Annotated in this window: 55 protein-coding genes and 1 pseudogene (2 of these 56 cut by a window edge); 22 read left to right on the top strand and 34 right to left on the bottom strand. The window is 46.7% G+C overall.

What is annotated here, in order from left to right:
• Positions 1-937 carry the 5' portion of an IctB family putative bicarbonate transporter gene (locus tag QGP82_RS12640; protein ID WP_499059431.1) on the bottom strand. 443 nt of this gene lie to the left of the window's left edge, so 937 of the gene's 1,380 nt are visible here — the first part of the coding sequence; the start codon lies at positions 935-937; the stop codon falls past the left edge of the window.
• Positions 938-1,044: 107 nt separating this feature from the next.
• On the bottom strand, positions 1,045-1,830 hold the full coding sequence (locus tag QGP82_RS12645) for a DUF4058 family protein (protein WP_163664416.1): 786 nt from the start codon (positions 1,828-1,830) through the stop codon (positions 1,045-1,047).
• A 73-nt stretch (positions 1,831-1,903) separates the two neighbouring features.
• Here QGP82_RS12645 and QGP82_RS12650 point away from each other — a divergent pair, with 73 nt between their 5' ends.
• Positions 1,904-2,152, top strand: a complete 249-nt coding sequence (locus tag QGP82_RS12650; RefSeq protein WP_163664414.1) for a hypothetical protein — start codon at positions 1,904-1,906, stop codon at positions 2,150-2,152.
• Between the two features lie 222 nt (positions 2,153-2,374).
• Here the strand turns inward: QGP82_RS12650 and QGP82_RS12655 are convergent, their stop codons facing one another.
• Together QGP82_RS12655 and QGP82_RS12660 are read right to left on the bottom strand one after the other, a co-directional pair.
• The gene (locus tag QGP82_RS12655; protein WP_499059433.1) at positions 2,375-2,848 is read right to left on the bottom strand and encodes a DUF6882 domain-containing protein; all 474 of its coding nucleotides are present in this window, start codon (positions 2,846-2,848) and stop codon (positions 2,375-2,377) included.
• Positions 2,849-2,918: 70 nt separating this feature from the next.
• Positions 2,919-3,486, bottom strand: a pseudogene (locus QGP82_RS12660) (Uma2 family endonuclease).
• 259 nt (positions 3,487-3,745) lie between these two features.
• Between QGP82_RS12660 and QGP82_RS12665 the strand changes: the two are divergent.
• Both QGP82_RS12665 and QGP82_RS12670 read left to right on the top strand, forming a co-directional pair.
• Complete coding sequence (locus QGP82_RS12665; protein ID WP_499059435.1) at positions 3,746-4,915, top strand: metallophosphoesterase family protein; 1,170 nt, start codon at positions 3,746-3,748, stop codon at positions 4,913-4,915.
• A 144-nt stretch (positions 4,916-5,059) separates the two neighbouring features.
• The gene (locus QGP82_RS12670) at positions 5,060-5,311 is read left to right on the top strand and encodes a hypothetical protein (protein WP_163664408.1); all 252 of its coding nucleotides are present in this window, start codon (positions 5,060-5,062) and stop codon (positions 5,309-5,311) included.
• A gap of 56 nt (positions 5,312-5,367) precedes the next feature.
• Here QGP82_RS12670 and glgB read toward each other — a convergent pair whose 3' ends face one another.
• Positions 5,368-7,668 (bottom strand): 1,4-alpha-glucan branching enzyme, encoded by a 2,301-nt coding sequence (gene glgB / locus QGP82_RS12675; protein WP_163664406.1) that lies wholly within the window; start codon positions 7,666-7,668, stop codon positions 5,368-5,370.
• 154 nt (positions 7,669-7,822) lie between these two features.
• Positions 7,823-8,221, bottom strand: a complete 399-nt coding sequence (locus QGP82_RS12680; protein WP_250565701.1) for a hypothetical protein — start codon at positions 8,219-8,221, stop codon at positions 7,823-7,825.
• Between the two features lie 78 nt (positions 8,222-8,299).
• On the opposite strand from QGP82_RS12680, the gene QGP82_RS12685 reads away from it, so the two are divergent.
• The 4 genes from QGP82_RS12685 to QGP82_RS12700 all read left to right on the top strand — a co-directional run bounded on the left by QGP82_RS12685 (position 8,300) and on the right by QGP82_RS12700 (position 11,838).
• Entirely contained in the window at positions 8,300-9,100 is an 801-nt protein-coding gene (locus QGP82_RS12685) for a pre-peptidase C-terminal domain-containing protein (RefSeq protein WP_163664404.1), read from the top strand.
• Between the two features lie 336 nt (positions 9,101-9,436).
• A complete protein-coding gene (locus tag QGP82_RS12690; protein ID WP_499059438.1) occupies positions 9,437-10,405 on the top strand; it encodes a sensor histidine kinase in 969 nt (322 codons plus the stop codon).
• Positions 10,406-10,713: 308 nt separating this feature from the next.
• A complete protein-coding gene (locus tag QGP82_RS12695; RefSeq protein ID WP_250564933.1) occupies positions 10,714-11,367 on the top strand; it encodes a response regulator transcription factor in 654 nt (217 codons plus the stop codon).
• A 222-nt stretch (positions 11,368-11,589) separates the two neighbouring features.
• The gene (locus QGP82_RS12700) at positions 11,590-11,838 is read left to right on the top strand and encodes a hypothetical protein (protein WP_163664398.1); all 249 of its coding nucleotides are present in this window, start codon (positions 11,590-11,592) and stop codon (positions 11,836-11,838) included.
• Here QGP82_RS12700 and QGP82_RS12705 read toward each other — a convergent pair.
• On the bottom strand, positions 11,830-12,411 hold the full coding sequence (locus QGP82_RS12705) for a PAS domain-containing protein (protein WP_499059442.1): 582 nt from the start codon (positions 12,409-12,411) through the stop codon (positions 11,830-11,832). The genes QGP82_RS12700 and QGP82_RS12705 overlap by 9 nt on opposite strands.
• A 196-nt stretch (positions 12,412-12,607) precedes the next feature.
• Positions 12,608-13,951: a guanine deaminase gene (gene guaD / locus QGP82_RS12710; protein WP_499059445.1), complete on the bottom strand. Its 1,344-nt coding sequence runs from the start codon at positions 13,949-13,951 to the stop codon at positions 12,608-12,610.
• 359 nt (positions 13,952-14,310) lie between these two features.
• Here guaD and QGP82_RS12715 point away from each other — a divergent pair, with 359 nt between their 5' ends.
• Both QGP82_RS12715 and QGP82_RS12720 read left to right on the top strand, forming a co-directional pair.
• Complete coding sequence (locus QGP82_RS12715; protein WP_499059447.1) at positions 14,311-14,460, top strand: hypothetical protein; 150 nt, start codon at positions 14,311-14,313, stop codon at positions 14,458-14,460.
• A gap of 381 nt (positions 14,461-14,841) precedes the next feature.
• Positions 14,842-16,113, top strand: coding sequence for an adenylate/guanylate cyclase domain-containing protein (locus tag QGP82_RS12720; protein ID WP_499059450.1), 1,272 nt, complete (start codon positions 14,842-14,844; stop codon positions 16,111-16,113).
• A 13-nt stretch (positions 16,114-16,126) separates the two neighbouring features.
• Here the strand turns inward: QGP82_RS12720 and QGP82_RS12725 are convergent, their stop codons facing one another.
• From QGP82_RS12725 to QGP82_RS12800, 16 genes are all read right to left on the bottom strand, one after another.
• Positions 16,127-17,581: a cation:proton antiporter gene (locus tag QGP82_RS12725; protein ID WP_163664389.1), complete on the bottom strand. Its 1,455-nt coding sequence runs from the start codon at positions 17,579-17,581 to the stop codon at positions 16,127-16,129.
• 285 nt (positions 17,582-17,866) lie between these two features.
• Positions 17,867-18,082 (bottom strand): hypothetical protein, encoded by a 216-nt coding sequence (locus QGP82_RS12730; RefSeq protein WP_036019430.1) that lies wholly within the window; start codon positions 18,080-18,082, stop codon positions 17,867-17,869.
• A 184-nt stretch (positions 18,083-18,266) separates the two neighbouring features.
• Positions 18,267-20,495 (bottom strand): hypothetical protein, encoded by a 2,229-nt coding sequence (locus tag QGP82_RS12735; RefSeq protein ID WP_499059452.1) that lies wholly within the window; start codon positions 20,493-20,495, stop codon positions 18,267-18,269.
• A gap of 107 nt (positions 20,496-20,602) precedes the next feature.
• Positions 20,603-21,853, bottom strand: coding sequence for a hypothetical protein (locus QGP82_RS12740; protein ID WP_499059454.1), 1,251 nt, complete (start codon positions 21,851-21,853; stop codon positions 20,603-20,605).
• Positions 21,854-21,943: 90 nt separating this feature from the next.
• On the bottom strand, positions 21,944-23,224 hold the full coding sequence (locus QGP82_RS12745) for a hypothetical protein (protein ID WP_499059456.1): 1,281 nt from the start codon (positions 23,222-23,224) through the stop codon (positions 21,944-21,946).
• Between the two features lie 197 nt (positions 23,225-23,421).
• Positions 23,422-24,186, bottom strand: coding sequence for a hypothetical protein (locus tag QGP82_RS12750; protein WP_499059458.1), 765 nt, complete (start codon positions 24,184-24,186; stop codon positions 23,422-23,424).
• Positions 24,176-24,508 carry a hypothetical protein gene (locus tag QGP82_RS12755; RefSeq protein WP_163697827.1) on the bottom strand — a complete coding sequence of 111 codons (333 nt, stop codon included), beginning with the start codon at positions 24,506-24,508 and terminating at the stop codon, positions 24,176-24,178. The genes QGP82_RS12750 and QGP82_RS12755 overlap by 11 nt, the downstream gene beginning before the upstream one ends.
• Positions 24,498-26,873, bottom strand: coding sequence for a hypothetical protein (locus QGP82_RS12760; protein ID WP_499059460.1), 2,376 nt, complete (start codon positions 26,871-26,873; stop codon positions 24,498-24,500). Before QGP82_RS12760 ends, QGP82_RS12755 begins: the two co-directional genes overlap by 11 nt.
• Positions 26,874-26,927: 54 nt before the next feature.
• Positions 26,928-27,959, bottom strand: a complete 1,032-nt coding sequence (locus tag QGP82_RS12765; protein ID WP_499059462.1) for a hypothetical protein — start codon at positions 27,957-27,959, stop codon at positions 26,928-26,930.
• A gap of 149 nt (positions 27,960-28,108) precedes the next feature.
• Positions 28,109-29,788: a hypothetical protein gene (locus QGP82_RS12770; RefSeq protein ID WP_250564932.1), complete on the bottom strand. Its 1,680-nt coding sequence runs from the start codon at positions 29,786-29,788 to the stop codon at positions 28,109-28,111.
• 123 nt (positions 29,789-29,911) lie between these two features.
• The gene (locus QGP82_RS12775) at positions 29,912-30,739 is read right to left on the bottom strand and encodes a hypothetical protein (protein ID WP_163664373.1); all 828 of its coding nucleotides are present in this window, start codon (positions 30,737-30,739) and stop codon (positions 29,912-29,914) included.
• Positions 30,740-30,859: 120 nt separating this feature from the next.
• Positions 30,860-32,155: a S8 family peptidase gene (locus QGP82_RS12780; RefSeq protein ID WP_163664371.1), complete on the bottom strand. Its 1,296-nt coding sequence runs from the start codon at positions 32,153-32,155 to the stop codon at positions 30,860-30,862.
• A 95-nt stretch (positions 32,156-32,250) separates the two neighbouring features.
• The gene (locus QGP82_RS12785; protein ID WP_163664369.1) at positions 32,251-33,288 is read right to left on the bottom strand and encodes a hypothetical protein; all 1,038 of its coding nucleotides are present in this window, start codon (positions 33,286-33,288) and stop codon (positions 32,251-32,253) included.
• Between the two features lie 683 nt (positions 33,289-33,971).
• The gene (gene hisC / locus QGP82_RS12790; protein ID WP_499059464.1) at positions 33,972-35,033 is read right to left on the bottom strand and encodes a histidinol-phosphate transaminase; all 1,062 of its coding nucleotides are present in this window, start codon (positions 35,031-35,033) and stop codon (positions 33,972-33,974) included.
• Positions 35,034-35,171: 138 nt separating this feature from the next.
• Positions 35,172-35,720 (bottom strand): hypothetical protein, encoded by a 549-nt coding sequence (locus QGP82_RS12795; protein ID WP_163664364.1) that lies wholly within the window; start codon positions 35,718-35,720, stop codon positions 35,172-35,174.
• Positions 35,721-35,790: 70 nt separating this feature from the next.
• A complete protein-coding gene (locus QGP82_RS12800; RefSeq protein ID WP_499059466.1) occupies positions 35,791-36,780 on the bottom strand; it encodes an NAD(P)/FAD-dependent oxidoreductase in 990 nt (329 codons plus the stop codon).
• Positions 36,781-37,098: 318 nt separating this feature from the next.
• On the opposite strand from QGP82_RS12800, the gene QGP82_RS12805 reads away from it, so the two are divergent.
• Genes QGP82_RS12805 through QGP82_RS12815 form a run of 3 tightly spaced genes read left to right on the top strand, consistent with a single transcriptional unit; the run spans position 37,099 to position 38,902 of the window.
• Positions 37,099-37,488 (top strand): 2TM domain-containing protein, encoded by a 390-nt coding sequence (locus QGP82_RS12805; RefSeq protein WP_163701906.1) that lies wholly within the window; start codon positions 37,099-37,101, stop codon positions 37,486-37,488.
• A 20-nt stretch (positions 37,489-37,508) separates the two neighbouring features.
• A complete protein-coding gene (locus tag QGP82_RS12810; RefSeq protein ID WP_499059468.1) occupies positions 37,509-38,129 on the top strand; it encodes a GNAT family N-acetyltransferase in 621 nt (206 codons plus the stop codon).
• A 41-nt stretch (positions 38,130-38,170) separates the two neighbouring features.
• Entirely contained in the window at positions 38,171-38,902 is a 732-nt protein-coding gene (locus tag QGP82_RS12815; protein WP_250565926.1) for a DUF2927 domain-containing protein, read from the top strand.
• Between the two features lie 15 nt (positions 38,903-38,917).
• Here QGP82_RS12815 and QGP82_RS12820 read toward each other — a convergent pair whose 3' ends face one another.
• Entirely contained in the window at positions 38,918-39,289 is a 372-nt protein-coding gene (locus QGP82_RS12820; protein ID WP_163664355.1) for a DUF7980 family protein, read from the bottom strand.
• A 216-nt stretch (positions 39,290-39,505) separates the two neighbouring features.
• Here QGP82_RS12820 and QGP82_RS12825 point away from each other — a divergent pair, with 216 nt between their 5' ends.
• Positions 39,506-40,090, top strand: a complete 585-nt coding sequence (locus QGP82_RS12825) for a DJ-1/PfpI family protein (protein ID WP_499059470.1) — start codon at positions 39,506-39,508, stop codon at positions 40,088-40,090.
• Between the two features lie 276 nt (positions 40,091-40,366).
• Here QGP82_RS12825 and QGP82_RS12830 read toward each other — a convergent pair whose 3' ends face one another.
• Positions 40,367-40,924 carry a TerD family protein gene (locus tag QGP82_RS12830; protein ID WP_163664351.1) on the bottom strand — a complete coding sequence of 186 codons (558 nt, stop codon included), beginning with the start codon at positions 40,922-40,924 and terminating at the stop codon, positions 40,367-40,369.
• Positions 40,925-41,075: 151 nt separating this feature from the next.
• Between QGP82_RS12830 and QGP82_RS12835 the strand changes: the two genes are divergently transcribed.
• From QGP82_RS12835 to yddG, 4 genes are all read left to right on the top strand, one after another.
• Entirely contained in the window at positions 41,076-41,600 is a 525-nt protein-coding gene (locus QGP82_RS12835) for a MarR family winged helix-turn-helix transcriptional regulator (protein ID WP_163664348.1), read from the top strand.
• Positions 41,597-42,478: a DMT family transporter gene (locus QGP82_RS12840; RefSeq protein WP_163664346.1), complete on the top strand. Its 882-nt coding sequence runs from the start codon at positions 41,597-41,599 to the stop codon at positions 42,476-42,478. Before QGP82_RS12835 ends, QGP82_RS12840 begins: the two co-directional genes overlap by 4 nt.
• A 42-nt stretch (positions 42,479-42,520) precedes the next feature.
• A complete protein-coding gene (locus tag QGP82_RS12845) occupies positions 42,521-43,270 on the top strand; it encodes an AraC family transcriptional regulator (RefSeq protein WP_499059474.1) in 750 nt (249 codons plus the stop codon).
• A 68-nt stretch (positions 43,271-43,338) separates the two neighbouring features.
• Entirely contained in the window at positions 43,339-44,238 is a 900-nt protein-coding gene (gene yddG / locus QGP82_RS12850; RefSeq protein WP_499059477.1) for an aromatic amino acid exporter YddG, read from the top strand.
• A gap of 120 nt (positions 44,239-44,358) precedes the next feature.
• Here the strand turns inward: yddG and QGP82_RS12855 are convergent, their stop codons facing one another.
• The 3 genes from QGP82_RS12855 to QGP82_RS12865 form a co-directional block, all read right to left on the bottom strand.
• Entirely contained in the window at positions 44,359-44,919 is a 561-nt protein-coding gene (locus tag QGP82_RS12855; protein WP_163664342.1) for a redoxin family protein, read from the bottom strand.
• A 198-nt stretch (positions 44,920-45,117) separates the two neighbouring features.
• The gene (gene katG / locus QGP82_RS12860) at positions 45,118-47,355 is read right to left on the bottom strand and encodes a catalase/peroxidase HPI (RefSeq protein WP_499059480.1); all 2,238 of its coding nucleotides are present in this window, start codon (positions 47,353-47,355) and stop codon (positions 45,118-45,120) included.
• Positions 47,356-47,850: 495 nt separating this feature from the next.
• Entirely contained in the window at positions 47,851-48,147 is a 297-nt protein-coding gene (locus tag QGP82_RS12865; RefSeq protein WP_499059482.1) for a helix-turn-helix domain-containing protein, read from the bottom strand.
• A 291-nt stretch (positions 48,148-48,438) separates the two neighbouring features.
• Here QGP82_RS12865 and QGP82_RS12870 point away from each other — a divergent pair, with 291 nt between their 5' ends.
• The gene (locus QGP82_RS12870; protein WP_499059484.1) at positions 48,439-49,164 is read left to right on the top strand and encodes a Uma2 family endonuclease; all 726 of its coding nucleotides are present in this window, start codon (positions 48,439-48,441) and stop codon (positions 49,162-49,164) included.
• 467 nt (positions 49,165-49,631) lie between these two features.
• Positions 49,632-49,814 (top strand): hypothetical protein, encoded by a 183-nt coding sequence (locus QGP82_RS12875; RefSeq protein ID WP_499059486.1) that lies wholly within the window; start codon positions 49,632-49,634, stop codon positions 49,812-49,814.
• A gap of 236 nt (positions 49,815-50,050) precedes the next feature.
• On the opposite strand, the gene QGP82_RS12880 is transcribed toward QGP82_RS12875, so the two are convergent.
• The 4 genes from QGP82_RS12880 to QGP82_RS12895 form a co-directional block, all read right to left on the bottom strand.
• Positions 50,051-51,175, bottom strand: a complete 1,125-nt coding sequence (locus QGP82_RS12880; RefSeq protein WP_499059489.1) for a PEP-CTERM sorting domain-containing protein — start codon at positions 51,173-51,175, stop codon at positions 50,051-50,053.
• A 122-nt stretch (positions 51,176-51,297) separates the two neighbouring features.
• On the bottom strand, positions 51,298-52,143 hold the full coding sequence (locus QGP82_RS12885; RefSeq protein ID WP_499059491.1) for a leucine-rich repeat domain-containing protein: 846 nt from the start codon (positions 52,141-52,143) through the stop codon (positions 51,298-51,300).
• 595 nt (positions 52,144-52,738) lie between these two features.
• Positions 52,739-53,569, bottom strand: coding sequence for an AraC family transcriptional regulator (locus tag QGP82_RS12890; protein ID WP_499059493.1), 831 nt, complete (start codon positions 53,567-53,569; stop codon positions 52,739-52,741).
• Between the two features lie 134 nt (positions 53,570-53,703).
• The gene (locus QGP82_RS12895) at positions 53,704-54,903 is read right to left on the bottom strand and encodes a MerR family transcriptional regulator (protein WP_163668257.1); all 1,200 of its coding nucleotides are present in this window, start codon (positions 54,901-54,903) and stop codon (positions 53,704-53,706) included.
• Between the two features lie 125 nt (positions 54,904-55,028).
• Here QGP82_RS12895 and QGP82_RS12900 point away from each other — a divergent pair, with 125 nt between their 5' ends.
• The gene (locus QGP82_RS12900; RefSeq protein ID WP_163668259.1) at positions 55,029-55,772 is read left to right on the top strand and encodes a DUF2314 domain-containing protein; all 744 of its coding nucleotides are present in this window, start codon (positions 55,029-55,031) and stop codon (positions 55,770-55,772) included.
• Positions 55,773-55,856: 84 nt separating this feature from the next.
• Positions 55,857-56,282, top strand: coding sequence for a GNAT family N-acetyltransferase (locus tag QGP82_RS12905; protein ID WP_499059495.1), 426 nt, complete (start codon positions 55,857-55,859; stop codon positions 56,280-56,282).
• Between the two features lie 35 nt (positions 56,283-56,317).
• On the opposite strand, the gene QGP82_RS12910 is transcribed toward QGP82_RS12905, so the two are convergent.
• Positions 56,318-57,058 carry a hypothetical protein gene (locus tag QGP82_RS12910; protein WP_163668263.1) on the bottom strand — a complete coding sequence of 247 codons (741 nt, stop codon included), beginning with the start codon at positions 57,056-57,058 and terminating at the stop codon, positions 56,318-56,320.
• A 384-nt stretch (positions 57,059-57,442) separates the two neighbouring features.
• Between QGP82_RS12910 and QGP82_RS12915 the strand changes: the two genes are divergently transcribed.
• A protein-coding gene (locus tag QGP82_RS12915; RefSeq protein ID WP_499059497.1) for a LysR family transcriptional regulator crosses the window boundary here: on the top strand, positions 57,443-57,671 show its beginning. It continues 677 nt past the right edge of the window; 229 of the gene's 906 nt are visible here — the first part of the coding sequence; its start codon is at positions 57,443-57,445; its stop codon lies off the right edge, out of view.

The following is a 57,671-nucleotide window of genomic DNA, read 5'->3' on the forward strand; positions in this document are numbered from 1 at the left end:
CTCCCCGACCGGCAAACATGGTCATAGCCCGTTCACGCACCGGGCCAACAAACAGCACGGCAAATACAACCAAACTGGCCATTAACCCCAACAACATCGGTAGTGCCCATTTCTTCCAAAAAGATGGAAACAGTTCACTCCACCAGTACACCAGCAGCACTGCCAGCACAAAAAATAGACCCAACAGCCCTATCCAACCGCCACGGCTGTAGCTCAACACCAAACAGGCAAGATTTAGAAAAAAAGCAATGGCTGCCAACACCTTAGGTAGCCAGCGGGGCCATACAAAAAAGGCGCTAACGCTCATGGCAACTGCAGGCATCAGATAGGCTGCCAACAAATTAGGATTTTTTAGATAGCTATAAACTCGAGTTGCCCCAGATAAATTAGTGGTCGGATCCACCCAGGTGGCCAGGGCCTCAGCTCCAAAGAAATATTGGCGCATACCATAGACCGCTACGGGTAAAGTCGCCAGCACATAGACAGAGACCACCCCCGTACGCAACTTTGGCTGCCGCAGTATCCGTGCCAGCAGCATAAACAGCAACAGATTCAAGGTGAGCTTAATCAACCCAGAAACGGCGGCAGCTTTGACCGGCGACAGTGCCGTAGCTAATACCATGGTGGCCCAGTAAAGGGTGACCCCCAAATGAATAGGCGTGAGCCAACCGTTGGCCTCATCGCTGACTGTGAGGAGAAACCACAGCGCTGCACAGGCCACCAGCAAAATACCAATGAGGGTGGTAGAGGTATAAGGAGACAGTACCAGCAGCACCGCTACGATAGCAGCTGCTATCAGGTCGCCATGGGGCAGTAGCCCGCTACCCTGACGCCATTTACGTAATGGCGTTAGCAGCCAATGGATAAGGCTCACCTCTCGCCACTGCTGTAGCGAAAGCTGACCAAAGGTAAGGGTACGCAGCACTGAATCAATCATTAGGGCAGCCAGCAAATATGCGCCTGTATAGTAGCGGGTCAGTGTCTATTCCCTCAAGCCATAGAACTTAGGGCTTGTAAAAATTAAATTCACGGTTGTGCTCACGTTTAAGAGCCCCGTAATCCCTTGTCAGTCAGAAGATCATTTATCCAATCAGTGTCTTCATCGAATTCTGGGACAGGCTCTTTCTGGTAATCCAGTTTCAAATCGTAGCCAGAACGCTCATAAATCTGGTTTAACAAGCACTGCAAATCTACAGTGGGTGCCTGATCGCCCGAACGTAACGGCAGTCTGAAGGTGGGTATTTTATCCTTTAGATTAAATCTGTAAAGCTCTGCCTGGGGTCTTAGATCGTTCCGACTGACCAGAATACGATAGTCACTGTGCCAACCTTGACCCAAAATCGGCATGGGCTCATGGGCTCGCAGTAGATCAATTTCGACCAGGTGGGTGGAGCTAGTGAGTACCCGCTCCCGTTTGGTTTCGTAAGTCCGTCGTCCCTGTCCTGGGCGCTTGTTAATGGGGGACAGCACCTCAATGGCAGCAACGACTTCCTTAGTGGCCACTTCGCGTACTTCTAAATAGCCTTGCCTAACTGTCACTGGCATTGGCACTTCAACCAGCATCGGTTGCGATGGAGGAGACGCCACCGCAACATTTATAGACTGATTGGTCTGCTGTTGCGCCTTTTGGACGGTGACATCGGGAATGCCCACCAATAATGACTGGTCTCCAGTTGTTTCGTACATTCGCACTTCTACTGCAACCGAGTATTTAGGCCGCAGCTGGGGAGTCAACGACTCTGCTAAAGCTGCGATCAGAAGGAGGTGAACACCTGGCCAAATTTCCGGATGCTCTAAGTATGGATCCATTCCAGGAAATGGCGAAGGCACTGGACTTACTCCTTAGGGGGTTGGATGAGAACGATCGGCAAGCTCAACTACTATCCTAGTGTAGGAGTCCTGGATGCCCGCAAAAATGGATTACGGTGACTTTACAATCAGTGACGTTAAAAAGCAGTTTGCCGTTAACTTGATTGAAGATCAGGCACTGTTTACCGATGTTCAGGGCCAAAATCCACCTCAATGGCTATCGGACTTTTTGGAAATCCGTCTACCGTTGGCCGATGCTATTGGTACTGAGAAAGCTAAGTCAGAATTTATTGTGGCTCCTATTTTGTCCGCTGCGCGTGAGCTGCTAAACCGTCAGGTTTAACCGTCAAGAAGAAAACAACTTAGCAACAATCTTTGGCTATGTGACCACCGGAGACCTATGATAGTTTCTGAAATTCCAGTCGATGAATGGGCAAAGAACCATTTTTATCGACACGAAACAATACTTTGCTACGCAGGTAAACGAGCTGCTAGGCATCCTAAAAAGCATGGTCTTGTAGTAACACGCTTTTGTAGCTACCTTGCTGAAACAAAAAGATTATTGTCATTCGTGAACAAGAGCGCTGATTTCCACCTTTCCGAATGTCATAAACACATAGGCTGAACCAGCCGGTCCACGATAAGTACCTTGAGTATCGCAGAGGTTTACTGCCAGAGCAGTCATAGCCCAAGCTTCGTCTTCGGTACCGATCCATTTTCGTGTAGTCAATTTTTCAATCCCATATTTTTCACCATAGGCTTTGAGTTTTAGGGAATGAATTTTAAGGTCATCGACAATCGATGGGTTATCCCAAGCCCATAACCAAGAACTATCGTTGATGCTGAATGAACCAATAATCTGTGCCGGTGCAGCAACTTTTACACCATCGGAGTTAGAAAAGACAAGATCGCCCACTTCTTGATCAATATCCCACCGATCAAATGTGCCCAAACCCCATATCTTATAAGCTGCTTCATTTTTGAGTTGTAGTTCTTCCATACTTATGGTGAGAAGATCGCTAAAGCTCGAAGAATTCATAGAAAAACAACGATAAATTCAATCAGTAATCCTCAGGGGCATTTAACGTATCGTAACGCCCACAATATTTCTACTCAAAGAGAGTGGCAATACTACAGCTAAAACCAGGCAAAACCGGGCTAGTTAATGTATCTGTAGCATAGAGTGCCATTGCCTTAAACAGTTGACCTGCTTTGCGGCGATAGATTTCAATCACATTGAGTTCCCGATCAAAAATCCAATATTCCAACACACCCTGATTGGAATACAGCTTCAGCTTAGTTTTCTTATCTCGCTCTTTATCTTTTAGAGACTGAGATAACACCTCAATAGCAATTTCAGGTGCCCCCGTAGAGTGTCCAGCCTCATCTAGTAATTGATTGGATCTTTCATTACTAGCCCAAATCACATCCGGAATCACCGCATCCGTCGGTGAAAAAATCACTCCTGGTGCAAAGGCCGCTCGACCCAGATCACTTTGTTTAGACCAGCTTCGCAGTTTCGGCATAGATGACCCCAGCCACATCCTGATGGTCCACATGGGGCGCACGGGGCATATGTAAGGCTCCATCAATGATTTCGTAGCGATTGCCATTTTCAGGAAGACCCTCTAAATCGTCAACCGTCCAACGCATGGGTTGAATTTTGATCGATGTCATGGCTTTACTTCCTGGTGAAATTTGTGGGTTCACAGTAGGGTGCCAACATGTTGACACCCTACTAGGGTAGTACCCTTTGGGGAGAAAGGATTCTAATGCCCCAGCATCCAAAATACTTTACGTCTTTCATCCCCTGCGCTACCTTTCCCATAGATAAACCTTGTCCACGTCCAGAACTAGAGTTTTTCAGTAGAAGAACCTACAGGCTTCAACTTGGATGTGGTTGCTCCTAACCAGACACGTATCCTCCGCTTTCCCCATGTTCAACCGGCGTCGCTTTCTCGTGCTCAGTAGCCTAGCCATTGGAGCCTGCTCCAGTCGCCCCATTGCTCAATCAGTCACCACTAGCAGCACTCCAGAGGTGTCCACCAGTTCCTCCCCCGCTGCCCCTGCTGCCCCCAAACGTCATCCCAACTTTGGTCAACCCATCGGCCCTGAAGAACTCTCTGCACCTAAACGCGGTGATGTGCGAGCAGTGGTGATCAGTGATCTGAATTCCCGCTATGGGTCTGTAGACTATCGCCGTGAAGTGATAAAAGGCGTTTCCATCCTACCCCAATGGGAACCGGATATTGTGCTGTGCATGGGCGATATGGTGGCAGGTCAAGCCACTTTCTTAAGTACCTCCGAAGTGGAGGCCATGTGGGAAGGGTTTGATAACCTCATTCTTAAGCCTATTCGCGAGGCTGATATTCCCTATGCGCTGACCATTGGCAATCACGATGGGTCTAGCCAGACCTACGAGGGGGGCGGCTATATTTATGCCGTTGATCGCGAAGTAACTACCCGCTACTGGCAGGCCCACCAAAATGATTTGGACCTACAGTATGTGGATATGGGTGATTTTCCTTACTATTACAGCTTTAAGCAGAACGATATTTTTTATATTGTCTGGGATGCATCATCGGCGAATGTACCTACTGACCAAGTTGCCTGGGCGGACCAACAGCTAAGTAGCGAAGCGGCCCAGTCTGCCAAGTTTCGCATTGCTCTAGGGCATCTGCCGCTGTATGCCATTTCTCAAGGTCGCGATCGCTACGGTGAGTTTCTCAATAACGCCGACCAACTTCAGGCCATATTAGAACGTCACAACGTCCATACCTACATGAGTGGTCACCACCACGCTTACTATCCCGGTCACGTTGGTAATCTAAACCTGCTCCACTGCGGTGCCCTCGGCAGCGGTCCCCGCACCTGGCTCTATCGCACCGATGCCGCCATGCAAACAATGACGGTATTAGACTTTTTCTTTGATACTGGCGAAACCGTTTATACCACCTACAACATGAATCGTATGGACCTGGTGGACACCCAAACCCTACCGCGACAGATCGTTGGCCCCACCGGACGTGTACTAAGAAACGACATTACTTTATCTGACTTGACAGCCGACGAGCAGGGCCAGGCCTACATTCGAAGCGACAACTAAGTACTTTCTCGGATTTTCCCTGTCTCTTTCTTGTCATGGAGTGCCAACTAAGTCGATACGGAATCCATCGCTAAATCACGTATAAGGAAAAGTTGTGGCAATAATTTGTCTCTAAAGGCGAATTATTCATCATTCATGCCTTCTATGGTGGTTAAGCAAATTCGTTCGTGGCAAATTCCTCAAAATGTGCCGAACCGACCAGCCGAGTTGCCACCTGGTTCAACTGTTCGATTAACCATCGAATTCGATGGCCATGGCTATTGTCTGATGGCGACAGAATTAGACGGTGATTACACCCTGAAAGAGTGGCACCCGTCCCTCAAGACCGCTGAGCAAAAGGCTGCGGAGATGTTTGGGTCAAGAGCCAAAGATTGGGAAACCATGGGGCTGCCATAGAAAATGATCTGGCGCAAATAAGTCGGGTCCTTCTATAGAAGGACCCGACTTATTTTTTATACAAATCCAGACAAGGCTGCGGAAGACGTTCTTGCGGGATCCAGCTTAAACACAACCGTTGCCAACGGAGGCAAGGTCAAATCTAACGAATAGGCCCGATTGTGATAAGCCCAATCTTCGGACCACTTGCCGCCTAGATTGCCCATGTTGCTACCACCAAATTCGCGGGCATCGCTATTAAACACTTCGCGATAGTAACCTTTGGCAGGTACACCAACTCGGTAGTGGCTATGGGGCTGAGGCGTAAAGTTACAGACAACAACGATAAATTCATCGCTATCCTTAGCCCGACGGATAAAGGCCACAACACTGTGTCTGTTATCACTACAGTCAATCCATTCAAACCCTTGTTGGTCAAAGTCTTGAGTGTAGAGGGCGGGCTCACTCCGATAGGTGGTGTTGAGCTGCTCAAAAAATGCCTTTAGTTCTTTGTGAGGTTGATACTGTAGCAGGTGCCATTCCAGATCACCCCAGACATTCCATTCGCTCCATTGGCCAAACTCCATGCCCATGAACAAGGTCTTCTTACCTGGATGCATAAACATATAGGTGTAGAGACAGCGCATGTTAGCGTGCTTTTGCCACTCATCACCGGGCATTTTGCCAATCATGTTGCTCTTGCCATGCACCACTTCGTCGTGGGACAGGGCTAGCATAAAGTTCTCACTAAAGGCGTACCAGATACTGAAGGTGACGTTGTTTTGGTGGAACTGACGGAACCAGGGGTCCATGCTGAAGTAGTCCAGCATGTCATGCATCCAGCCCATATTCCATTTGAGGTTAAAGCCAAGACCGCCTACATAAGTGGGCCAAGACACCATCGGCCAGGAGGTAGACTCTTCTGCAATGGAGAGAATACCGGGATAATAGCTAAACAGTAGATGGTTTGTCTGGCGTAAACAATCGGCAGCTTCAATGTTTTCACGACCGCCGTATTCATTGGCAACCCACTCACCTGATTTACGGTTGTAGTCCAAATAGAGCATGGACGCTACGGCGTCTACGCGAATGCCATCAATGTGGTATTTGTCAAACCAAAATAGGGCATTGGCCACCAAGAAATTGCGCACCTCATTGCGGCCATAGTTGAAGACCAGAGTGCCCCATTCCTTGTGTTCGCCTTTACGGGGGTCAGCATGCTCATAAAGATGAGTGCCATCAAAGAATGCCAAACCGTGGCCATCCTTGGGGAAGTGACCTGGCACCCAATCCACCAGCACCCCAATACCGTTTTGGTGACACTGGTCGATGAAGTACATCAAATCTTCGGGAGAGCCATAGCGAGAGGTGGCGGCATAATAACCTGTGACCTGATAGCCCCAGGATCCATCAAATGGATGCTCAGCTATGGGTAATAGCTCAATGTGGGTGAATCCCAATTCTTTGATGTAGGGAATTAAGCGATCGGCGAGTTCTCGATAGGTGAGAAAACGGGCTCCGGGTTTAAGGTCTGCAACGGTTACAACCGGTGATTCAGTCCCGTCTGGCTGTAGAGCAGGATTGTTAGAAGATTCATGCATCCAAGAACCCAGATGCAATTCATACACCGAAATGGGTTGAGATAAGGGTTCCTGATGACGGCGTTGTTCCATCCAGGCGTCATCCTGCCATCCATAACTGTTGAGATCAGCTACAATGGACGCTGTTTTGGGACGAACTTCCTGCTGAAACCCATAGGGGTCGGACTTTTCGTAAATGTGTCCCTCGTGGTTTTTAATTTCGTACTTATAGTGGGCACCGACGGTCAGTTCTGGAATAAATAAGCCCCAAATGCCGCCATGGCCAATATTCATCTGGTGTTGGCGACCGTCCCAGTCGTTAAAGTCTCCTAAAATCGATACATTACGAGCGTTGGGTGCCCACACGGCAAAATAAATGCCTGTAACATCATCAATGGTGGTGGGGTGTGCCCCTAGTTTCTCGTAAATCCGGTGGTGATTACCTTCACCAAATAGATGAGCATCGTATTCAGTAACTAAGGGAGACCGGAAGGCATAGGGATCGTAAATCACATGCTCGTGGCCGTCCGCTTCATAGCGAAGCTGATAGCTCGCTAAATCATCAACGTCCAGGATGCATTCAAAGAAATCACCGTGATGCTCGTTAGTCATCGACACTGCCTGACGGCTATCAGGCATGATGACCCAGGCAGACTCAGCTTTGGGTAAATAGGCACGAACCGTCCATACATCTTTGCCATCTATCTGAATGCGATGGGGACCGAGAACGTCAAAAGGATTATGGTGATAATTGCCAACAATCCGGTCAATTTGCTCTGGGGCCGTTGTAAGTGCCATAGAAATCTAAACCTAATAACCGTATATAAAAACGTGCTTTTAAAGAGAGGGTGGTTCTTAATGCCTTTGTGTGAGCAAAGACTATGAAGTTAGGTTAACAGAACGTAACAACAAATGCTTGTTACGAAAGATCTGTTTTCTGAGAAAAGTATCCCTATGGCAAAAACGGAATCACTGGTTTAAAGGCACGGCGGGCCTGCAATAGCAGAATGATGAAGCGAATGTCAGAATTGAGGGTGAGGACGGTTTGGCGTGTGGCGAGCTCTGAATGGAGTTGGGCGTAGTCAGCGGGTGATAGGGGAGCGCCATCTAATGGAGAGCGGGCTTCAAAGATAATTTCAGTCCTCAATATTTCTTCTGGCACATCGTCAGCGGGGGGCAGCACAATTTGGTCTATATTGACTCCCGAAGTGGTAGCAGGATTTGCTACAGGCTGCTCGTCAGCGGGCATGATAGCTGGACTAATGGATTGTGCTAATCCATTAGTGCTGAGGTGAGACCAGAGTCCGAGACAGCTGATGCTAATACCTAAGATTTTTTGCCAGGGCACCATGGGTTTAGATGGAAAATTTCCGCTATCGTGATGCATTACTAATCATAATTGCTGCTGTGGGCAGCGCTAAGGAGTTCTATGCCTAGCTTTTTCATACTCAGTTTAATGGGTCGTCAGATACATCGCGAGTCTAGTGGACGACTCGGTAGATTATTGAAACTGGCTCAACGGGCAATCTACGCGGGGACAGCCTTAGTGGTGTGTACGGCTGTAGCTACCCCGGTTGCGGCTCAAACCCTGCTTGACGAGCAGCAGGTTGAGTTTCAACCGCAGCAAGATACTTATACGTTTACGGCTGAAGCCGGTCAAGCCATCATTATCGAGATGGTGAGCGAGGAGTTTGATACGTTTGTCACGCTATTAAATCCAGCTGGGGAAATTCTGGAACAGAATGACGACTATAACGGGACTCCCCAGGCAACGATTGTGGCAGAGTTGCCTGAGGATGGTGAGTATACATTGCTAGCAGGCTCGTTCTATGGACAGTTTGGGGGGAATTATCGCCTCTCGGTCAAATCTGCTTCTGACTATCAGCTGGTTTATGATCGGGCATTAGAGTTAATGCAGTCTGAGGACTATGGTGAGGCGGCTGAGGCCTATTCGGCAGCCATCGTTCTAATGCCTGAGGATCCAAATGCCTATTTGGGTCGAGCTGATGCTTTGCTACGTCAACAGGCGTTATTGCAAGGTGAATCGTTTGCGGGGCCTGGCAGTTTGCCGACAGACGTTCGGGCAGACATTGTGGATAACTATGAAAAAGCAGCTCAGCTCTATGGGGCGAACGGGCAAGGGGACTTTGCTTCGCTGATTCTCGAACAGGCAGAATTTGTCCGGTCTGGTCAGACGCCTGAGGGTTCATTGGATGGTGCCGGTCAGTAGCATCAATACACTTCAATTTTTTTGGATTTATTGAAAATTGGCGATTTCTTTACACAATGGTCAAAACTTTCCGGATGGCTATGGGTCTTTAAGAAAGTGTGAATGAGTAGATGAACCTTGACATATCCCTCACAGTTAATGCTGAGGGATTTTTTTTGTCTTAATTTTTACTGGATATGCCGGTCTATGGTGGTTGCTGGCGTAGATGGTTAGGTTTTGAGGAAAAACTCGGCAGGGGCAGTAAAGCGAGTGTTTAGGCGGTGCACAACCGCTATATTTCTCGGTATTGGTAATGTAGGTGTTAGCTTGCTGTGACGCTGGCCCGTTTAGATGCCTATGCCTTCATCTTTTGAGGATGCTAGCCGTGACGACCTATTGGTGTTGGTTAAGGATTTAACCCAGAAACTACAGGCGTTAGAGGCTCAAAAGCACGATGCAGAGATCATGCTCGATACGGTTGTGGAGCATTCCACCCTATTGGAGCATGAGCTACAGTTGGCTGAACGCCATGTCAGGGAGTTGAATGGTGTATTAGAAGAGCGGGTGAAACAGCGCACCGCCGAGTTGGAAGCGGCGAATCAGAATTTGGCTCGGGAGATTGCTGAGCGTCAGCAGGCGCAGGAAGAAGCGATGGCGTTGGCCCGGCAGGTTTTAGAGCAGCGTTCGCTCACCATCGAACGGACCTACGAGGCAGTGCACAATGGTCCATTGCAAGAATTAGCGGTTCTGCTACGGACGGATATTAGTTCGTTTTCGGATGAACAGTTGCGATCGCAACTCCAAAAAGTCAATACCGATCTGCGGGGCATCTATCAATCCATGCGGGGGGCTGTGGATAATCATCATGAAGTTCTTTGTCTAGAAGGTGGCTTGACCTTAGACCTGAGTGAAGATTTACCGGGGTTACTATTGCAAACCTTTGAACATACCTTAGAAAGAGACTTTCCTGGGTTTAAGACCATTCTGTTTCAGATCACGCCAGACTTTAGCTCGCTGACGACGGCAGCCTTATCCCTGGACCAGAAACGAGGCCTCTGTCTGTTTTTGCAAGAGGCCCTATGTAATGTGGGTAAACATGCCTTAGGTACAACCCGATTAGATGTGCTGTGTGAACGCCATCAAGATAGCCACTATCTGAGAATTGTGGACAATGGCCAGGGCCTTACTGAGGAAAAAGGGCTCTCCACATCTGACCAGCAGGGCACGCATCAAGCCCAACGACTGGCTAAATCTCTGTCTGGGAAATTCCAGCGCCGATGTAATGTGCCCCAGGGGATGTGGTGTGAGTTGGTTTGGCCGTCTTAGTTTTTGGTTTTTGGTTTTTAGTTCTTGGTTCTTGGTTTTTGGTTTTTAGTTCTTGGTTTTTGGTTTTTGGTTTTTAGTTCTTGGTTCTTGGTTTTTAGGTTGCTAATCTTGGAAATTCTGATCTTTGAGTTTTCTTGCTTTAGAACGTAACTCCATCACAGGGCATCGTCTTGCTTATGGGGTAGGAAATGGAGGTTGTGGCTTGCTAGATAGGTAAAATTTGCTGTCAGTTTTGCTGCACCCACCTTTCTACTCCAGTATGGTGATGCCAAATACCATCGGGCAACACTATGGATTTAGGCGAAGACATGTCAAGAAAGCAATGTTTTTTGGTCGTTGATGACCATGAAGCTGTGTTGCAGGGTACGGTGCCTGCTTTACAAAAGGCCTATCCCTGGGCAGATATTTTTACGGCCCAAGACTATGGGGCGGCGATTCAGAAGATGCAACAGGTACAACCTGGGCTGATGGTGGTTGATCTGAGCATTCCCCATGCATCCGGTGAGGTGGCTACCCCAGAGGTGGGTCTTAAACTCGTGGAGAAATTATTGACCAGCACCCTAGCTCCGAACATTGCGGTGCTTAGTACGGATATTAATCCTCTGGTGCGGTTGAAGAGCATGATTAAAGGCTATGAGGGGGGCTTTGCTGCCATGGATAAGTCTTTGCCGCTACAGGAGATGCTTAACTATATTGATTTTGCGATGCGGGGGTCGGTGTATTTACCCCAAAAGGTAAAGTCACGACCGGAGTTTCATCCTAAATGGTTGGAACTGCTGCAGCTCAGGTTTCAGGAAGGGCTGACGGATAAGGCTGTGGCTAAACGCATGGGCACTAGCGATCGCACCATTCGCAACTATTGGGTGCGTATTCAGGATGCTTTGCTAATTGGTGATGAGCCTGACAAAGATCTAAAGGTACAAATTGAGATTGAAGCTCGCAAAATAGGCTTGATTCATTAATTGCTACGGGGGCACATCGTCGCTGTTTGACGATGGACTATAAATTGCCAAATTTGGAAAAAACAGATTTCCGAATTGCCACCCAAGGAAAGATTTTTCCATTGAATTAAGCCACACTTAGGTTGAGCAATACAGCCTACGGCTGACGAACTTGCACTCAACCCATCATTGTTCCGCAAAGCAAGAGATTTAAACCAAGTGTGTTTCTAGGGAGATTCAACCATGCCAGTGCCTCAAACGTCAGCAGAGTGCAAGCAGTTTCTCAAGATTAAGGAAGTGGGTTCTAGCTATTGGCAACAACTGATCCACATTGGTATTCCCAAGCAACATGCGCGATCAATTGCGGTTGCGATCGCAAAGTACGACATTGCCCAATGTCAACCTCAAGAACTGCAACGCCAGTTAATTTGTCACTACAGTGCCTTTGTGTGTCGAGCCAATCTGTGGCGACCTGGACTGCTGCTAGCTTAATGTTGTTACAGGCTGAATAACAGTAAGGATAGTTTGTTCATCTTTGAAGATAAACGGTTGAAGCGAAACCGTTGCATCAAGAGAGCTACCATCAGGCTGTGCCCAGCGGAATTGACCACTGAATGTGTGCTGCTTAACCATGGCCATGATTAGCTGCTGAGAGTCCCCTGGGTCAGAACAGAAATCTGTTATTTTCTGTTGCCCTAACTGTTCGACAGAAACTCCTAGAAACTGACAGATGGTCGGATTACCATAAACAATATGCCCATCCACAAGGCGAGCGATCATTAACCCCACTGGCAACGCTTCTGCAACAAGCTGAAACTGTTCTATTGACTGATTTTTCTGCGCTTCTTCAAAATCAGTTAAGCCTGTAGCATGCTCCAGTTGTAGCACCAGCTTTTGATTTTCTTCTCGTAGGGTATCTAAAAGTGTATCCGAGTGTTCAAGGGCCATATCCAGCATCAGCTGTAGGTCATTTTTTTCCTGTTCTAGCTCTGACAATCGATGTTCTAACACAGCCTGTTGATCTGAAACATCGACAGCGTGAGGGACTGGATCACTATCTGACATAACTCGAATAAGAATAACTACTGGTACTGTAAAGGACCTGATGGTCAGATACTTTCCAAAAGTGGAAAATTACGTACCTTATGACTGGCTTAATCAAAAGCACACAAATCACCCTTTCTGGGCTCCCTATAGTTGGGTAAGCAACTGGCTGTAAACACTCGCTAATCCATGGGTGGCCTAAATCAGTAACGGCAAATCAGATTGAAACCCGTTCTCCTAAGATGTAAGTTGCCTCGATCACCCGATCGTCCCCCATCATGATCAGTGAAAACGTGCGATCGGCCAGTTCTTGAAGATTACTGGGGGCCTCAGACGCATTACGAAAGGCCATTAGCGGTGTGGCCCGTGGATTCAGCACAATAAAATCTGCAGCTTTACCAATGTCAAAATTACCCAGGACGTCATCCAGGCAGAGCGCCCTGGCACCACCTAAGGTCGCTAAGAACAATGCTTTAAAAGGAGACAGCTTTTGACGACGCAACTGGGCGACTTTGTAGGCTTCATTCGCCGTTTGCAACATTGAAAAGTTTGTGCCTGCCCCTACATCTGTTCCCAGCCCTACTTTGACAGGATACTCTTTTGACTTGGCCTGTTCGATTTTGAACAAACCACTGCCAAGAAACAGGTTAGATGTGGGGCAAAAAGAAACGGCGGATTTAGCCTCTGCCAGACGTTTAAATTCTTTATCGGTTAGCTGCACCCCATGGGCAAAAACCGAACGCTCCTTAACTAAACCGGCCTGATCATAGGTATCCAGATACCCCTCATAATCAGGGAAAAGCTGTTTTACCCAGGCCACTTCATCCACATTCTCAGACAAATGGGTGTGGAGATAAACATCTGGAAATTCTGCTAAGAGCTTCCCAGCTAAGCGCAGTTGTTCATCGGTCGAGGTGACGGCAAATCGAGGGGTGACTGCATAATGTAACCGACCTCGTTTATGCCACTTTTGGATCAGCGCTTTAGTCTCTTGATAGGATGATTCTGCTGTGTCACAAAGCACTTCAGGCGCATTGCGATCCATCATCACCTTACCGGCAATCATACAAAGATTACGACGCTCTGCGGCTTCAAAAAAGGCATCAACAGATTGTGGAAAAACACAGGCAAAGACCAGGGCTGTTGTGGTACCGTTGCGCAACAGCTCATTCAAGAAAATCTCAGCCACCTCTCGGGCGTAGGCCTTATCCTTAAATTTGCTTTCTGTCGGAAAGGTATATTGATTGAGCCATTCTAAGAGTTGCTCTCCGTAGGCGGCAATCATGCCAGTTTGGGGATAGTGGATGTGGGTATCGATAAAACCCGGCATAATCAGTCGATTGGCATATTCAATGATTGAAATATCTCCATATTTAGCTTTTATGTCAGCATAATGGCCAAAATCCTTGATCTTGCCATTATCCAGTACCAGTAGCCCATCGGCTATATAGCGAAGGCTGTCTGTCTCGGGCTGATAAAAGGGATCGTCAATAAAATCTAAAAACGACCCACGAATACCCTTGAGCAGGGACCAACCTGACTGACCATCTGAAGCAGACATTGACTAGAAAGAGAAACTAAGGAATAAGCCACCTCATCATATCCTGTCCCCAGAACCCCAATCTCTACTCTCCACTCTCATAAAACAATACAGATTTTTTTCCTGTAGCTCACTAACGAACTGACCAAAGAATTCTGACTTAGATGATGTGGGTAAAACCATGGTTTCAGGTCCCTCCCCACTATTCTGTAAGGGGTTTTCTCGAACAGACTATATCGGTTGAAGGCCCCCCTTACGGAAGCTACGGTGTACACACAAGTGATCGAAAATGGCGATGACGATTGCATCACCCCCTCTAACTCCCCCTTACCAAGGGGGAGGACCGGAGTTTTCCCCCTAACAGGGGGCCTGGATAACTGATGGCTTCTTTACCAGGAATGTCCCAAGGTTATCGTACGTTTGATTTTGGCTCCTTCCTAAGCGCTATGCCCATCACCATGGCTGATCAGGGACAGCTATCGTGGCTGAGCAAACGAATCGTCGATTACCCTGAGATTAATATTAATTGACTGTCTGAGTTTTCCGTCTCTGGAAAAAATACTAAGAAATAGATAGCCCAGTGCCATTTATTACCTTAGGTTAACTGCTGATTCAAACCACTGTGCGATCGCATCATCACCGTACCGGTTCTAAATTGGCGAATTCAGGGCACCACGTTAGATTGTTTAAGGAACGCCCTTTATAGGACTCCCAAGGTCTACGCCTGTGTTCCGCTATGGGACCATGGTCCCTAATGATCCAGGTAGCTCCACTGTGCGATAAGGTATTTTGCGACCCCCATTATCTGGCATTCATGACTAATCCGCCATTTGGCTGAGTCGTCCTTATGTAAATACTCCTGGATTTTTTTAGCATCCATGTAAACATGGCTAAAGGTGCTGCTCTCCCCTATGAATGTTCTTTCCTCTAACTCTGATGATCACGCCCTTGACGGCCAATCGCTGCAACAGCTTGCCGCAGAAAATAAGCGATTGCGTGATTTACTAGCGCTCGTCCAGAGCGAACGTGACAGTTTAGAGGCCTTAGCGAATATTGTGACCGAACATTCCACCGTGCTGGAAAATTCGCTCAATCAACAAAAGCGGGAAATGCTGGGCTACATTGACCAGGTGAAAATTGTTACCTCAGCAGCGGCAGCAGTTCAACAAAATGTGTTTACCTCCCAACACTTAGAAAAAATTGCCCAGCGTGATGATGAGCTAGGTAATCTAGCCAAGGTATTTACAGAAACAGTGTTAGCCGTCAAACACCATGAACAAACATTGGTGGAGACTAACCAACATTTAGAACAACTATTGCAGGCGTACAGTCGCTTTGTTCCTCAGGAACTGTTGCATTTTTTACAAAAAGAGAGCGTGATTGATCTACAGCTAGGGGATCACGTCAGCAAAGAAATGGCCATTTTGTTTTCCGATATTCGTGGCTTTACTACCCTGGCTGAGACCATGACACCCCAGGAAAACTTTAATTTTATCAATACCTATTTGGGATACGTTAGCCCAGAAATTGCTAATCACAACGGTCTGATTATGAAATACATGGGCGATGGCTTAATGGCCGTCTTCCCAGATGGGGTGGATGATGCGCTGCAGGCCTGCATTGCCCAGGCCCAGCGATTGCGAGACTATAACCAACATCGCCGGGCCCATGGTCATATCCCCCTAAGTGTAGGCATGGGTATTCACGTGGGGCGCATGATGGTGGGCATTGTGGGTGAGAGCCATCGCATGCAGGGGGATGCCTTATCTGACAATGTGAACCTCACAGCCCGACTGGAGGGACTCACCAAATACTATGGTGTTCAGTTGCTGGTTTCAGAAGATGTTCTGCGGAAGCTGACGGATTGCGATCGCTACCCAGTGCGCCTGATTGATCGTGCCATTGTCAAAGGTCGGCACACCCCCATCACTGTCTACGAAGTGCTGGATGCCGAAGAAAAGACCCTGCGAGCCCACAAGCTCAAAACCCTACCTCAATATTTAGAGGCTCTAAATTTTTATCAACAGGGCCAGCTAGCCAAAGCCCAGGCCTGTTTTGAACAGGTTTGCCAAGCGAACCCCACCGATAAGACGGTGCAGCTTTATCTAGAGCGGTTGCAGCTGCTACAAAAACAGGGACTTCCCGACGACTGGCAAGGCATTTGGGAGTTTACGCAGAAGTAGATTCAGCCCACACTTATGCCAGCACCATCCAAAACAGGAAGGTTAACATCAGGCTCATGGTCCCAATCAAATGGTCAAACTGCTCAGGTACACGGGGAAATTTGATCGATAGCTTTTGAAAAATTAGCAAGTACGCTAGCCAACCAGCTGCAATGGTGATCAGGGGTTTGACAACATTTTTCAAACTGTAAGCTTCATAATAAAGGCCATTTGCCAACACCAATCCGCCCAGCAATATTACCAGGGCTGACCAAAAACCTGCATTGGGGCTATTTTCGGATTTTTCCGAATTATGAACATGGGGCAAAAAGATAAACTTGGCAAATGAGATGGCTGTGCCTAAGGCTGCAATATTCATGCCGATCACTTGCCAGGGCACCAGATTCTTAGAAGTCAGTACTTTAGCGCCAAACCCTGCCAGTAAGGGAAAACCTGAGATGGAAAAACTGGCGATGGCTAACGCTACCCATATAGACGTGGGGATGGGGTTTTTCTTCAGTACCTTAATGTCGCGACTGGACAACTTGCCCGTAATCAGGAAAAGGGCTGATTTTACCAAGCCATGGGTGAGGGCATAAAAGCCACCTACAGCTGGTGCCGCCAAGATAAACCCGAGCTGAGAAACGGTATGAAATGCCAGGATACGCTTGGTATCTTTCGAAAATACAGCGTAGCCCACACCTAAAAGCGCGGTTGCCACACCAAAGAAACGAACGATAGTGTCAATCTCAGGCAACATGAGTGCAAACCGGACGAGGGGAAAGACACCGGTTTTGACCACGACGCCTGACAGCAGAGCGGATATGGGTGATTCCGATTCAGAGTGGGTGAGCGGTAGCCACAGCCCTGAAACAAAGATGCCGCCTTTGGTTAAAAGGCCGATAAAAATGAGGGCAATGGCCTCTGCTGAAGCGTTTGCCAACCCAGTGAAGGCAAAGGAATTATTGGTTTGATAGACCAGCACAGCCCCGAGCAAGTAAAACAGCATGGCCGTATTACTGACAAATAGATAACGCAGCCCTACCCAAATGGAACGGTCAGTGCGGGGGTAGGCGATCAACAAAAATCCGGCAATGCTGATGACTTCTAGGGCAACATAGACGCTAATTAAATCTGCGCTAATAAAGACGGCGTTAACGCTGCCGTGCAAAATGATAGCTTGGGTGTAGAAGAAAGCGCCTTTGTTACTTTGCCAGCAGTAGAGAATGACCGCTGTGGTGACGACGGCATTGGTAAGGATAAAGAAGCCGCTCAGACCGTCAATAAGTAAGCTGACGCCGAAGTTATCTAATAGTTGAAACGTTACCGGGTCCGGATTGAGCACATGCCAGAACCCATAGCCGAATGAAACCAATGAAATGATAATGGCCAGAGCCCGATCTAATTTGGGTAGCAGGTAAATGCTGAAGCCTATAAATAAGGGCAGGGCAATCCAAATAAGGCTAAGGGTTTCATGGTTTACTATCATTTTTTCTTTTAAGGCATCCTATTGTAGGAATAGCATGGGACGGACCAGCAAGGTGTATCGATGCAAAAAACTAGGCCTTTGCATCCTGTGGTTGATTTTGACTTATATGGCTTGCCAGTTATATACAGGGACTCAATGCACATAACCCAGACTCTACCGCCTCTCAGGCACTATCAGCCATGACAAACGCATACAATAGGATTGTTCACGCAGGCTTTTTGGAAGCCTTTCAATCCGTCTAAAGCTTCCGCGTCCTCAAGGAATAAGAAGATAACAATGCCTACCCTATGTGCGATCGCGTCTGTGTGATATTTTTGGTAACAAATTGACAGGAGAAACAGGAACGGCTTTATCAAAGAGGATTTTCATACCGTTGAGCAACACGGGAGACTTGGATTCATCGGCTGAGTCTAAGTCGGATTCAGTGAGGTCGTCGAGATCGTCTAAGGGATCGATATCCAAAGCTCGACCAAAAGGGTGAGGTGTCTGGGGCATCATCATTACCTGACTAATAGAGGTAGACAGCCAGTAGGCTGAGTTGCGCAGATTAGCACCCCCCCAAGGGGAGAGTAGTCAATTTTTGATACCGACCCTCTGGGTGGCATTCGATCAGACGGGGATGCGCAGCCAAGCTGCCCGCACTGACACAAAAATTCGGATACTCCCACGGAGGCGCTAATCTTGATTACAAGTTGTGATACATACGCTTGTTGAATTTCGCCTCGCTCTTTCTAACCTCAACCACAACTATTGTTTTGTTTGCAGCCACATGCAATCTTGGCTTTAGATGCTTCCCAGCTGTGGTAGCACCTCCCTTCCTTTCGCCATCCCAATCTACACTATCGCCTAATGTCCTGACTCTGCGTGAAGAATCATACAAATCAATGAGATTGTCGCCTGAATCAGTCATCTGTATGTCATCTATCCAGTTGTCAAGATCCTGGTTATCGTTTATCCCAGAATTTCTCAGCTGTTCATTAGTCGGGCCTCCCGGATATAAACTGACTAAGTCAGTTGCATTGCCTCGATCAACATTGTTGGAGATGATTTTTGTAACTTCCTGCTTGACTAAAAACCATGTAGCGAAAGAAAAGCGGACGTCGTCTAATGGCCCTTCTAAATCATCCTTTTCCAAGCCATCTTCGTCCACAGAGAAAGCTCCTTCAAGCTCCTTATTCAACGGGGTCATTAACTCATTACGCCTTGCTGTTTGCGCTGCTAGTGCTCCCAACACAGGTGCAGCGCCTGCAGCTGATGTAGCTGCATCATAGCCATTAACCACAAAGTTAGCAATATCTAAAAGCAATCCTCGCTCAGCTGCATTTAACCCCACTCTGGCAAGGACATCAACGCCACACTTGATGAGCGGTTGAACAAACTCTTTAGAATTGCCACCGTATGCTCGTGCAGCAAAGGCTTGGTATAAAGCATAGGTGAGGAGTCCAGCTACATGATGGCGAGGATCATTGGGTCTTAACAAGTTTTGATAGGTATGCTTCCAGGCATCTACCGTTCGCCAGGCCGCATTATAGAATTTCAAATGTGACTTGCCATGAATCATGGAGCGGATGAAAGCTGGTGCAAGATAAAATTGATCCAAAAACAGATCCACATTACACTGAATAAGCCGCGCTCCAGCTTTCTTCTTCGCTAACCGCAGATTATTAAACATCACTGGATAGCCTGGGTCTTGCTGCCAGGCTAGATTCACCTGGTTTGAAACACCGGGGACAGCAGGGCCACCAGCGTGGTACAAGGTTGTAATTTGTGGGCCTGGTGTGGGTATGGCTGCTGCCCAAGTTCCAGCAGTGTTGCCGTTGGCTGTTGCGAGAACAGTATTGTTAATGTAGTTTTTGAGTTGCCTTAAAAGGCCTCGCTCGTGGAAAGGAGCAGTGACGACTTCTATATGCGGATCGGCTCCACCTTTTCTCTCTTCCAACACGACCTGAATCACAGGTAAACGATCTGCAGCGTTAACCAGAGACAGTCCTTCATCAATTTTTGAAGCGAAGTGGGTTGTGCTGATTATGGGGTCTCCATACGTGTCATGATTCGTAACCCCTTTCACGCCATTTAAATAAAAATCTGCACACTCCAACTCGAAACCAACTCCTTGAGTATGGCTCAGGTATCTTTCTAATTGAGTCTGCCTCTCAAGTAAAATCGGTAGAGCATTTAGGCGTACCATTGCATTGCGGAACTCAAGAGTTTTGCCAGCAACTTTATTAGGGGAGTCTGGATCAACTCGATAGCTAACCTGCGTATATTTCCTGATATTAGGTCGAGTATTTGCGTCGTCGTATTCTATTTTTAGTTGTCCACCGTTAAGAAGGTTCTCCCATTTAAAGCTGACTATAGTACCGTTAGTTTGCTTAATTTTACCGGAGCTACTATCGCCTGGAAGTGACATTATAATTCCATTCTTACCCACTAGCCTTTGAGCAATTTGGGCAGTATCAATCTTGAGAGATTTACCAACAACGTTAGCATCTCCGTACTTGATCTTAGTTGTCTCAATTCTGTATTTGACTAGTGTGCCTTTTTTAATCAGCTTTTCCCTATCACCAGATATATTATCATCTTTGAACTTAACTGTTTTCAGGCCCATAAATTCGCCATTCTTTGGACTTTTGTGCTTGATTGCACCTACACCTTTGTCTGGACTATAACGGCTAATCTCTCCATGACCTGTTTGTAAAGATAGCTGACTAGAAATATTGTCTGATTGGTGGACTTTGAAATGAGATTGTCTCAGTTGAGTTCTTTCTAGCTCTTGTTGCACAGCCAGTAAGCGATTGCCTGAAGTATTCTGTGTGGAAGAACCGCCATTATATGACTGTGAGTCCGCAATTTTTGGGGATGCTTGTTGCTTTGCTTTAGCAACAGTGTTTTCTAAGTCAAAGAGGTCAGTCATGATAATTTTTTCTCGTTTGGATATGGGTACTTGGATTAATTTTGTTAATCAAATTGCTTAGCTCAGCTAGTGTGCAATTGCGGCTAAAAACTTGAAACAGGAAATATTCACTTCGTTTCCTCCGTTTCCCCATTCGAGGTTTTTTCGGGTAGTTCTGAAACAGTTTCCTGTGCTATCCTCGATTGATATTCTGCGTTCGATGTCGTTTCATCCGGCTCAGGCATTGCCTTATGCATTTCAGGCGTGGTCTTTTGAAGTTCAGGTTCTCGCTCTTCCGTCATCACTCCATACATCTGTGCTAGATCCTCTTCTAACGCGGCCTCATCTAAGGCTAACGACGCACTGACTGACTGAGCACTCGCCCCTTCCTCTAGTTGAGCTGATTGAGCCCTGGATTGGGCTCTTTTCTCGTTGTCTAGCAATTCATCAAACTCATCCATCAGAACTGATTGAGCTGTGGATTGTATGGTCTTCTCCTTGTTTAACAAGTCATCAAATTCATCAAAGCGCTGCTCCAGGGAGATACTGCCTAAATCAAATGAGTTGGCATAACTCATGTTGTGCCCCATGCGATCAAATACATCATGAGGTTTTTGTTCATCGTCAGATGTGTCCTCTTTACTTCTTGCCAGGGGCAATGATGTGGAGTTCATCTGATTGTGAGGCATGTGTTGAGCCATTTGAGAAAATACATCGTGGGGATTATCCGCTGTCTCTCTGATGTCGTCAGGGAGAGCTGATGTAGAATCTGTCGCAGCTGCTATCGACATCTGTTGCTCATCTGGATTGGCGCTCACCATGCCACCACGGTCTTTATCATAGGTTTTCTGACCAGTGATAATCGCCTGCAGATCCGCCGCAAAATCGCTATTACTCATTGCCTTGCTTGGCGTTTCTTGCTCTAGTGCCGCATCCAGATCACTAAAATCTAAATCTTCTGCCAATGTTTCCTCATCGAGATCAATGGCAGAAAATGATTGCCCAGCGGGTGTGTCCAACTCGTCATCCTTATCCACCTCAAAGGACTCTACTTCAAAAGCTTCGACCTCGTCTAAGCCAAAGGCACTGGCTTCATAACCCTCGTCATAGCCCTCGTCCTCATAGTCATGGGCGGCTGCATAGGGTTCTTGGGCCACATAGGAATCACGCTCGCTGTTGTAGGTCAGCTCGATGGGTTCATCCCAGTCAAATGATTGTGCCCTCACCCGTACTCGACGACGACACCGGACTGCCACGGGGCGTGGTCCTCGTTTGGGCAAGCCTGGTCGGCGTTTACCCCGACGTTTTCTTGGTGGTTTGCCCGGTTTACCTGGAGAGGTATATACTTTTCGTTCTAACTCCAGCAATCGATTTCTCATGGGACCAGTAACTAAGGGCAAGTAAAAAGGGACAAGTAAAAAGTAAAAAGGGTGAGAGGTTGGGATTTAATTAGGTGATTAAGATACTTTTTAGGCAAATGGTGATGTGATTGGTGGGGGTTGTGTGGAACGTTTTCTTTTATGGCGTTTGTGTTTTAGCTGGGCCATATAGTTCACTAGTTGTGGCGGACAGGCCAGCTGATAGGTCAACAGCAACATATTGTTGCGTAATCCTGCTGCCGCATTAGAGGCCGATGTAACAGCAGTCACACTTTTCTCATGGGCCTGCTGAGGGACATCAGGAGAATTCTCAGGAACAGTGATGGACTCATCTGCGATTGGTTGAGAGAATGACGGTGGTGCAACCTCACTAAAGGTATCGTTTGCGGTGACTACTGGCACTACGTCAATCGTAGCTGCCGAAGCTGGGATATCATCCTCAGATAAAGCCTCTTCTGGTGACATAGCCTCACATGGAGACTGATCTTGACCATCAGAGAATATCTCGATTACTTGGATCTCAATCGACGGAACATCCGACTGGGTATCCTGACCATGGGCAGGAGCACTCCCTGAGTAATTCTCTAATGGCAAATCGCTGACGGGATTTTGCAGACTATCCTCTAATGCTATTGTCTCCCTTGTCATAGGCTGTTGTGTACTCTCTACTTCCGTAACATCTTGTTGCACAACACTATTCAGTGCTACTGGTGAGGCATCAGCTTCTGTTGTAAGAACCTCGTCAATAGCCCAATTCATTGCAGATGAGCGAGGCTGTTCAACCGGAGTTGTGGGCTCTGAAGTGGCATTGGAGAGGCCTAGTCTTGCCTGGCGGATACTAGTGGCAAGGGACTTATAGCTGGCTAGGGGAGCAGTCGGGTTTGGTTTGGGTGAGCGAGGGGAATGCTTCGACTGACGTGGTTCGGCTGAGCCCTTGGGCTTAAGTAATTCGGCTGAGCTCACTGTCGAAGCCTCAGCCCAAGGGGGAGATGTCAGTAGGGAGTTGAGGGTTTGGCGACGATGTTTTTGGGCAACTGTTGTTGGAGTTGCTTCAAAGGTTTCGACAATGGCTGGGCTAATGGGAGTGGAAATGGTGGGGAGGTCGGATTTTGATGTGTGGGTCTGGGAGGGAGTATAGTAACGCTGACCAAGCTGGGCCGCCAGCTGACGATAGGGACCGGCGGGTTGCTGAGTTTGTGGCTGCCGGGGCGTTTGCAATGCTGGGTTAGGAGTGGTCAGCTCTCGATAGTACCGGGGCTGGGGCTGTTTTAAGCGAGACTGGCGCGACGGCCTGACCCGAGGCTGCTGGGGGCGAATGTGTTGCTCCAGGGCTAACAGACGATTGTGGCTAGGTGGCATGTAGGCAGACATGGTGAATTCAAAAGTGAAAATTCAAAGTTCAAAATTTAAGTAACAAGATTTTAATAAGGTCTCTGTTTAAATCCCTCTCCTGGGAGCAATAGAGCTTCTCTATCGAGAAGTGTTATCCCAAATAGCAAAATGGGGCTTCCCAAAAGGCGGGGTGGGTTAACCGCTATCGCCACTAACCGATCCCCCAAATTCCATCCCTATGGTGGTTTCACCTGAGATTCTAAATTCATCGTAAATACTGCGTAGGGATCCAACGCCACTTTCAGCTGATTCCCTCCCTGACCTTGCAGATGCTGCTGCTTAACTTTAAGCTTGAGCTGCTTATCACTGGCTGAGAGAATCTCCACCGGCTGATCGTTGATCACCGCTGCCGGAAACTGATCCAACGACTGAGCACTGGCTAGATTGTTACCTTCTAAGGTTAAAACCGTGTCACCCTGGGATTTAGAGAGACTGGCCTTGGCCACACTGGGGGGCTTTTCCTGACGATGGGCTTTGTTAATTAAGTTGGCTAAGCTACCGTAGTTGAGTTTCTTTTCGGTGACTTTGCCCAGGTCCACATTGCGATCTTGGACTGTTCGACGCAGATCTTCGGTGGATTTAATCCCTAGTTTTTTTAACTCTTTGCGCTCAGTTTCGGGCAGGTCCACCTCATCAATGGAGGTTTCTCCCTGTTGGATCGGTGGCCGAGTGACTTCACGAATTTGGCTATCGCTGATGGACCCCAACTGGAAAGAGATTTTAGAGGCCCCCTTTTCGCCGGGTTTGGCGGTGGTAAAACGCACATTATCGCCATCAAACTCTGGAAACAACTGTAATTCTAGGTTCATGTCTTGCACCATATAGGTCAACCGACGGTTTAACCCTTTGACCGACAGGGTGTCTTGAGCCTTGTCTAACTCAAAGATCAAGGAGTCAAGAAAAGATTCTAAATTCCAGGATTTGTTTCCACTACTGGCCATGACGCTCCTCCCCGTGATCCTCAACTATGCGCAGCTGCATACGATGAAACACTGGCAAGACTGTTGTTGTCGTCCGCTGGGTGGGAGCCGCCCCCTTGAGGGTGACCTGACCGGCATCATCCACTGTGACCCGCAACTCGATGGGCATATCCACCTTAATTGCTTCCACCGTTAATACCTGCCCTGTCTCAGAGTTTACCCGCTGTTTTTCGTAGTCCGTCAGGCTATGAACGAGATCGGCAAAGGGCAACAACGGATCCAGCTCCTCAAACTGTTCATGGCCAGTGAGGTCGTCTGGAGAAGAATTTGCATTAGTCATCATCGCTAACTCCGATAAAGTGGGCCTTGGCGGGCATGGGGAAATATACGGGAGCTTCTACTAGCTTGGTGACATGGCCGTTTTTGTCAATCTCTGAGGCTTGCTTTAGCAAAATCCGCTGTATCTTTAACTCTGGATAGACCCACAGGGCAATGGTGCTGCCTTTGCGTCCTTTAAATTTGACCTCAGTGCGGGCCAGGGCATTGAACAGACTGATGTTGTCGGTATTAAACAGGGCGTTTAACTGTTCGTCTTCGAGGGGCTCATGGTCAGAGATTTGACCGAGCAGTTCGTTCAAACGCTCGGGGTTGAGCATCATCCCAGCCTTGAGTTTTCCTTCCTGACGGGTGTCGCTGGTCTGTTGAATGCGGGAGAGGGTTTCCATCCGGGCCAGGACAGTGCGATCGCGTTCCAATGTGTAGTAGTACTTACAGTCCAGGGTCAACCTACGCCGTCGACTAGAGAGTTGCCCCTGCCATACCTTGTGCCAGTAAGACCGATAGCGATCCACATCATTGAGGGCAACGGTTTCCGACTGACCTTCAATGCGATCAAAGCAATAGTCTCGCATCAGGGTGATCATCTGGGTCATGCTGGTGCCCATGGGTTTCTTGCGGCGTGGGCTGGGGTTTCGTCGCGATCGCCCCTTCCAGGCCAGCACCACCGTCACTAAATAATCCTCGTTGGGTTCCAGCAGTTCCAGCTGGTCTCGCCTTAAGGTGGGCACCACATCCAACGGCCCACTGGTGAGATCGTCAACTTTGTACTTCTTCTCAAGCAAAATCTCCAGACTCTCTGGATCCTTCACCAGGATCTGGAGAATTCCCTTACGGATCGGGCGGGGTGTTTCTAACTTAAGGGGAAAAGCAATGTCTTGATCCTGATGGTAGAGCACCCGAGAACGCCCGTGGAGCATCAGGGGTGTAACATCCGTAAAGTCCAGCCGCACCCGACCCACCCGCCGATAGTCAACAACTTCAGGTGACCAAGCTAGGGCATTGACCACCGCTGCTCCATAGGCCCACTTTTCCATGGCAGTATCGTCTGCATTCGCGATTAATTTCTCAATGTGCTGCTGATCTTGTTTTTTATCTTCCAGACTGACTTTGGCTACCTGGGTGACGCTGTCGGTGACCGCCCCCAACATCTTGGTGGGGGATATGTTTTGCATCATCATCTGCACCGTTTCAGGAGTTAAGACCTGCTGCAATAAAGGCATTAGGGACGTTACCAAACCGCTCATGTTGGCACCTCCCATCAGGGCCGAAGCTCCGCCCGTTGCCCCCGCGCCACCTAATCCTCCTAATAGTGACGGCAGGGCTGCCAAGGCTGGCAGGGCCATTTGATCACTGTAGGGGACGGATGCGGCTGTTGAAAAAGATCGGGCTCGACTCAAGTTAGTAGTGCGATTGGCAGTCCCTGTGGGGAATCGTTGCAGCTGATTTTTCTGCAACTGTTGTTGCGCCAACATCGCTGTATTCACTGCCGAGGAGTTGGGCAGTTGAGAGCCCATTTGCTGGGTTGGAAACATTCCTGCCGCCAGCATTGGATTTTGTTGAGCCCCCATTAGATTGGCTCCTGTCATAGCAGTCATGGTACCTGCCCCTGGCATCATGCCCATCTGGGGCGTACCCGCCATACCGCTCTGATTGAGAAAATTCATCAAGAGCTGCATCATCGCCTGGTTATTCATGGGCTGCTGTCCTGTGAGCCCAGTTTTTGACAGGAGTGACGTGCCTGCATTCATCAGCATTTGCTGATTTTGAGGGTTCTTGAGAAACGTACCTGCCTGTTTCAGGGCGTTCTGAGCCTGGGGACTGGTGACAACAGCCGTAGCTTTTTTTGCCAGGGGAGCAAATTTTTTAAGGCCACCAATGACGGATGATAAGCCTTTGAAGGCCATGGCCGTACTCACCGGAGAGGCTTCTTTATAGGAAAAAGCGACCACCTCAACCGGAGGCTGTTCGATGGTTTGTGATGGCATAGAGTCCTCCAAACTTAGGGAGACAGCGTTGTGGGAATCATCCTGCTCACGTTGCAAACCGAAAGCGGGGATCTGAACAATTTCAGAAAGAGCGGGGCCTTCTAGCTGAGCCGTGCGAAAACTAAAGAGTTGAAGATAACGATGTTTGCGATCAAACTGCTCATTTGGAATTTCCAATGTCTTACGACCCAAACTTTCCTCTGGCAGCGGCCCCATTAGGGGCGAGATAAAGGTTGGATCTTCTAACTGCTTGAGGCCATTAAAACGACGGATCGCTTCATCGCCAATCTGATATCGGTAATATCGATTGGTAATTCCGATATCAATATCGACGTGGGTATAGTCGTCGTCCGTGTCTTGCCACCTTAAGATTGCCAGAGCCATTGTGCTTACCCGATGTCATTAAAACCAAGAGAGAGTCTAGAAACGAAACATCAGCTACTGCCCCGGCAAATACTGCCCCGGTTGTCCTCCTGGTTGGGCCTGCTTTTGGGGTTTTGGTGCTTCCCTACCGTACATCGAGGCAAAGTTGTCTAACTTAAAGTAATCAGATTTAAAAACAAGCTCGACCGAACCGGTAATTTGCGTAGCTAAATCAGTAGTTGCGGTACTCTTGGCAGAAGACACGCTAATCTTGCTGCGCTTGTTCGTGCTGGAACTACGTCTGCCCAAGAACCCAAACAGGCCGCCTCCACGGGTGCCACCAGATTTGGTGGTAGACGAATCGGCAGCCTTGTCAGATTTACTAATCTTTTCAGTTGCTTTAACATCAAAGACAACGGCTGCTTTGACCGTACCGCGTTCGACCACTAATCGAGAAATACCCATCAAAATAGTTTCTCGCAGCAGGGCTCGTTGTTCTTGAGCCAGTGCCAGTTTAGCGTCCATAATTCTGGCTCTAACTTCGTTATCGCCAATATCTAGCTGTTGTCCACTGGCATTACCGAGGGCCGGTTGCCCCTGCTCATCTTCAATAAAACTAAATTGATCGCCCATACTATCTGCCATGTGGGCAAAGGCATCTTCATCACTGACATTTTTGACAAAGCTGCTGAGAGATTTGGTCGCAGATTTTAACAGGCTCTGATATTCCTGCATCTGCGTTACGGTGACGTTTAAGTTCGCGTCAAAAACACCCGTGAGCAAGTCTTCGACAAATTGAGGAAAATCGACATCACTGATAAAGTCAGCAGCCATCTCTCCCGTTTCTGGGCCAATTCGCTCATTGAGATGGCGTTTGTCATCGATTTGATCACTGGCAGCCAAGCCCGTTGACAATCCTTTTTGAGTTGCTAATTGACCACCGTCTTCATCGGCCAATTCTTTACACTGAGCCATGACTACGTCCTTATACATGGCCGCCTGTTCATTGCGATCCATATTCCGGAATGATTGGGATTGGGACAGTAGCGATCGCGCCCGCGCCCGCGCTTCTGTCTGAATATTTTCGTCATACATCAATTGTGACATGGCACTTTAGCCTCTCTACGCCAAATAGAACTGTTAAATGGACCCCGTTTGACTCATAACGAGTAACCTGTAACTTGTTCCTGTCCTTGTTACTTATTACTTGTTACTTGTTACTTGTTATTCGTTATTCGTTACTTGTCACTCGTTACCTAATTCCAATCATCAAAATCGTCATCCTCATCCATGTCGATATCGTCGTCCATATCGTCATCGTCCTGCCCAAAGGAGTCATCGTCTTCTTCCATGGCGGCCTGGGCAATAATCCAAGCCTCTGCCGAAGAGAGGAAATTCTGGAAAATACTGTCTTGAACCGAACCTTCATTAAAGGTGGCAATCCACTGAAAAACCTTGTTGCCCTCCACTGCAGCGGTACGAATGGGAGCACTGGAGACCATAATTCCCAAATCTTCTTTGGCAATCTGCTCAATCACCGTCCAAATACTCTGACGGCGACCACCGTAGGAGATCACCACATCCTCAGACTTGATGATATCTAGCGCCTCTTGCAAGTGGGCATAATCTTCAGTTACCTGTAGGTGAGACATCCCAGTCATGTTTTCACTCAGGTTATATTGCAGGTTCTTCGTCGCCTGGTAAATGGGGGCTCGGGAGACCCAACCATCTGCTGAGTAGCTGCCCTCCGCCTTGCGAATGTACTCAGCCACCTCAGACATCAGCTGGTGCCATAGCCGGGGAAAATCTTCATTGGGAACCATATTCGAGAGCAGGCGACCAGCACCTCGATTCAGGACTCGGCGATACAGCATGGCTCGCTCTTGAGGTGTGGAGCGTTCGCTACGGAGTTTGTGGTAGCGATAAAGTGCAGCAGCTGTCGTCCCCTCAGGTACATCCAGCATACCGCTAGCCCAGCGTAATACCAGTGCATTGGCCACATCAAACACATGCATGCGTTCCCCAATACAGTAGATGTAGTCCAGCGCGCCCGCCGCCAAAATATTGTCCGAGCTTACCCCTTGTTCTTCGATACTCTCAAAGGTGTCGACAGAGAAATCCCAAGTAGTCTCTCCACCTTTAACCCGTGCAGCATCAATGGGGTCTTCAGCAACCGTACTGGTTTTGAGGGCCTCATTGTAGGCCATCAGGAAGTACTGATCGTAGCCGCCAGCCGTAAAGGTGTCATCATCAATCTCAATACCCAGCTTGACCAAATAATCGGTCATTCCCTGCTGAAGCGAGGCCGTAAAGGAATAGGGAGAGATTGGATTGTCGTCTCTTTCAGCAAACTGGGCTACATAGTAAGGAATATTCCCTTCAGTGTAAAGAGTGGAAAGCAGGTCGGTAACGGCAGGCTCCACCTGGCCAATGGTGATGGGCAGCCCCTGGGACAGCGTGAGGTCGTCTAATTGTTCCCAACGCTTATCAGTGGACTTTAGCCGAATGCGCCTATCGTTGAGCACCAGGGTAAGCATCTGGGCTAGGAAATAGCGCTTGGGAATATTGTTTACATTTCGCAGTACCGAGCTATATAACCCTTCAAGATCATCATCTGATACGCTCTCGTCTTCGCGGGCAGCCTTAATCAAGGTGGCATAAATGATTGGTCTGGAAAGTAATAATTTTGGAATATTGTCTAATCCAGAGCCATTTAGCTTTTCAGTCAGGGTATTAACTCTACTTAACAAACCCTCGCTGGTTATGTAATCTCTAGGATCGTCATCTCCTGCCTGATTGATGAAATAGGTTTCTGTATTACTTAAGGCTGTTTCAGCATAGGAATCTAAGGTGACGCTTGGTGGATTGATTTGTAGTACCAACTCAGCGGTGTATTCCGTGTAGGTGGTAGAACCGTTAGCGTAGGTAAGAACCATGGTAATTTCCCGCAATAAATCAATAAAAAACTGATAAAGTCAGAAATTTCAATTTCTCAAGGCAAAAACTGTCATCAAATAAACCTTAGTGCTTCAAACTCTAAGCCTACTAACGACTGTAGCCTAGCCGACGAGTAAGTCTGAGAGACCAAACTGTTGTTGAACAACCAGCCAATTATCCACTTCACTCAGAGCTAGATCGGTGCTTTCCCCATCAGTAGGACTCTCCCCCTCAGCACTCTCAATCCCAAATAGGTCACTTAGGGTGTCCCAATTATCATATGCAGCCGCTGCTGCAGCTGCTAAGGCTGCTGCCTCTAATACTTTCGCTTCCAGACCACTTAAAACGTCAGTAACCTGTTCTTGAATGGCACTTTTTAGTGTAGCTGTGGCTACTTCTAAAGGATCATTGTTGGTGGCTGGGCTTTTAGTAGGCTGCGAAATATACAGCAAGGCTACTTCTTTTATTTTTGGAATATTTGCAGGCACAGACTTTATGAAATTACCACTCTCAACTATCTCACCTGAATCTTCATTAAAGCTTGAGATACTTTCTTCTAGTGTTGTTTGTATCGTCTGAGCGTTACTTAGTAATGTTTGAGCCTCTGTTGCTGCGGTTGAACCTGGATCGAAAGAGGCTGCTGACTCGGCTGACTCTTGTATTTCTGTAATAAAACTACTTGCTGATGACGATGCTAGACTCAACGTCTCTCCTACCCTCGCAAGCTCTGCCAGGGCAGCTGATGCTACTGTAACTGGAAGATAAACACCGTTATATACCTCAATATCTGGAAGATAGTCTTTGAGAGCCTCAATCACATTGAGCAGAGCATATGCAGTATTTTCCAGCTTTGCAGTGTAGTTGTCTGTTTCAAGAGAAGCCTTATCGGCTTGAATTTCTTCCGGAGTTGCGTAAACAACTAGATTAAGGTCGACCGTTGTTGTTGACATTAAATTATTCTCCGATGAAGTGGGCTTGAGGATAGTTACCAGTGATCTCAAAGTCAACTGGAGATAAAATAATCATGTTCACCTAAGACTACATGCGTCTTCGTGAGCAACCTTGTATTATCAGGCAAGCTTGTAGTCCAATAGTCGCAGGGCATCTAATAAGTTAAGCTTGCCAAAGCCTGCCTTGGGATGTTTAAACCGTTTATCCAGTTTGTCGGCGGTATGCTTGAGCAAATATTTCACTTGCCGATCAGATAAGTTAGTCTTGTATTTTTGTCGAGCATAGGACTTGAGCAAGGCGATCGCTCCGGCAACAAAGGGTGAAGCATGGGATGTTCCCGTGGAAAAACCATAGTCATTACCGATGTAAGTGCTATAAATATCTGTGCCAGGAGCGGCAAAATCAACCTGTTTGCCATAGGTGGAAAACGACGTGATTTCCCCTGACTCATCCAAGGCTCCCACCGCAATCACATGGGGGAGTGCCCCTGGATAATAAAGGTGTTCCTGGCCATCATTGCCAGACGCGGCAACAATTGAAACGCCTTTACGGCGAGCATAGTTCACTACTTCTTCATGGGGTAGCCCACCGTCTGTGTGCTCAATGCCAAGACTCATATTGATCACATTTGCACCGTGGTCAATGGCCCACTTAATGCCTGAATTGATGTTATCCACCAAACCTGCGCCGACCTTTTTAGAGCCACGTTTCATCGCTCCCAACACCCGCACAGGCAAAATCTTGCACTTGGGCACCACTCCTAACGGCATTTTTAAGCCCTGGCCAGCAATGATTCCAGCGACATGGGTGCCATGACCCACCTCGTCTTCCGGGTCCTCATCATAGTCCAAATAGTCTCCGAGAAACTTTCCAGATCCATCGAGAATATCGACAAAGTCATAGCCGGGAAGCAACACCTCTTTTAACTCGGGATGATCAAGATCGATGCCGGTATCTAACACCGCCACTGTAATTTTGGAATCGCCCTGGCTGTAGTCATGGGCCTCTGGTAGGTAGATGGCTTGGCGCGATCGCATATCTGTATCAAAACTCAATCCCTTAGCAATCACCGGCAGCTCGGCTGTCGCCACCTTACCGGAGTTGACAGCTTCGACGTTAGGAATAACCGTAATATCCTGAATTAATGCGGCGGGAATTTCTGTATTCTGCTGCAAAATCAGACGATATGTGCGATCAAATTTGCTCTCTTGTTCATGTTGATCCCAACCATTAGGTTTAGCAGACCTATACTCCCGCGTCACCTGAAACGAATGACCATATTTCTTCGCCACCTGATCCACAGCTGGCGTGAGCTGAGTAGGAGCCTTTGCTTTATGCTGGGCAACATCCTCCCAATAGGGAATCTGACCAGGGGCAACGTCTTTTGTTAAGGTGACTAGGATATGGGGTTTCATAAAAAATCAATCATCGGTGCCAGCAGCGTTTTTTATACCGCTCAGTTAATCATCAGATGACAATATGTTATCGAGCTCAAAATGGTACTCTGTGGTTAGCTCACCTCCACTACAGTCCACTTAACTGCAATCTCACCAGAATGCTTCTCAAACGTCCAATCAATATCTCCATCTTGCCCATCCTCATGTTTTGTAGCATGCGAAAGATCGCCATTGGCCACGAAAAGAATTGTTTCCCCTGGGTCTAACGACCAACTTCTTTGATCGTTAAGGGGGACTAAATCATCTCCGTCTAACCCAGAATCACCAGTCTCTACTTTTATTGTTTCTCCTCGTCCCACCAGTACGCAGCCAGCGGGTGCCCCAGGTAGAAGGTATGTAGCGGCTGCCTCTGTATACATAGCGGTATAACCGATATATTCAATTAGCTGACCGGTTGGGAAAATTTGCCATGTTCCCTCAGCCACAAAATAAAATGTTAATGTGCGATCAAAGTTATTGGTAAATAGACGTCCCGAGGTAGCTTTGACTGTAAATTCACCTCGAGTAGGTTCCTCCTGATCAACCTCAAGGAACCACCAAACGGTTATACTATCGCTGTTCGAAGAATACAAATTGGTAGCGAGATTGACGTTCCCCGGCACCTCATAGCCTTCACGATAGAAATTACAGACTAAGTAGATGTTTTCTCCAGGATCTAGTCCTTTTGTTATCTGTGTTCCAACCTTTTTATATGTATTGTCATCCCAGCTTTCTCGCCTAAAGAGGATTGCACCTAAAGGACGATAAGAGTCAACAGTTGCTACATTGGCCCACTCTTCACTGCCTTGGGAATCAAGTTCCAATATTTCTGATTCTGCTTGATCTATCGGGCGTGGACGCTCAATAAACCATCGTCCATTGACATCAGGGATAAAGGTTATCCTGGCGCTGAGGTCCGTGGGATTAGTAAATAATGTACCTTGGTTGTCACTAGCTACAACTGTTAACTGGCCATGGTGGAGAAAAGAAGATAGTAAAACTGGTGTTGAAGTCGATGTTGTTGATCCATTCACCTCATCAACTAAATCGGTCAACCCAAACATTTGGCTAACAGCCACCCAGTTTTCTACTGAGAGTGATGTTTCAACCATATTCTCTAAAATAGAAACCAACAAAAGCTGGCACCATGGTGCTTAAAACCAAGGCTAAACAGGAGAGTTTAACGATCACCTCACCGAGATCGCCAGCTTAGATCGCGCTCAGACAGAAGTCTCAGACCAAAATTTCTCTGATCCTTGTCAGGGACCGCCTATGGAATTCTATAGAGCGCTAATTCTCTGTAAAGCTGTAATAGCTCGCTAGAACAACTTTATCTTCAACAAATGTAAGCCAGGGAATAACGCCTAAACAAAGCATTGTGAAAAATGATCATATGTCCTCCTGGGTCATACCCTCTGTCTCCAACCAGACCAGAAGAAGGAATACAGTAGCCCTATGGCAAGCATACTACAGTTAGAGCAGAAGTTTACACGCGGGACTCTTCATGTCAGTGCCCGCTACACACCGCTATCAAATAGATTCGTACTACTTGATTTAGAAAAAGCGAAACGACTTTTCGCAAAATCACTAACTTAAGTTATTAGATTAATCATATGCGAGAACAGAAATTACCGACGGACCTTTCTGAACATGTTATCTTTTTTCAGTAAATGAGACATTACTTAATCAAATATCTGGTTTAAGCACATATCAGATAGTATGTAAGCCAATTTCGGCGCAACGTTACACCGAAATTGGTTGACCTTTCCCTATATTTAACTCAATAGAGAAATTTTTATGGGTTGTTTTGAATCAAGCTAGCTAATGCTTCTATGAGTGTTTTGTTTTCTTCCTCAGTCCCGATGGAGATGCGTAGTTTATCCTCCAAGCCAGGTTGCTTAAAATAACGGACAAGAATTCCTTGCTCTTTTAGAGCTAGATACAGCGACTCTGCAGGGTGGCTGTTGGGTGTGGCCAGGATAAAATTGCCATGGGATTCAGGGACTGAAAATCCTAAACGCTTTAAATCGATGGATAGCTTAGACCGGGAGGCTTTAATTTGACTGGCACGGGCATTTTTATAATTTTGATCACGGATGGCGGCTGCGCCTAAGGTGATTGCGATCGCATCCACGTTATAGCTATCCTTCACCTTCAACAGCCCTGCTAATAACGTCGGATTGGTAATGCCAAAACCCACCCGCAACCCAGCCAGAGCATAGCCTTTGGACAGTGTTCGTAAGACAATAACATTCTCAAATTCCTGCACCAATGGTAGGGCTGAGAATTCAGCAAAATCCACGTAGGCTTCATCAATCACAACCACACCTGACACATTTTGAGCCAGAGCCCGTAAATCATCCAAGGACACCATGTGACCGGAGGGGCTATTGGGAGAGGCAACAAATGTGAGTGCACCGTTTGCTGCAATTAGCGCCTCGATAGGTAACTGAAAATTCTGAGGATAGGGAATCTCAACGATATCGGCGGTTTGTATTGCAGACAGTGTCTTGTAAAGCACATAGGTGGGTATGGGATAGACAACTTTACGATTATCCCCTTCAGCACAGGCCCGTACCAAAAGATTCAAAATGTCGTCACTGCCATTACCCACAATCACCCAATCCGCAGGTATCTGAAATACCTCGCTAATTGCCTGACGAAACTCTCTGGCAGATGGCTCAGGATAGCGTCTGAGCTGATCAAGATTGATATTTTTTAACGCTACTGCCACCTGAGGTGAAGGAGGATAAGGATTCTCATTGGTGTTGAGTTTGATTACCCTGGTACCTGGTGCGGGCTGTTCACCAGGTACATACCCCGTCATCGCATCAATGGCAGAACGAAAATAACCCATGGCAGCTCTAGCAACATGATCATAAACCTATTCATTGTAGGTTATCGTTGTGATGCTCTGATATTTGTCGCGTTAAATCTTCGGTGACCCCTCCTGCAACTGGGTTACGCCTTTGGGACCCGACTATCCTTTTCTAGGTTAACGAACGCTCAGCTCAATCAGACAAGCATTAAGAACATTTTGGCTCACCTGATCCAGCGTGCTAAGACGATGGGCATCTCTGAGTTCTAGTTCATAGGGGGCTAGGCCAGTCGCCTCTGGATGCCCCGCTATGGTAGGCTGTAGCTGGGTCAAAATGCTGTAGGGATAAACCTCTGTGGTACCAGGAGGAGACACCCACAAATCCAGACTCTCTCCATGAACAGTTCCTGTAAAACAGCTATATTCTGATAGTGGCTGATAGAATCCACCGACTACTTGATTCTCTTCTAGCTGTAACACCATATATTCAACAGTTACAGATTCAGAGCTGTCAGCAAGGCTATCGGATGACGTTGGCTGTGGGTCACTACTAAAGAGATAAGTTCCGTTGCGTACGTCAGGCGATCTCAGATCTAAGGCGATCTCTTCAGGTACAGCATCTACCAAGTTAGTAGACGGTTGAGCGACGGCAACGGGGGCAAATGAAGATACCAGACTAGTAAGGGCTATGGCATGGAGGATACGTTCAATAGTAATAGGGAGCATGATTCTGAAAAGACATAGAGGTGGTAAAAGAGATTTTTGTTGTTGCCGATCCTCAGCAACAACAAATTTGTTAGGCGGCAATTGCTTTCCCAGCACGTCGGCTACCTTCTACCCGGCGAATGTCTCGCCAAATTTGGGTAGCTGCCTTTGCGCCATCAGAGGCGGCCACAATCACCTGATTCATACCGACTTTGAGATCACCAATGGCAAAGATACGTGGGTGAGATGTGCGCAACATATCATCCGTAATCAGGTTGCCGCCTTTATAGTCCAGGTCAATACCGCTTAAGTAATCGCTGTGGTAGCGAGAGCCCATGGAAACTAGCCCAGCTTGCAGCTGAACTGTGGAGCCATTTTCTAGCTCCACACCAGTCATCTGATGGTTTTCACCGAGGAATTGCTTAATGGGCGTTTCAACTAATTCAAAGCCTTGGTCAGCTAGAGACTTTTTACGTTCTGGACTGACCTCAAACTGTCCATTGGTCAATAGAACAATATCGCGAGTAAACCAGCTTAACGGTTCGGCAACCCCCAGGCTGGCTTCGCTGGCACCAAAAATACCCACACGCTGATCAACAACTTCATAGCCATCACAAATCAGACACACATGCAGATTGTAGCCAGCATAATCAAAGACATTTTGCATATTTTCAAGCTGGGGCAGATGATCAATTACACCGCTGGCAGCAACTAAATAGCGGGTCTTAAAGCTGTGATAGACACTGTTGCTACGGCCAATTTTGACACGCACAATAAAATAGTCGCCTGCGTCGGTCACGTCTTCTACAAAAGCATTCAGCCAGTCGCCATTCAGAGAAAGATAATGCTCTTTCCCTTGCTTAAGCAGTTCCCGTCCTGGCGTATCCGGAGGCAGACCTAGATAGTTGTGTAATTCCTGCATCCACAATGAGCGAGCTTTGCCCTTATCAATAATCAGGGTATTGAGAAGATAGCGTTGCAGATAGATCCCTGCAGAGAGACCACCGGCTCCGCCTCCTACAACAACTGCATCGTAAATATGATCATTTTGTTCTTGGAGATTTCGTTTATTAAGTTTCATAGTCAAGGATCTCCTTTACGCAACTGCATAGGTAGACAGGTCTGTACTTATGAACCAAAAACAGCTGACAAGAATAGCCGCCTAAGGTCGCTCACAACTTCAATTATATAGACAGGTCTGTATATTGGCTTGAATTCTCAGGAACTTCTAAGGCATTGGCGGCTTTCAGGGCACTGTAAGCTTGGTGTAAGGAGCTTTAGCGTATTTACCTAATGGCCCCAAGGCAGGCGAAAAAACCATGTTGACAGTGTCAATATAGTTGGCTATCTTTAAGTTGACAGCGTAAATATTGAATGATGCTTGTAGGGAGGTTTAGTAATGGCAGAAAGTTACTCAGCTGAGCAGGTGCAGCAAATTTTGGTGGCGGCCATGGGACAGCGGCAGGAAGATGGATTTTCGCGATCGCAACTCATAGAAATGGCTACTGACCTAGGCATCTCCCCAGAGGTTCTCCAGCAGGCAGAGCAAACTTTGCAACAGGTACCCGTGCCCAAGCAGTCCGTCTCTATGCAAGCTTCAAAGCGCCAGAAATTCCAACAGAGTCTGAAAACCTATGCGGTTGTCAATGCCTTTTTACTTGCCCTAAACGTCACCCTCAGCGGCACAATTACCTGGGCTATCTATCCCCTCTTAGGTTGGGGTCTAGGTCTGCTGTTGCCAGAAGACTTCTTGCCCTGCACCAAGACTCAATCATGGGGAAAGGTCTAAACCAAGCTTGGTAGTGAATTATGATTAAACAATCAGAGAATACCTTAACCACTGCTCAACAAGAAACGGCTGCTGACGTTTTAGGCGCAGCCTTTGCCCAAGACATCTTTATGGCCTATCTATTTCCCGATGCTGCAACACGGGAGAGAAATCTGGCACAGCTTTTTCTACCCATTATCCGTTCTGCTATGCTTTACGGTAACGTTCAATTTGCTCCAGAACATGGCGTACTTGCCTGGCTACCAGGGCATGTCCTTCCCTTGAATCTATTTCAGCTACTCCGGAGCGGATTGATTTGGACGCCGTTGAACATGGGTTTTGATGCATTTAATCGTTTACAAGCCCATGATGGCTTTTGTGAACATGTGCTTTTGTCCAAAGCACCAAAGGCGTTTGCCTACCTATGGCTCGTGGGTGTGCATCCGCAGGCCAAGGGGCAGGGGCTGGGCAAACGGATGCTCCAATCAGCACTGAGGGACATGTATAGTAGCGGTTACTCAACCTGTCTACTGAGAACGGATAACGAGAAAAATGTTCCCCTTTACCAGCACCTTGGCTTTGAAGTTATTCACACTGATATAGCCCCCAAAAGTGGCCTCCAATATTGGTTGCTATCGCAGATTACGTCGCCGGCTGATTAGGCTAAGATCCGGCTAGTTAATCCCATGCCACCTAGCAATTGATGATCCGTTTTTTGGTCGGTACTACTCTAATGCTTGTCAGCCTTAGTAGTTGTCTTAAGCCCCATGGTGAAAATTCTTCAATATCCACTGCAGATGGCTCTGATGCTGAGATCACGAATATGTCAGTGGAGCAAACGAACGAGATTCTAGACTATTTCTATGAGGTTGCTCTGAGTTCAGAATTTGGTGAATCCACAGGCCGAGTTATCAAATGGGAGACGGATATAAAAATATTTATTTCTGGGCAATACTCTACATATTTAGATGTAGAGTTAACCAAAATTATCGACGAGCTTAACCAGCTAAGTGAGTCAATTCAGCTGACACGAACAGCCTCTAAAGAAGAGTCTAATTATTTAATTCATTTTGGCAGTGCAGCAGAGTATTCAGATATAGAGCCGAACGCTAAACCCTATGTGGATGACAACTGGGGACTGCTTTGGGTTTATTGGGATGGTAATGGTGAAATATACCAGGGCTCAATGTATGTTGATGTACTGAGGGCTACCGATGAAAATGCTCAGAAACATATATTACGAGAAGAGCTTACTCAGTCTTTAGGATTGTTAAATGACTCATATAAATATCCAGAGAGTATTTTTTACCAAAAGTGGACGGAAACCACAGAATATTCAGCGATTGATCAGCAGATAATCAAGATTTTGTACAGTGATAAAGTAAACGCCAACATGACCAAACAGGACCTCAATGCAGTCTTTAAATCTCTATGAAAATGTTCTTGGAGATTAGAGCTGTAGGTCCGTTATAAAGTCAGGAATATCCCATACGTGGAAGTAAACTAAGGCAGAAACAATGATTGTATAGAGGGTGGCACTGCCCAAGCCAATTAAGGTATCTCGGATAATGTTCCGTTTATCGTCAGGCAGAAATATATCGATTGCTCCCAACTGCATCATAATCATCCCCAGCACATTGGAGAGCCAGTAGCCAATTATTGTGCCTGGGAGAAACCAATGGGAATTTAGCCAACTCACCCCATAACCAAAAGCCAGAGCGATGGGCAGGTTAAAAAATAGATCATTCCACCATGAGAGGGGAGACAACATATACCCAATGCTTACCAGTGCGCCACCGCGCAGGTTTTTAAATAGAGTCAAGGGGGCAGCCGTTAGATTTAAATGATTAAATTCAAATTCTAGTGTAACTTGTGACCGTGTACTAGGGTAGCTAGAAGTGTGTTTGAGCTATCGATAGCATGCATGTAAGTGATTTATATTATTTCTAGGTCTTGTAATGCAACGTCATTAAACTAGAAGCCCCCCGATCACTCCATGGTAGAAGAGGGAAGCAGTTATCAATTCTAGGATGTCATTATGAACATAGGGATTTACATCTATGACCAGGCAGAGGTTCTAGATTTTTCTGGTCCTTTTGAAGTATTCTGCACGGCCTCTAGAATTTGTCCTGGCAGCACACCTTTCACGACATTTTTAGTGAGCCAAACGGGGGAAATTGTTACTGCTCGGGGTGGCTATAAAGTGCTTCCTGAGTATGGATTTCATAATCATCCTCCAATTGATGTGCCAATTATTGTTGGAGGTGTGCATACCGAAGAAATGCTCAAGCCTCCGGTCATTAGCTGGATTGCTCAGCAATCCAAAACCGCTAAACTAACAGCATCTGTTTGTACTGGAGCTTTCCTACTCGCTACAGCTCAGGTGATTACTACAGAGTCTGTGACAACCCACTGGGAAGATATCGCCGATCTGCGCCAACAGTATCCTAATCTTGATGTGCAAGAAGATATCCGCTGGATTGATACTGGCAAGATTGTGACGTCAGCTGGTATCTCGGCAGGTATTGATATGAGCTTATATTTAGTGAGTAAATTTTGTGGGCAAGCCTTGGCTCAAAAAACAGCCAAACAAATGGATTTTGACTGGACAAAGCCTGAATGATACTAAGCGGTCAGAACGCTTTTGGAAGGCTTTTGAGACGGATGGATAGCTAGGGTACAATCAAATCCAATAGGCACACACCATGCATACATATCAAACCAGGAACTGTCAACAGAGACCCTAGGGTCAGAAATGCACTCCCTGATTAAAATTAACTTTACTGAGACGCTACAAGAATACAGTCGCTGGGAGCGTTCAGGTCAGTTTTTTGAAAAAAGAGAATGCAGGCATAACTAAGCTGATAGGGACTCCCTGCCTGGTCTTAGACACAAAAGTTTAGGCTGGCAGATACCCATAAAGCAGTTCATTGAGATTATTTAATGGACTGGCCTCAAGACAAGAAGCTAGTTGCCATTGAGTCTCTATACGTTCCAATGTGGCAATAAACAGTGTCGTAATACCTTGCCACTGGGGGTTAGACAATGCGGAACGGAGTAAAACCTGCTGATTAGCATTATCCAAGATGCGCCAAAATGCATTCTCAGTTTGGCTAAAGTCCTGTTGTTGCTCTTCCCCACAGTCAATATTGACAACAAACAATAACTTTGTAATCTCAGCAGGCACAACCTGTAGACGAATTAAAAGCTGTTCGTCATCGCCCTCGCCTGCTCCCGTAATATTGTCATTGAGTAATTGAATAGCGCCAGATGGGTGATGCGGATGTCCTGCATAGATGACGCCTTCTTTTCCAGCGGCCAGTTTACCGTCAGCAGTGAGGGCTAAGACTGCCATATCTAAATCTAGTTCTGCTTCAGCTTGAGCATCCCAACCGAGACCACAGCGGAGCTGAGAGACATACTTGGGTAGACGTTGAGGTGCAGAATCGGAGATCATAATGCGAGTAATGCAGACGCTAACTAAACAGTATTAAACATCAAGGGCAGTTTAGGATAGCCATGGCAAACCATGGGAACCAATTTCATTTTTCAAAAATATATGCATAATGCATACATGTAAAATAAATATAGGCTGATGAATGTGCTCTATGGATAATGAAAGAACCCTAAACCTTCTAGGTGCGTTGGCTCTCAGCCTTGGTGATGCCTTAAATGCAGTGGTTAAAGTCAACGCTGGATATGGCGGTGAAGCCCCTGCTGCCTTGGTAACATTGGGTGCTAACCCTGGTCTTTCGATCAATACCCTCAGTCAAATTCTCAGTCTTTCCCATCCAGGTACCGTGCGCTTGATCGATCGTTTGGCTTCCCAAGCGTTAGTGGAACGTCGACCTGGGACAGATGGTCGCACCCTTGCCCTATTTCTTACGGAGGCGGGGCAAGGTCGACGGCGAGCAATTTTAACCGAGCGTCGACAACAGTTGAACCTGGCTGTAGAGCCTCTGAGTCTGGATGAACGCCAACAGTTAACAAAGTTGCTGGAAAAGATGCTGACAGCGATGACTACTAGCGAGCTACGAAGTTTTGCAATTTGTCGTCTTTGTGAAGAAGACGTGTGTCCAGCTGACAGTTGCCCTGTGGAACAAAAATATTGCCAGTTGCTGAACAACCCATGAACAATATTATTATTGCCCTCAGCTATGCCTTTTGCTGGGGAGTCGGGGTAACCCTGACAAAAATTGCCCTTTCAGAAATTTCAGCAACCACACTGCTGATTATTCAATTACTGTCCAGTGTTCTTTTTCTTTTTACGGTCTGTTATCTGACAGAGCATCAGGTTCCCTTGTCCTGGCAACAACTTAAGCAAGGTGTGGCCGGTATCTTTGAACCGGCTTTGGCCTATATGGTTGGTATTTTTGGTGTCAAGATGACAACTGCCAGCAATGCCACATTAATTGGTTCAACTGAGGTGATTCTAACCATTTTGTTAGCAGCCGTTTTCTTAGGTGAAAAACTGACATTAGGGAAAATACTCTTGGCTAGCATTAGTTTTGGCGGCGTGTCTTTACTGATATTGAAAGATGTTCAAAGTATTGACCATGCCTCTCTCAGGGGCGATTTACTCGTACTCCTGGGCACACTTTTTGCAGTATTTTATGCTCTTTTAAGTAAGCGACAGATCCAAACAGCAAATCCTTTACAGCTCACCACATCGCAGCAGACCATCGGTTTGATGACAACGGTGCTATGTTTTGGGGCGTTATCTCTGCTTAATCCCAGCTATGGGATCAGTGCAGCCAATATTTCACCACAGTTTTGGTTGCTAGCAATTGGTTCAGGAATTATGCAATATGCCTTAGCATTTTTGCTATACCTCACTGCATTGCGGCATGTGCCTGCTAGCCATGCGGCATTTTATCTTGCTTTAATTCCTGTTTTTGGTGTAGCCAGTGCCATTGTGATGATTGGCGAGCAACCGAGCTTAGCCCAAGGAATTGGTGGGTTGCTAGTTGTCGCATCGTCCTATTGGGCTAACAAGCTGCAAGTGACCTAAGCGAGATAGTATTGTAAGTGTGGGTTTCCTAAGGCTATGTCCATGTTGCAGACAATTATTGGTGAAAAGCGAACCTATGCTGCAAAGGGCTGTACCCATGATCATCCCTTTGCTCAGTTAATTGTGCCGCTTACCGGTAGCCTGTTTATCAAAACCCAGGTACATCAATTTGAGCTGGATGAGTCGTCTGTCTTTTTTGTACCTTCTGGATGTTCACACTATTTCTATGCCCAAGATACAAACGAGTTTCTAGTGCTCGATATTCCTGCTCATCTTGTGGCAGATCTGGCCAGACATGAAATATCCCAGGGTATTCGAGCCGATTTTGAAGAGCGATGGCATGCTCTTCGTTTACTCTTGTTAGCTGAACTTGATAAACAGGGTGATTTAGGGGAGAACTCCTCTCCAGCTGGTCCGTTATTGCATCTGGTGCACTATATCAGTAGCTTGCTGGCTCAATCGTTTGGCTCTCGTTCCCTGAATTATATTCACCAACACTACCATTGCCCTCTGGATGTGGCTTACTTAGCCCAGATTGAGGGGTATAGCTTTTCCTATTACAGCGAATGGTTTAAGGCAAAAACGGGAAAATCTCCTAAGGTGTATATTCAAGACCTACGGCTTAAAAAAGCAAAGAATCTACTCCTGCATACTGATTTACCAATCTATCAAATTGCGCAACAGGTCGGTTTTGAGCAGGCGTCATCCCTCACACGTTTGTTTCAACAGCTAGAAGGAATCTCACCAAAGCGTTATCGCACCGGATCCGAAATCCAGCTAACTTATTCCTGAAATCTGGATAAGTTAGCCATTGGCTACGCTTCTATGATGGGCAGCGTAACCATTAGGGAGCTGCTGCGGTGCAATCGAGTGTGAGTCGAAAAAAAACTACCACTATTGGGTTTACAGCTATTTTAATGTGGGCCACTCTGGCCGTATTGACCAAACTTAGTGGGCCGATCCCGCCGTTTCAACTGACGGCGATGTCATTTACGGTTGCCTTTTTCATTGGGGTTGCCACCTGGATACGAGATGGAGGCAATCCGCTGGATCATCTAAAACTGCCCAAAGCAGTGTGGGTTCTGGGTATTGCCGGGCTATTTGGCTATCACTTTTTCTACTTTATGGCATTGCAAAATGCGCCTGCTGTTGAAGCGAGTTTGATTGCCTATTTGTGGCCATTGTTGATTGTGTTTTTTTCAGCACTATTACCGGGGGAACGACTGAAATGGTTTCATGTGGGAGGTGCGATCGCAGGTTTCATCGGTGCTGGTTTGCTAATCACCAAAGGGCAATCCTTAAGCTTTGACCCTCGCTATACTACAGGCTATTTGGCCGCACTTGTCTGCGCGTTGACCTGGTCAAGCTATTCGTTATTGTCACGGCGGTTTGGCAATATTCCCACCAATGCCGTGGGCGGCTTTTGTGGGGCGACGGCAATTTTGGCCTGGCTCTGTCATTTTATGTTTGAGCCAACCATCTTACCCACAGGCTGGCAGTGGATTACGATTCTATGTTTGGGATTGGGTCCCGTCGGTCTGGCCTTTTTCACCTGGGACTACGGTGTTAAACATGGTGATATTAAGGTGTTAGGCGCGCTTTCTTACACAGCTCCTTTGTTATCGACCATTCTATTGATCGTCTGCGGGTTGGCTGAAGCAACCTGGTCGATCTGGCTAGCCTGTCTACTAATTGTAGGTGGCGCATTTTTGGCCATTATGGATTTCTTTAAACCAGCAAACGATTTTCAATCGCATTGAATCGACCCTACCCTACTCCCTAACCCCTGCTGTCTATTCCTTGACACCACCAGAATATATTCATTTCAACCAAGAACTGCATGATGTCATGCGATGTCATTACCTGTATTCACCCTTTTTTTAGTCAGAAAGCATCGTCCGCCACATTTGCATCAGTACAGCTGTTTGCTCAGGCGTTTCAGCCTCTGGGTTAATGTAGTTCAACATTGTTTCAGCATTAGAAATCACCGGAATTGTTTCAATCGGGGCCCGTTCAATGAATATTTTTTCAATCACACTGTCTCTCACTAGCATGGAATAACGCCAAGAGCGGTAACCCATTCCTTGACTGGAAAGATTTACCATCATCCTCATCTCGCGAGTAAAGTCGCCATTTACGTCGGGGATAAAGCTGACCTGATCGGCTCCCTCTTGTTCAGCCCAGGTTGCCAGAGAAAACGGATCATTGACCGAAATGCAAAAGATCTCATCCACACCGTTTCTACGAAATACCTTGGAGTATTCGTTGTAGCCTAATAGCTGAATAGAAGCATAGGGATAGATAAAGGCTCCTGACACCGCAAACGCCACTACGATTTTGTTATTGAAGAGATCTGCCGTCGAAGTCTTGTACCATCCCCCGTCAGCAAACATCCAAAAGGCAACTTGGGGAACACGCTGGCCCCTATGATTAAATACCACTTTACTAACTCCTTACTTGCAGGCAACAGTGGAGTCAGTTATCCCCTCCTGACCTACGAGATTGTTGAGTAGAGACACTACCCTGAGACCAACAGCAAATACATCCATCTGCGTTCAAGATTTCTAAAGGTTTATATAGCCTCACCCGAGCATCGGGTGAGGCTACGCTCAGCCCCCTTGAAGGCCTATTTACTGAGACTAATCGAGAAGATCAAAGCGATCGAGGTTCATTACTTTATTCCAGGCTGCCACAAAGTCTTGCACAAATTGTTGTTGTGAATCTTCACAGCCGTAAACTTCAGCAAGTGCACGCAGCTGAGAGTTTGAACCAAAGATCAAGTCGATACGGGTACCGGTCCACTTAAGTTCGCCCGTTTTGCGATCGCGCCCTTCAAATACATCTTCCGCTTCAGAGGTTGCCTTCCACGTTGTATCAAGATCGAGCAGATTTACGAAGAAATCATTGGTCAATGTCCCTGGCCGGTTAGTAAACACACCGTGTTGGGTCTGGCCAACGTTTGCATTCAAAACACGCATGCCACCAATAAGAACCGTCATCTCAGGCGCACTCAGCGTCAGTAACTGAGCCCGATCCACCAGCAGTTTCTCTACAGGTATGGTGTACTTGCCTTTAACGTAGTTGCGGAACCCGTCCGCCATGGGTTCAAGGACAGCAAATGATTCCACATCAGTTTGCGCCTCTGATGCATCGGTGCGCCCAGGCGTGAAGGGAACCTTAACATCGTACCAACCAGCATTTTTCGCCGCTTGCTCAACAGCTGCACATCCACCCAGAACAATCACGTCAGCCAGCGAAACTCTTTTCCCACCAACCTGAGACATGTTGAAGGTTCGTTGGATGGCCTCCAGCGTCTGTAGCACAGTGGCTAATTGTCCCGGCTGATTCACGTCCCAATCCTTTTGCGGTGCAAGACGAATGCGGGCTCCATTCGCTCCGCCACGCATATCAGATCCCCGGAATGTGGAGGCCGATGCCCAGGCCGTTGAAATCAATTCAGAGGTGGAGAGACTAGAACCAAGAATCTGTTCCTTAAGGACTGCAATATCCTGCCCATCAATCAGTTCATGGGTGACTGCCGGAACCGGATCTTGCCAGATCAGCTCTTCTGCAGGAACCTCAGGGCCGAGGTAACGTACGCGGGGACCCATATCGCGGTGTGTCAGCTTAAACCATGCACGGGCAAACGCATCAGCAAACTGGTCTGGGTGCTCAAGGAAACGTCGTGAAATCGCCCCATAAATGGGGTCCATTCTCATGGCCATGTCCGCTGTGGTCATGATGGGAGCATGACGCTTCGATGGATCGTGGGCATCGGGTACCGCATCGTCAGCAACACCTCCTTTGGGAACCCACTGGTGGGCACCGGCAGGACTTTTTGTTAGCTCCCACTCATAACCAAATAGGTTTTCAAAGTAGTTGTTATCCCATTTCACTGGGTTGGTGGTCCATGCCCCTTCAATGCCGCTGGTGATCGCATGAACACCGACACCGCTACCAAAGCTGTTCTTCCAGCCCAACCCTTGCTCTTCAATACGAGACGCCTCGGGTTCAGGACCCACCAATGCTGCATCGCCAGCACCGTGACATTTACCAAAGGTGTGTCCACCGGCAACGAGGGCAACAGTCTCTTCGTCATTCATCGCCATCCGACCAAAGGTCTCGCGAATGTCTCGGCCTGAAGCGATTGGGTCAGGACGGCCATTGGGACCCTCCGGATTCACATAGATAAGACCCATTTGAACCGCACCCAGCGGATTTTCAAGTTCGCGGTCACCGGTGTAGCGCTTGTCGCCAAGCCACTCAGACTCAGAGCCCCAATAAATGTCTTCCTCAGGCTCCCAAATATCTTCACGTCCACCGGCAAAGCCAAAGGTTTTGAACCCCATTGACTCCAGGGCACAGTTACCAGCGAGGATCATCAGATCGGCCCAGGAGATTTTCCTGCCATATTTCTGCTTAATGGGCCAAAGCAATCGACGAGCCTTATCAAGGTTGCCATTATCAGGCCAGCTGTTAACGGGAGCAAACCGTTGGTTGCCGGTGCCACCGCCACCACGTCCGTCACTGATGCGGTAGGTACCAGCACTGTGCCAGGACATCCGGATAAAGAAGGGGCCATAGTGACCGTAGTCTGCTGGCCACCAATCCTGAGATGTTCTCATCAGATCGAAAATATCTCTCTTAACGGCATTTAAATCAAGACTTTTAAACGCTTCAGCGTAGTTAAAGACCTCACCCATGGGATTCGACTGGGGAGAATGCTGGTGGAGAATCTTCAGGTTCAACTGATTTGGCCACCAATCTTGGTTAGATGTTCCAGTACCAGCGGTAAACTTCTGGGTCGCACCAGTAAATGGGCATCCTCCTTTACTGCTACTTGGCTGACTGGTCATGCTACTGCTTAAGTCGGTCATAGTGTCTCCTAAAGAGTGTGTAGTGAAAACTTCTTTACGCCGCGTCAATATGCTCCAATAGGCACGAAAAAAATTAATCAAGTTGTTTGTCGCTGGCATGGCTAACAACATATTTAAACCAATAATAATCCCTGAATATGAAAAATAGCTGAATTTTAAAAACTTTACTTTTATAGTTTTTTTCCTATAAAAATAGGTGTTTAACAGGAGTTTTTGTATGGAATAAATAAGTATAAATCCTTGAGATGAAATCAACCAATTAAATAGCTAGACCTCTATAAATCCTTTTGCCAGAAAGGTATTTCAGAATTAAAGCCCATCAAAAATCTGATTTTCAGAGATATATTTCTCCCTAAAAATCTAATCACAGGTTATTTAACCAATCCACTTAGATTTTTAATCCTAAAAATCTATTAATCTTAAATTTTGTTTTTTAAAAGCATGCAAAAATAAACTAATTTACAGACACTCTTTTTGTATTTATCTGAAATATATTTAGTCGATCTCGCGTGGATGGATTTGAAATTCAACCACCCACCCTAATCGATAAAAAAGCTGAATCAATTTATCGATTGTGAATCGAGTAAAGTGACCATTAAATAGATGTGATACTTCAGGTTGCTGAATAGCCAGCAATGTTGCGAGTTCTCGCTGCTTCAACCTTTTTTTGATTAGAATTTGACGTAACTGATGCCCTAACTCTGCACGAGGATCTAAGGCAACGTTGTTATATCCTTCTCGTACCAACCTAGACCTATCTTCCGGAATGGAGCCATCATTTTCATCTCTCATTGTGATCTCTTATCCAATGCCTGAACAACCTAAGGTTTGCTGGAAGACTCGCAATCAGACTCAAAGCGGCTTATACCAAGTCAAGATTAGTCTAATTATTGCTGAATCTAGTCTTATTTAAGAATAATTCCAATTTAAGAATAAAACAATAAGTATGATTGCTTATCGCTTTCTGTGTAGGTTTGCAGTTCTGAGCTGCTTTCTACAATCAATTGTGAGGCGTTAGCTCTGCTGCTAGGTGCAATGTGACCCACGCCTCTGACTGCTGGGAGATTATCTGCTGGGAAGCAGATGGTGTTTGCAGCAGATAATGGCCAACTTACGGAGCGATTCATTAGTACTAATGAATCGTGTTATCCTAAAGTCACTGCCGTCGCTAGCGTGCATATGGTTGCTACGATCGCCATTCATAAAATTTGCTTAGAACCGGGGAGTCGGATCATAATTCCCGACATTAGCTGGCATAAATTTGAATCAATTTTGCAGGAGCTGGGTGAGTCTCGCAATAGCCGTATTGCTTATAGTCAGAATACGTTAGAAATTATGGTTCCTTTGCCTGATCATGGGCGTAGCAAGATTTTAATATCTGACATTGTTAAAATTTTGTTGCGTCGTCAAGGTCGTGATTGGGAATCTCTTGGTTCAACAACATTTCGAGGTGAGCTTAAAACTGCAGGTGTAGAACCGGATGATTGTTTTTATATTGCAAACTACGAAGCTGTTATTGGCAAAAGTCGTCTTAATTTAGCGGTTGACCCACCTCCAGATCTAGCAATTGAGTCAGATTATACGTCTAAGACTAGATTGGATGCCTACATAGCTGTGAAAGTTCCTGAGCTTTGGATTTATGATCGGGGACTCAAAATATATGTGATAGACGGTGAGGATTATCTTGTTGTTGAGAATAGCCCTACATTTCCTGGATTATCTATCAAGGTGATGGTTGATCGGGTGATTCAGCAGGCACAGCAGGTAGGCAGTAGTCGAGCATTACGAGCTTTTGAAGAAACTCTTTAGGGTTTGTCTAAAACTGAGTGGTCGAGAAATTTTTCGGCTGGTTTAGCAGTTAAGGGCAGCTTGGATAGTGCCATAGTAAATGCTGGATAACTCTCAAAAGTGCTGGGTAAGAGCCTACCTACTTTCCTGGAGTTATACAGCAAAATTTCGGTATAAGTTCTGTAAATAGGGATGTTATTACGCAAATCTGCTGGATAAAATGCGGAAGCATGGATCTTATCCAGCAAGTCTGAGTTGAATTACAAGTTATACGGGCTTAATACTTGGTGATGTAGTACTACAGGCTTACTTCGCTTATTTCTCTCTTTTTATGTTTTCAAAATATTGAAAGCTTAGAAGTCGTTTTTATTTACTGAAACAACTGATGGAAATTGCAAAGCTTCTTCTCGAATATATCAAAGTTCTTGCATGGCCATCCGTCATGAGGACGCTTGATCAAGAAATTGCACGACGCTGGTTCAATAACCTTGCAACAAGCACAATTGATCCAAAAGATATTAAAGTTAGCTAATGCTGGCATTGACGGAACATCTGCTAGCTATCGTGAAGCCAGTCAGATTATTAACATTGCTGGTGTTCTAGTTAACCAGTATATTGCATGGTTAAGTTGGGGATTTGACGATGGGTGGCAGCCAAGACAGAAAAGATAGTTAAGCAACCTCCATAACGCTACGCAGAAACCCATAGATCTCAAGTTCTATAACTTTGCTGATGTTCGGATAGCCCTCACCCCAACTCTCTCTCCCTGGGAGAGAGAGTCAGATTCAAAGTCCTTCTCCCCTCGGGAGAAGAATTTAGGATGAGGGCAAAAAGCTGGACATTAATAAATTCTGATTCCTTAGGCAGGAATTCTGTTTCGCTCCATATCAGTCGATGATGGGCCACGTTAAGACGCGCCGTGGAGGTCAGCTATCCAACCCTCCAAATGTCCCTCTGGGTTGATGCCAGTGCCGACAATGGTTAAACCATCATCAGAAATTCCAGTCGCTGCGCCCAATTTCCAACCCGTTAAATCAAGGCCAAATTCATCTGTAAAGACAGCCTGTAAGCTACGCATCCCGTTGACAGCATCCCAAATAAACGCCCCCGCATCGATCGTAGACTCAGTAAAGCTACCACCGAGCACGATCGCTCCATCTGCAGAAACCTTAACGGACCCAGGCCACTCACCCAGGCTGACCATCCCCTCTGCTTGAGTCCATCGAAAAATTTCCGTCTCAAAAGCGGTTGTTCTTTTACCCACCACCACTGAGCCGTCAGCGGAGACATCAGAGGCCATACTAAGCGCTTTATCTGTTGGATCGCTCAGCAGAGACATCCCGCCCGTTTGTGTCCAGCGAAAGGCTTGATTTTCAGACACTCCGAGCGGATTATGGCCATTAGGATTGATAAAGCCGACAATAACCGATCCATCTGCAGAAACGGCAACTGCTCGGCTCGTGAAACTGCCACGAATTGGCAAATCAACTGGAGAACCCAGTACCCTCATCCCCTCAGCTTGAGTCCAACGAAAGGCTTCATGATAGTTCGCTTCGCTACTCCCCTTGCCGACAATGACAGAACCATCCGCTGAGATGGCATCAGCCCGACTCCTAAAACTACCGTCAGGCAGGTCGCCGAGGCCAACCAGACCTGTTGCCTGCGTCCAGCGAAAGGCTTCGTTATCGCTATGGCCAGCAATCACAGAACCATCAGCCGAGATATCGCTTGCAACAGTTCCATAGGGATTACCCGGTAACTGCCCCAGGCCAACCATGCCCTCTGCCCGTGTCCATCGAAAGGCTTCAGGCAAAGATGCACGATTGAGTTCAGTGCTGCTGTGACTAGCACCCACAATTACAGAGCCATCAGCCGAAATTGCCAGGGCATAACTTTTAAACCAACCACCCGGTAAGTCACCAATGCCCACAAATGAGGCGATTGGGACAGCATTTGAGAGTGATGTACTGATGACAATTGCTGCTATTACTGCCATCACTGCACTGATAAAGACCCAATATTGCTGCCTCATGGTTATGCTCCCAAAGCTGAATAGGTATGAAAAGTATTGGCCTTCACCGGATATCTCAATAAAGCGGTTGTCATCGTCGAGATTGACAAGACATGTTTACCCAGCAACGGTAGGGCCAAAATTCAAATATCAAATGCTGGACAGAGTGCTCCAAACAGAATTTCTGTTCTATCGGCCAAAGGGCGTAAAACGTCAATGTTATCAATGGGATTGCGACACAGATAGGCGAATTCTAAGTTAGTCAACGATTGCAGTGGACTCACATCAGTGACTTGGTTGTTGCTCATTGTGAGTTCCTTTAAGTTGCTCAGGGTGCTTAAGGGGGTAATGTCGGTAATTTGATTGTTGGCAATTTGTAAGGTTTCTAGCTGAGTGAGGGAGCGCACTGCACTAATGTCAGTAACCTGACTATCGCTAATGGCTAAACGGGAAAGCTGAGTCAGTGAACTGAGGGGGCTAATATCAGTAACCTGCTCAGTGCCGATCAGCTCAAGGATAGTGAGATTTGTTAACGTCTGTAGAGGTGCGAGATCGGCAACAGGGGTGTACCATAGCCTGATGGCTCTCAAATTAGTTAAGGACTGTAGCGGACTCAAATCTGATATTTTGTTGTACGACAGGTCAAGGCTGGTGAGATGCGTTAGCGATCGCAACGGCTCAAGGTTTGAAATTGCACTAGTCGTAGGACTTGCCGGGCTGCCATTGAACCCTTGGTTGCCCGGTAAACTCAAGTGAGTTCGGGTTAAGAGACGTTCGTTCGCTTGATTACAGTCAGACGTTTCGGTCAACAGCAACAGCCTATCGACCGTCATGCGAGCTGATTCTTCAAGGTTATCTCGATTGGCACACCAATCTAAAAAGCTACTGAACGTATGCGTCTCAACTGATTGTTCTACCGTTTCAGTTTGCCCTACCGTTTCGGTTGCTTGATTGAAGATTAGCGGCAGACTGAATGCGAAAACTAGCATCAATTTTCTAGAGATAGGTTTGATGCTTGATGTTGAACGTTTGAAGAGAGTTTGAACAGTTGTCAGTCTTAGCATCTTTATTTTAACCGGATACAGGTTTCAAAGGATTGCCTTGATATCAATCAAATTGTCTGATTTATGGATCTGGGTTTGAGAGCATATCCTTAGCTATACGCGTAACGCTCTCTCTTGAAATCTAAATACAGCGACAGCTAAAAGCTATGTACTACTACAAGCTAGATGACTTGCATAGTCAGCCTTCTGGCGATAATCAGCGCATAAGCAATCTAGCCAGTGCTGGAAAACTGATTTAGTTAGAGCGGGAATAACAATAAGCACTCAATTACCCATAGACTAATGAATAGACTGTATGAAAGAGATAAATAATGTCGGCTTTTATATGAAGAAATGGTCAAGCATATCAGTAATAACTCGTAGTAAAAATATACCTGTGCGGCATGCCGAGAGAGCAATGCTGGATATTTCCCTCGGAACACAATAGGCCATGGGCCCAAGGCTCTTCACTCAAGCACTTAAGCCCATAGCCTATTGCTACTTAAGCTACCCAATCAAAGTAGCAAGCAAATACAACCGATCATTTGATCGAAACCCAAATCTCGAAGCCACCTAGCCCTGTTTCGGAGTTAAATGTCTCGTCATATTTCTCTAACATCGGTCCTGCGGCGGCTTCATACCCAGATTGCAGTAGGCCATCACTCCAAATGGCAGAAATTACCGACCGAATCTCTGAGATATGGCCATCGTGGCTAAACACGGCGTACTTTTGGGCTGGTAAATTCAACTGCACCAACCCAAACGGTAAGTCATTGTCTGTTTGCACTTCGACACCGCACAGGTAATCAAACACCCCGTCATCGTCGTAGTTGTAGCACACACCATAGGCAGCGCTGCCCAATTTTTTAGACATGTTGTCGAGATACGGGACAAATCGTTGCCATTGATTTGGAATCCCAGCTGCCGATTCGCAATCGTACCGTTCTACAATGCCAAACAAGCGTTTGTTGGCCAGAGTCTCGACTCGTGGCGTACTGAGTTTAGGGAGTGGTGTTGTAGTCATAGCAATTGGCTCCATCAGTGATAAGTTGTTCAGGTTCCCTTGCGATCGCACCACCTCAGGTGTGAGATGAAACTCTTCCTTAAAGGCACGTGAGAAGGCTTCGTGGGAACTGTAGCCGTGGTCAAGGGCAACTGAGAGAATATCCGGCGCTCCCCCAGCCAACACCTTGGCCGCTTCTGTCAAACGACGACGACGAACGTATTTCATCAGCGACATTCCCATAACTTCTGAGAATGCGCGGGTGAGATGGAACTTGGATACGTGGCTAGCTCTGGCCACATCCTCCAGGCCTACGGAATTACGGAAGTGGCTTTCAATGTACCAAAGTCCCTTGTGTACTACGTTCATCTAAACTCCATTGGCGTCTTTTCTAATCCTAGTCACGTCTATAAACTCACGCTTGATAGTTTTTGCGCTCCCTAGGATTTTTGCTATGGGGATGGTCCAAATTAGCTAATGACGAAATCTGTGTTTCTGTATGTTTAGCTAGCCTTTAACTGTTGCATCAGACGATCAAGGTTGATACCAAATTTCTCTCTTAACACACGGGCTGCCAAACCGGCTAAATGGCCCGCTAATTCCACTTCTTCAGTTTCTTCTAGCATGCCAACGAGCAAATGTTCTGGGGCAACATAAGTCTGTCCAAGCACATTGACGGTCTCTCGGGCTAGTTCTAACACCCGTTTCACCCTCGGGGCAAACGGTAGCGACGGGGGGGTAGGAATGTCGACCGGTGGTTCAGGACGGGCTCCCAGTAAGGCCACAATATGGCGTTGGGCATCATCAAACGTGACGGCGGCAGCGGATAAGGCGTTTGCGGCTGGGCTGGTCCCTTCAGCCAACAATCCCAACAACATGGCCTCTGTGCCAAAGACACCCAGGTTTAGCTGACGGGCAATTTCTTGTCCTAACGTAATTACATTAATCGCTTCAGGGGTATAGTTTTTTGCCGATATGTGCAGCTCAATATCTTCAGCTAAAGAAGAGAAGGCAATGGCTTTGAGAATATAGTCAAACGTTGCCTCATCCATCGTGCCCCAACTGGCGGCGGCGGCACCTTCTTGCTGATATATTTTCGCAAACGACTCATAAATTTGTTCATCACCACAAATTAGGGATTTCATAATGCCTTGCCAATAGTCGGCCAAGGCTTTTACCTTGATGCCTTTGAGATCACTACCTTGGGTCATTTCAGAACGGGCTAAGCTCAGCATTTCTTGCCACTCTGTTTGATGCTCCTGAAAACGGTCGGCGAGCACAGCTTGCTGCTGGGGAGTAAAATATTGTTCAGACATTGAAATGGTCTCCATTGCTTCCATCAGGTTTTCAACCGCAACAGATTTCGTGGTTTTAAGATCAGTTGCGATCGCACTCAACCGCTGCACTAATGTCCGCGACAGCGCCATCTGCTCCCGCAGGCGCGCCAGATGCAGATCAATCACCTGAGGTAAGGCATAATCAGGACTATCTAGACAGTCACGGATTTCTGACAATGTAAAGCCCAGCTGCCTGAGTGATACAATCTGCTGAAGCCGGATGATATCCCGCTCACTGTAGAGGCGATGTCCTGCCTTGGTGCGCTGAGACGGTGACAGCAACCCTACCTGGTCGTAATAGTGTAACGTCCGGATCGAGAGTCCAGTTTGCTTGGCAAGTTCACCAATTTTCATTTGGCTCGTCATCTCAGCTCCTTAGGGCTGCGGTTGATGTCTGCATGCTAAAACCTGACATCGCGTCAGGTGCAAGGGGGTAAGGTATGTTGGCATTGTGCATAGAACTGCATTGACCCATAAAAAACGAGGCAGTCATGAGCAAAGACGATCCTGTTATTTTTCATAAAGATGATGATCCGGAGTTACTACAAGCATCACAACAGGCTAGGGAAACGTTTCGATATTTCTGGAATCAAGTAGCTCTGGACTTCAACAGAATTATTCCTGCCCTGGAGTTGGCTTGTGTTAAGGCTCCATTTTCTGATGATGCCGCTAACCCACAGGCACCGGTCGAGCATATGTGGATTGATCAAATCAACTTTGACGGCATTGATATCTATGGCATTTTGCTCAACACACCTAGCCACCTCACGTCCTGGGTCGAAGGTGATGAGGTCCGGTGCCCGCTGACCGATCTTAGTGATTGGCTCTGTGTGTTAGAAGGCAAGGTCTATGGGGGCCACACTGTACAGGTAACCAGGGGGCGGATGGAGGCAGTAGAACGTCAAGAATATGATCAGGCCTGGGGGTTGGACTTTCCAGAGCCAGATACGGTGTTTATCCCTGAGCGGAATGACGAATTTGAGGGGACGATCGCCAACCTAATAGCAGAGGAAATTGCGAAGAATCCAGATGTTGTCAGGGCAATATTTGACACTGGTCAGACATTGCTACACTTAGAATCACTCCATGGTCGTATAGAATCCGTCAAGGTCCTGTTAAAACAGGGAGCCAGTCAGACCACCTGTTGCAATCGGGGCTGGACACCACTTGACTATGCGCGCTCCCTAGGATGGTCGAATATCATTCAGTTGTTAGAAACAACCACTGAAAGGTAAAAATTATTGGCTTATTGTTCAAAATGCTAGATGGACATAGTACTCAGAAAACCCACACCTGGTGATATTGGCTGGGTCATTTCAATGCACGGGAAAATTTATGCTCAAGATTTTCAATTAGAGCCACAATTTGAAATCGACATTGCTCGAAAAATAGTATTGTTTTTCGATAATGCCAGTGGTTTTGATCTCTTCTTAATTCCCTATTTTCAGGGGCATCGAGCAGGTTCCATAGCAGTTTCAAAAGAATCAGAGAAAACGGCATTTGTGAATTTTGTTCTGGTAGTCCATGAGTTTAGGGGGCAGGGCATTGCCAGGACCATGATGCATGCCATCATCAATCACTCTCGCAAGCATAATTTCAAGACATTACGCTTGGAAACCTACAGCTGTCTGAACGCTGCTCGCAAACTATATAAAACTCTTGGCTTTAATTTAATGAGCAGTAAGAAAAATATTAGAAAGTATGGCCAAAATTTTGATCAAGAATTTTGGGAACTAGAACTGTAAAAATCGGTATACAACGAAAAAAGCTTAACTAAATACTAATTCCTTGCTTCATTAACTTCCACATAATCGAGTCTTTGTATCTTTTGGTCATCTAAGTTTTTTATGGCAATCTTCAATTCTTGAGATGTTTGCAGTCTGTCCCAGGTAATACAAGGTGCAAATGCGCCCTGAATTTTTAAGGAAGCAGACGCCATACCGGCTGCATCAAAAACAACTTGTACTGAATCCAGTTCCTGCTTGGTGTTAATACATCGGTAATAGTGGTCAGTGATGATAGGTTCTCCTGCTTGTTGTAGCCGATCTAGCAATGAATCAATATTGTCGTCAGCACTACCCTCATAACCTCTGATTTTTGAGCCTACGAACTCCAATTGCTCAGCTAATATACCTGAGTTAAATAAAGATAGATTGACTGTTCCATCACTGCTTCCATTCTCAAAATGTATAACTTTGCAACTACCTAATTCTGAAAGCCTACAGAGATCTAGTGCCGAAAAAATTATCTGTGGTGCTAATTCACTGATATAAATCCAGTTATGATCCACTAGTTTAAATACTACAAAGGCATTTTTTGAGCTTGGAAGAATAGTTCTGTTGTAGCAATCCCTAAGGTGCAGTCTCGAATTTATTATTTCAAATAAAGTATCGATTGTCCGCTGGAAGGATGCCTCCACTAAAGTAATTTCATAGGAAGACTCGAAACAGCTGATTCCTCTAAATCCTTCAAAAGAAACGTCAAAATCTTTGCCCGGTGTTAGATGATAACAGCCATGCATTATTCAGTCACCGAGCCTCCAAAATAAACTTTAAATCTGTTCGCCTGGGTGCAACGCGATGGATTTCGACACACTTGAACCATCTCCTGGTCCTTAGGATCCTCAGGTCGTTTAATGCTATCGCCTGGCCAGTATACAAATATGCACTGTCTCTACTAACTGTTAGCTAGATTATCCTGTGCCAGTGTTCTGTTCCTCCATCAGTTAATTGGTGGTTCGTCTGTAATATAGCAAATATTAATTTCTAGCTTAGTAAACTGCTGCTTACATGCAGTCGCTTTCTGGGCACATAGCTGCCACTATTTATGGCTTTCAGCAATCACTGATGTTGTGAACTATGTACACCAAGCTATAGTTTAGATATCGCTGGGAGTGATATCTAAGATGAACTATGACCTCAACCTCCTCAGAACCTTTTCGGCATTGATGACGGAGCGAAGCGTGACAGCTGCCAGTCAGCGATTAGGTGTGACGCAGCCTGCGGTCAGCGGTTCATTAGCAAAATTACGGCGTTTGTTTGACGATCCGCTCTTTACCCGCACTCGGTATGGGATTGTGCCGACAAAAAAGGCTGAGGCCATTGCCCCCATTGTGCAAAAAGCCCTGGAAGATT

This window comes from Leptothoe sp. LEGE 181152, assembly GCF_032906605.1.
GTDB classification, from domain to species: Bacteria; Cyanobacteriota; Cyanobacteriia; order Phormidesmidales; family Phormidesmidaceae; genus Leptothoe; species Leptothoe turfae.

Excerpts from the sequence above, each read along its gene's own strand:
- QGP82_RS12650 (WP_163664414.1), top strand. The coding sequence starts at position 1,904 with ATGCCCGCAAAAATGGATTACGGTGACTTTACAATCAGTGACGTTAAA.
- QGP82_RS12655 (WP_499059433.1), bottom strand. The coding sequence starts at position 2,848 with ATGAATTCTTCGAGCTTTAGCGATCTTCTCACCATAAGTATGGAAGAA.
- QGP82_RS12665 (WP_499059435.1), top strand. The coding sequence starts at position 3,746 with ATGTTCAACCGGCGTCGCTTTCTCGTGCTCAGTAGCCTAGCCATTGGA.
- QGP82_RS12670 (WP_163664408.1), top strand. The coding sequence starts at position 5,060 with ATGGTGGTTAAGCAAATTCGTTCGTGGCAAATTCCTCAAAATGTGCCG.
- glgB (WP_163664406.1), bottom strand. The coding sequence starts at position 7,668 with ATGGCACTTACAACGGCCCCAGAGCAAATTGACCGGATTGTTGGCAAT.
- QGP82_RS12680 (WP_250565701.1), bottom strand. The coding sequence starts at position 8,221 with ATGGTGCCCTGGCAAAAAATCTTAGGTATTAGCATCAGCTGTCTCGGA.
- QGP82_RS12685 (WP_163664404.1), top strand. The coding sequence starts at position 8,300 with ATGCCTAGCTTTTTCATACTCAGTTTAATGGGTCGTCAGATACATCGC.
- QGP82_RS12690 (WP_499059438.1), top strand. The coding sequence starts at position 9,437 with ATGCCTTCATCTTTTGAGGATGCTAGCCGTGACGACCTATTGGTGTTG.
- QGP82_RS12695 (WP_250564933.1), top strand. The coding sequence starts at position 10,714 with ATGTCAAGAAAGCAATGTTTTTTGGTCGTTGATGACCATGAAGCTGTG.
- QGP82_RS12700 (WP_163664398.1), top strand. The coding sequence starts at position 11,590 with ATGCCAGTGCCTCAAACGTCAGCAGAGTGCAAGCAGTTTCTCAAGATT.
- QGP82_RS12705 (WP_499059442.1), bottom strand. The coding sequence starts at position 12,411 with ATGTCAGATAGTGATCCAGTCCCTCACGCTGTCGATGTTTCAGATCAA.
- guaD (WP_499059445.1), bottom strand. The coding sequence starts at position 13,951 with ATGTCTGCTTCAGATGGTCAGTCAGGTTGGTCCCTGCTCAAGGGTATT.
- QGP82_RS12715 (WP_499059447.1), top strand. The coding sequence starts at position 14,311 with ATGGCTTCTTTACCAGGAATGTCCCAAGGTTATCGTACGTTTGATTTT.
- QGP82_RS12720 (WP_499059450.1), top strand. The coding sequence starts at position 14,842 with ATGAATGTTCTTTCCTCTAACTCTGATGATCACGCCCTTGACGGCCAA.
- QGP82_RS12725 (WP_163664389.1), bottom strand. The coding sequence starts at position 17,581 with ATGATAGTAAACCATGAAACCCTTAGCCTTATTTGGATTGCCCTGCCC.
- QGP82_RS12730 (WP_036019430.1), bottom strand. The coding sequence starts at position 18,082 with ATGATGATGCCCCAGACACCTCACCCTTTTGGTCGAGCTTTGGATATC.
- QGP82_RS12735 (WP_499059452.1), bottom strand. The coding sequence starts at position 20,495 with ATGACTGACCTCTTTGACTTAGAAAACACTGTTGCTAAAGCAAAGCAA.
- QGP82_RS12740 (WP_499059454.1), bottom strand. The coding sequence starts at position 21,853 with ATGAGAAATCGATTGCTGGAGTTAGAACGAAAAGTATATACCTCTCCA.
- QGP82_RS12745 (WP_499059456.1), bottom strand. The coding sequence starts at position 23,224 with ATGTCTGCCTACATGCCACCTAGCCACAATCGTCTGTTAGCCCTGGAG.
- QGP82_RS12750 (WP_499059458.1), bottom strand. The coding sequence starts at position 24,186 with ATGGCCAGTAGTGGAAACAAATCCTGGAATTTAGAATCTTTTCTTGAC.
- QGP82_RS12755 (WP_163697827.1), bottom strand. The coding sequence starts at position 24,508 with ATGATGACTAATGCAAATTCTTCTCCAGACGACCTCACTGGCCATGAA.
- QGP82_RS12760 (WP_499059460.1), bottom strand. The coding sequence starts at position 26,873 with ATGGCTCTGGCAATCTTAAGGTGGCAAGACACGGACGACGACTATACC.
- QGP82_RS12765 (WP_499059462.1), bottom strand. The coding sequence starts at position 27,959 with ATGTCACAATTGATGTATGACGAAAATATTCAGACAGAAGCGCGGGCG.
- QGP82_RS12770 (WP_250564932.1), bottom strand. The coding sequence starts at position 29,788 with ATGGTTCTTACCTACGCTAACGGTTCTACCACCTACACGGAATACACC.
- QGP82_RS12775 (WP_163664373.1), bottom strand. The coding sequence starts at position 30,739 with ATGTCAACAACAACGGTCGACCTTAATCTAGTTGTTTACGCAACTCCG.
- QGP82_RS12780 (WP_163664371.1), bottom strand. The coding sequence starts at position 32,155 with ATGAAACCCCATATCCTAGTCACCTTAACAAAAGACGTTGCCCCTGGT.
- QGP82_RS12785 (WP_163664369.1), bottom strand. The coding sequence starts at position 33,288 with ATGGTTGAAACATCACTCTCAGTAGAAAACTGGGTGGCTGTTAGCCAA.
- hisC (WP_499059464.1), bottom strand. The coding sequence starts at position 35,033 with ATGGGTTATTTTCGTTCTGCCATTGATGCGATGACGGGGTATGTACCT.
- QGP82_RS12795 (WP_163664364.1), bottom strand. The coding sequence starts at position 35,720 with ATGCTCCCTATTACTATTGAACGTATCCTCCATGCCATAGCCCTTACT.
- QGP82_RS12800 (WP_499059466.1), bottom strand. The coding sequence starts at position 36,780 with ATGAAACTTAATAAACGAAATCTCCAAGAACAAAATGATCATATTTAC.
- QGP82_RS12805 (WP_163701906.1), top strand. The coding sequence starts at position 37,099 with ATGGCAGAAAGTTACTCAGCTGAGCAGGTGCAGCAAATTTTGGTGGCG.
- QGP82_RS12810 (WP_499059468.1), top strand. The coding sequence starts at position 37,509 with ATGATTAAACAATCAGAGAATACCTTAACCACTGCTCAACAAGAAACG.
- QGP82_RS12815 (WP_250565926.1), top strand. The coding sequence starts at position 38,171 with ATGATCCGTTTTTTGGTCGGTACTACTCTAATGCTTGTCAGCCTTAGT.
- QGP82_RS12825 (WP_499059470.1), top strand. The coding sequence starts at position 39,506 with ATGAACATAGGGATTTACATCTATGACCAGGCAGAGGTTCTAGATTTT.
- QGP82_RS12830 (WP_163664351.1), bottom strand. The coding sequence starts at position 40,924 with ATGATCTCCGATTCTGCACCTCAACGTCTACCCAAGTATGTCTCTCAG.
- QGP82_RS12835 (WP_163664348.1), top strand. The coding sequence starts at position 41,076 with ATGGATAATGAAAGAACCCTAAACCTTCTAGGTGCGTTGGCTCTCAGC.
- QGP82_RS12840 (WP_163664346.1), top strand. The coding sequence starts at position 41,597 with ATGAACAATATTATTATTGCCCTCAGCTATGCCTTTTGCTGGGGAGTC.
- QGP82_RS12845 (WP_499059474.1), top strand. The coding sequence starts at position 42,521 with ATGTTGCAGACAATTATTGGTGAAAAGCGAACCTATGCTGCAAAGGGC.
- katG (WP_499059480.1), bottom strand. The coding sequence starts at position 47,355 with ATGACCGACTTAAGCAGTAGCATGACCAGTCAGCCAAGTAGCAGTAAA.
- QGP82_RS12865 (WP_499059482.1), bottom strand. The coding sequence starts at position 48,147 with ATGAGAGATGAAAATGATGGCTCCATTCCGGAAGATAGGTCTAGGTTG.
- QGP82_RS12870 (WP_499059484.1), top strand. The coding sequence starts at position 48,439 with ATGGTGTTTGCAGCAGATAATGGCCAACTTACGGAGCGATTCATTAGT.
- QGP82_RS12880 (WP_499059489.1), bottom strand. The coding sequence starts at position 51,175 with ATGAGGCAGCAATATTGGGTCTTTATCAGTGCAGTGATGGCAGTAATA.
- QGP82_RS12885 (WP_499059491.1), bottom strand. The coding sequence starts at position 52,143 with ATGCTAGTTTTCGCATTCAGTCTGCCGCTAATCTTCAATCAAGCAACC.
- QGP82_RS12890 (WP_499059493.1), bottom strand. The coding sequence starts at position 53,569 with ATGAACGTAGTACACAAGGGACTTTGGTACATTGAAAGCCACTTCCGT.
- QGP82_RS12895 (WP_163668257.1), bottom strand. The coding sequence starts at position 54,903 with ATGACGAGCCAAATGAAAATTGGTGAACTTGCCAAGCAAACTGGACTC.
- QGP82_RS12900 (WP_163668259.1), top strand. The coding sequence starts at position 55,029 with ATGAGCAAAGACGATCCTGTTATTTTTCATAAAGATGATGATCCGGAG.
- QGP82_RS12905 (WP_499059495.1), top strand. The coding sequence starts at position 55,857 with ATGCACGGGAAAATTTATGCTCAAGATTTTCAATTAGAGCCACAATTT.
- QGP82_RS12910 (WP_163668263.1), bottom strand. The coding sequence starts at position 57,058 with ATGCATGGCTGTTATCATCTAACACCGGGCAAAGATTTTGACGTTTCT.